The sequence below is a fragment of the Streptomyces sp. NPDC088817 genome (assembly GCF_044750345.1).
Classification (GTDB): Bacteria; Actinomycetota; Actinomycetes; order Streptomycetales; family Streptomycetaceae; genus Streptomyces.
Window position 1 is genome coordinate 225106 of record NZ_JBIVJN010000009.1, and the last position, 57671, is coordinate 282776.

Genomic DNA, 57671 nt, shown 5'->3' on the forward strand with positions numbered 1-57671 from the left:
CGGACTCAGCCGCATCCTGCAGGGGATGGGCGGCAACGTCGACTACCCGTACTACCTGATCAACGGCTGTGTCCCGCACGACCCCTCGGTCTTCCGGGCCCGTCCCGGCGAGCGCATCCGGGTGCGGTTCATCAACGCGAGCGCCGACACCGCCTACCGGGTCGCACTGGGCGACCACGAGATGACGGTGACGCACACGGACGGCTACCCGGTCGATCACATCACGACGGACTCGCTGCTCATCGGCATGGCGGAGCGGTACGACGTCGTCATCACCGCCGAGGACGGGGTGTTCCCGCTGGTCGCGCTGGCCGAGGGCAAGGACGCGCGCGCCCTCGCCGTGCTGAACACCGGAAGGTCGAGGGACCTGCCCCCGCCCTCCGTCCACATCGACGAGCTGGACGGGCGCCTCCTGCTGGCCCACCAGCTGACCGCGGACGACTCGGTGACGTTCCCCGACGAGGAGCCGGACCGCGAGATCCAGATCAAGCTGACCGGCAACATGAAGTGGTACGACTGGAGCTTCGACCGCCGGCCGTACTCGGTGGAGCAGCGGCATCCGGTCCGTCAGGGCGAGCGGGTCCGGATCACGTTCCACAACCGCACCGGCATGTGGCACCCGCTGCACCTGCACGGCCACACCTTCGCCCTCGTCGGCCCGGACGGCAACGGCCCCCGCAAGGACACCGCGATCGTGCTGCCGCAGGACAAGCTGGTGGTGGACTTCTACGCCGACAACCCGGGGCTGTGGATGCTCCACTGCCACAACCAGTACCACTCCGAGTCGGGAATGATGACCATCCTCGGCTACCTCAAGTGACCGACGGGCCCGCCCGGCCGCCGCGGACACCGCGCGCGGCCGGGCGGGCCCGCTTCCTGGGCCGGGCACGGCGGACCGTCACTCATTCGCGACTGGAACCCGCCGCTCCTCCGCCCCGCGCCCGGTGTCACCCCATCGGCGGGTCCTGGCGCGCGGGGAGGGCGCCGGGGCTTCGATCCTGACGTGGGATGACCGCCGTCCGAGGGTGTCCGCCGCGCGGGTGGCTCCCGAGGACCTGGCCGCCGGAAGGGCGGGTCGCCAATGAGGCTTGTCGTCGATCTCAACAAGTGCCAGGGATACGCGCAGTGCGCGTTTCTCGCACCGGGCGTGTTCACCATGCACGGCGAGGAGTCGCTGGTCTACAACCCGCGGCCCGGCACGGAGCAGCGGGAGAAGGTCGCCCGCGCCGTCGCGGCGTGCCCGGTGCAGGCGATCACGGCCGAGGGACTGCCCGAGACGGGCGGGGAGCCCGTCGGCGCCGGGCGGGGAGCCTCCGATGCCCGCTGAGGCGTTCCACGAGTGGCTCAGACGCGAGGGCCGGATCGTGATCGTGGGTGCCTCGCTGGCGGGCCTGCGGGCCGCCGAGACGCTGCGCGCCGAGGGGTTCGCCGGATCGCTCACCCTGATCGGTGACGAGCCCTACGAGCCGTACGACCGTCCCCCGCTGTCCAAGGCGGTACTGCTCGGCAAGGCGTCCCCGGACCACACCGAGCTGCCCCGGCGCCGGGACGTCGACGCGACCTGGCGGCTCGGGGTCGCGGCGACCGGTCTGGACATGGCGGCCAGGCGGGTGCGGCTGGCCGACGGCGACGAGGTGCCCTACGACCGGCTGCTGATCGCGACCGGCGTGCACGCCCGGCCCTGGCCGAAGGAGGAAGAGGCCCAGCTGGACGGGGTGTTCGTGCTGCGCACCCGGGACGACGCGGCCCGTCTGCACCGGCGGATGAAGGCGCCGCCGCGCCGGGTGCTGGTCATCGGCGCCGGCTTCACCGGTTCGGAGATCGCCTCCGCGTGCCGGGACCAGGGCATCACGGTGACGGTCGCGGAGCGGGCCGGCGCTCCCCTGGTGGGCGCGCTCGGCGGGGTGATCGGCGCGGTGGCCGCGGAGCTGCACCGGGAGAACGGGGTGGACCTGCGCACCGGGATCATGGTGACCGGTCTGGAGGGGGACGCGACGGGCCGGGTGCGGGTCGCTCACCTGTCCGACGGCAGTTCCGTCGAGGCGGACGTGGTGGTGGTCTCGCTGGGCGCGACCCGCAACACCGGCTGGCTGGCCGGCTCGGGGCTGGGTGCGGGTCCGCGCGGCATCGCCTGCGACGCGGGCTGCCGGGCCTTCGACTTCCGGGGCATCGTCACCGACGACGTCTTCGTCGCGGGCGACGTCGCCCGCTCCCCGCATCCGCTGTTCGGCTACCAGTTCCTGTCCCTGGAGCACTGGGGCAACGCCGTCGCCCAGGCCGAGGTGGCCGCGCACAACATGATCAGCGACGCCGCCGACCGGCGCCCGCACATGTGGGTGCCCGCGTTCTGGTCCTCGCAGTTCGGCGTGAACATCAAGTCGGTCGGCGTACCGTCCCTGGGCGAGGAGGTCATGATCACCCAGGGGTCGCTGACCGAGCGGCGGTTCGTCGGCGTGTACGGGTACCAGGGCCGCGTGATCGCCGCCGTGAGCTTCGACAACACGCGGTGGCTGGAGTTCTACCAGCGGCTGATCGAGACGGGCGCGCCGTTCCCGGTGGAGTTCCCGACGGTGGACCGCCGCCCCGAGGGCCGCAAGCCGGTGCCGGCCGACTTCCCCGACCCGTCGCTGCCGACGCACGGCCCGACCGTGACCCTCAGCGGTTACTCCCCGGCCGACCGGCAACTGGTCTTCACGCCGTCCCGCCACTGAGCCGGCCCGGCTCCCCTCCCGGATCCGGGATCCCCGGACCTCCACGCCCCAAGGACCCGACATGACGCACGGCCCGCTCCTGCACCGGATCACCGACTACGCCAACCGCGCCGACCCGTATCCGCTCTACGAGGAGCTGCGCAGGACGCCGGTGCTGCACGAGGAGGAGGACGGCCCTTACGCCGTCAGCTCGTACTACGACATCCTCGGGCTGCTCCACGACCCCAGGGTCAGCTCGGACGCCACCAACCTCACCGCCGCCGGCGTGGACGAGCTGTCGGGACCGGAGGCCACCGGGCTGCCGCCAAGCTTCATCAGGCTCGACCCGCCCGAGCACGACCGGCTGAGGCGGATCGCCAACAGCTCCTTCGGCCCACCGCACCGGCCCGACCGTATCGACTCCATGAGCGGAGAACTCGGCGGGATCATCACCGAGCTCATCGACGGGTTCGGCGACGCGCGGGAGATCGACCTCGTCGACCAGTTCGCCTACCCGTTCCCGGTGACGGTGATCTGCCGGCTGCTCGGAGTGCCGCGCGAGGACGAGCCGCGTTTTCGCGCCTGGGTGGACCCGATCGTCGCCGCCCTGGACCCGGAGACCCGGCAGCGCACCGACGACGACGTGCAGCACGCCGCGCAGGAGGCCCGGATGCAGCTCGGCATGTACCTGGCGGGTCTGGTCGAGCAGCGCACCAAGGAGCCCCGCGACGACCTGCTGTCCGATCTCGCGGCCAGTCACGGCGCGGACGGGACCATGGCGATGATGGAGGTGCTTAGCACGGCGGTGCTGCTGCTGATCGCGGGCCACGAGACGACGGTCAACCTCATCACCAACGGGATGCTCACCCTGCTGCGCCACCCGGAGTATCTACAACGGCTGCGTGAGGATCCGGGACTGTCCGTCAGGATCGTGGAGGAACTTCTGCGTTACGAGCCTCCGGTGCAGCTGGTGCCGCAGCGCACCTGTATCACCGACATCGAGCTGCGCGGGGTCACGATTCCCAAGGGGGCGCGGATCTGGCTGATGCTCGCCGCGGGCAACCGGGACCCGGAGCGGTTCACGGATCCCGACCGGTTCGACCCCGACCGCGAGGACATCGAGCACCTCGGCTTCGGCAGCGGCATCCACATCTGCTTCGGCGCACCGCTGGCCCGGCGGGAGGCGCAGCTCGCGCTGGCCGAACTGGCCCGCCGCCTGGACAACCCCCGCCTGGTGGAGGATCCGCCGCCCTACCGGCGGAACGCGGTGCTGCGCGGCCCGCGCCATCTGAACGTCGCCGTCGACTCGGTGCGTTCGTAATGCGCCAAGAACCGGGAAAGTGTCTGGACAGATCTCAAAAACAGGACAAAATGGTATGCATCCCCCCACTGCCGCTTCAAGGAGCCGCCACGGTATGGCGTACGGAGCCGACCACAACGCGACCCCGCCTCCCCACCCCGATCTGGGTCCTGCCCGCGGCTGCGAGGCCTGCCTGGGCTGGGGGACCGTCGTCACCGATGACGGTCACCACGAACTGTGCGTCTCCTGCCAGCAGGACGCGGACGACGGCCCGCTCGACACGCGTACGCCCCCGCCCCGCACAAGTGGTACGTCGACCGACTCGGCCGTAGCGTCTTTTAGAAGTCAGGACGTCGTCGGCCGGGAGCGGACATGGGCAGACACACAGTGAGGACAGCGGTCGCGCTCTGCGCGGCGGGGCTGCTCGCGGCGAGCACGGGTACGGCCTCCGCCGCGCCGGCCGCCCCGCACGGGAACACGGACTCGCCGCACGCGGAGAAACGGACGGACGGGCAGCCGGTGCTGGTCGACTGCCTGTGGAAGCCGCGACAGCGGCCCGGCGCGTTCATCCTCGCCTGCGGTGACGGCAACAGCGTCCTGTCCGCCCTGCACTGGTCGCAGTGGAACGAACAGTCCGCGACGGCCAGGGGTTTCAACCTCGTCAACGACTGCAAGCCCTACTGCGCGGCCGGACGGTTCCACGACTACCCGGTGATCGTGCGGCTGGACAGCCCGGCCCCCTGGAAGAAGCGCCCGGAACTGCGGCACTTCACCCGGCTGAGCCTCGAGTTCCCGGCGGCCCGCCCGGAAGGCGCCGCACGCGTGGAGACGTATCCCCTCTGGGACTGATGCCCGTCACGGATTCTCGTCCGTGGTCGTCGGGACGCTTGCGAAGGTCCCGGTCTGGGCACTCGGGGGTCCCGGAGCCGCGGGTCCCCAGGAGGGACCGGACGCGACGGCCGGGTGATCACCCAGGCAAGGGGAGAACGTGACGTGACGCTGCGCATCGGGGCAGAGGAAGAGTTCCACGTGCTCGACGTGGAGAGCGGCCGGCTGGTGCCACGGGCCCACGCCGTACTGGACCGGCTGCGCGGGCCCGGTTTCACCGCCGAGCTCCAGCAGTCCGTCGTGGAGGCCAACAGCTCGGTCCACGACACACTCGACGACCTCCTCGCGGACCTGGCCCGGTCGCGGCGGCTGCTGGACACGGCGGCCTCCTCGCTCGGCCTGGCCACAGTGGCCGCCGGCACGGTGCCGCTGGCACGGGTCGGTTCCGGCAACATCACCGCCGGGGGCCGCTACCGGCACATGGCCGACGACTACCGCAGGGTCGCCGACGAACAGCTCATCTGCAGCGCGCAGGTGCACGTCGACATACCGGACCGGGACACCGCCGTACGCGCCATGTGCCTGGTCGGGCCGTGGCTGCCGCCGCTGCTCGCGCTGTCGGCCAGCTCGCCGTTCTGGCTCGGCGCGGACACCGGTTACGCGAGCTGGCGGACGATGCTGTGGCAGCGCTGGCCGACCGCCGGGCCGCCCGGCTGCTATGCCGACGCCGCCGCCTACGACGCCGCCCTGGAGGAGCTGATCCGCTCGGGCGTCATCGCCGACGCCGGCATGATCTACCACGACGTACGGCCCTCCGCGCACCAGTCCACGCTGGAGCTGCGGATCTGCGACGCCTGTCCGCGCGTGGAGACGGTCGTGCTGGTCGCGGGTCTCTTCCGGGCACTGGTCCTGGACGCCTGCGAGCGGCTGGCCCGCGGGGACGGCGGCCGGTGCGACGGCCACCACGAGTGGCTGCGGGCCGCCGCCTGGCGAGCCGCCCGCTCGGGCCTGGAGGGGCCGCTGGTCGACCCGGTCACCCGGCGCCCGGCCCCCGCGCCCGAGGTGCTGCGCGCCATGGCGACACGGCTCCGCCCCGCGCTGGAGGCGTCCGGCGACCGGGAGGCCGTGCACGAACTCCTCACCCGGGCCCTGGCCTGCGGCAGCGCCGCGCACCGGCTGCGGCGCGCGGCCGAGGAGGAGGACCTCCTCGCCAGCATCGACCTCATGGTCGCCGAGACCCGCGGCGCCACCGGTCCGCGCGCGGTCGCACCGGCCCGCCCTGTCCGCGCTCCCCGTCCCAGCCCGATCGCAGGCGCCGGAACCTGACGGGCCCTTCTCGTCCCGGCCCGACCCGCGTGCCGCCCCTACCGGCGGTGCCCGAGACCGTCCCAGGAGAGTGGTCAGCGCCATGTCACCCGTTCCCGCCACCGCAGCCACCGCCGACTGCCCGGCCGTCCCGGCCTCCCTCGGGGCGCCCCGCGCCTCCGGCACGGACGGCAGACCTCCCGCGGCGGCCGTCGAGGCCGTCGCGGAAGGGAGGTCCCTCTGATGTGCGGGCTCAGCGGCGAGGTCCGGTTCGACGGCCGGCAGCCGGGCCTGGCCGCGGTCGAGCGGATGACCGACCGGCTCGCGCCCCGCGGGCCGGACGGCCGCGGGGTGTGGTCGCAGGGGCCCGTCGCCCTCGGCCACCGACGGCTGAAGATCATCGACCTGACGGACAGCGGCGCGCAGCCGATGGCCGACCCCCGGGCACGCGTCGTGGGCGTGTTCAACGGGTGCGTCTACAACTACCGCGAGCTGCGCCGCGAACTGGCCTCGCGGGGCCATCAGTTCTTCTCGGAGTCCGACACCGAGGTGATCCTGAAGGCGTACGTGGAGTGGGGCACCTCCTGCGTCGAGCACTTCGTCGGCATGTTCGCCTTCGTGATCGTCGAGCAGGACAGCGGGCGGGTGGTCCTGGCCCGCGACCGGCTCGGCATCAAGCCGCTGTACCTCGCGGAGTCGCCGGGACGGCTCCGGTTCGCCTCCTCGCTGCCCGCGCTGCTGGCGGCCGGCGGGGTGGACACGTCCATCGACCCGTTCGCACTGCACCAGTACCTGAGCTGGCACGCGACCGTGCCCGCGCCCCGCACCATTCTCAACGGCGTGCGCAAGCTGCCGCCGGCCACCGTCCGGGTCGTCGAACCGGACGGCACGTACCGCGACCACCGCTACTGGCAGCCGGAGTACACGCGCCGCCCCGAGTACGCCTCTCTGAGCGACGAGGACTGGACGGAAGCGGTCCTCAAGGCGCTGCGCACGGCCGTACGGCGCCGGATGGTCGCCGACGTACCGGTGGGCGTACTGCTGTCGGGCGGCCTGGACTCCAGCCTCATCGTGGCGCTGCTGGCCGACGAGGGGCAGTGCGACCTGGCCACGTTCAGCGTCGGCTTCGAGTCCGAGGGAGGCGAGGAGGGCGACGAGTTCCACTACTCCGACCTGGTGGCTCGGCACTTCGGCACCGCCCACCACCAGCTGATGGTCCCCTCCGACCGGGTCTCGCAGGACCTCGAGGGTGCCGTCCTGGCCATGAGCGAGCCCATGACCAGCCACGACGTGGTCGCCTTCCACCTGCTGTCCGAGCAGGTGGCCAAGGAGGTCAAGGTCGTGCAGAGCGGCCAGGGCGCCGACGAGGTCTTCGCCGGCTACCACTGGTACCCGGCGATGGCCGGCGTGCCCCGGCACCGTGCGGCCGACGCGTACGCCGAGACGTACTTCGACCGGCCACACGCCGACCTCGCGCGCATCCTGGACCCCTCGGTGCTGTCCGGCCACGACGTCTGCGGCGACTTCGTGCGGGCGCACATGGCCGAGCCGGGCGCCGAGACCGCGCTGGACGCGGATCTGCGGCTCGACACCCACGTGATGATGGTCGACGACCCGGTCAAGCGGGTCGACAACATGACCATGGACTGGGGTCTGGAGGCCCGCGTGCCGTTCCTCGACCAGGAACTGGTCGAACTGGCCGCCGCCTGCCCGCCCGGGCTCAAGCTCGCGGACGGCGGCAAGGGCGTCCTGAAGGCGGCGGGCCGCAGGGTCCTGCCGCAGGAGGTCGTCGACCGGCCCAAGGGCTACTTCCCCGTCCCGGCGATCAAGCACATGGCCGCGCCGGTGCTGCTCCGCGTCCGCGAGGCCCTCTCCGCCCCCGAGGCGCGGGCCCGCGGGCTGTTCCGCCAGAGTTACGTCGACGAGCTGCTCGCCGCGCCGGACGCCCACCGCACCAAGCGCGGGGCGAACGCGCTGTGGCAGGTTGCTTTGCTGGAGATATGGCTGCAGACCCACGGAATCCGCTGACCGGCGAGCTCCCCGGGGCGCCCCCGCCCGGGGACGCGGGCGACACACGAGTGGACCGGCCCCGCACCGCTGACGCCGAGTACGGGGCGGATCCCGTGCGCGCCCCGTCGCCGGGGTGGGCGCCACGCGCGCGCGAGGGCCTCGCCGGCCACTCGTCGTCGGCGCCGGCCGTCCCCGGACAGGTCGGGCGCGGTGGGGCGCAGGCCGCGCCCGAGGTCGTGCTGGTGCCGGACACGGCGGTGCCGCTCGACGCGGTGCCGCGGGTCCTCGTCTCGCACGGATGCTGGTACCCCTCCGTCGACCCCGACGGCCGGAACGTCGCGTTCATCTGCGACCGGGGCGGGGTGCCCCAGTTGTGGGCGGGCCCGGTCGACGGCGACGACGTGCACCTGCTGGACACCGAGCCGGATCCGGTGACCGAGGTCTCCTGGTCGCCCGACGGCCGGTGGATCGCGTACACCACCGCGCCGGGCGGCAGCGAGCATACGCGCGTGCTGTGCGTACGCCCCGACGGCACCGGGCGGCGGGTCCTGGCGGGCGGCGAGCCGGGGAGTTCGGCGTACCTCGGCTGCTGGACGCACGACGGTTCGGCGCTCGCCGTGACGGTCGCCGAGGCCCCCGCGTACCTTCCTCCCCCGGTCGGGGCGGAGGCCGGCGCGGGTGCCGCCCCCTCCGGCTCGCTCGTGCCCGGCGCCGCCACGACGGTCCACCCGGAGGGCTGGACCGCGCGCGACGGCCGCGCCACCCTCCTGGGCACCCCGTCCCGGCCCAGGCCGCCGACGACCCGTGTCACCGGAGTCGACGCGGTCTCCGCCGCCGACAGCAGCACGGCCCCGGCCGAACCCACGCCACGGACCCTGTCCGCGTACCTCGTCGACCCCGACGGCTCGGCCGCCCCCGCACTGGTCGCGAGCGAACGGGACGCCGCCACCCTGCGCGTGTGCGACATCAGCCGGGACGGGCGGCTGGCACTGGTGCGCCGGGGACCGCGGGCCCGGCGGGAGGCCCTGGTGGTGCGCACCCGGGATCTGCGGGTGACCTGCGCGCTGCCCGTGGCCGACGGCGACCCGTGGATCGGCGCGTTCGCGCCCGACGGCCGTACGGTGTGGCTGCGCAGCGACCACGACCGCGAGCACGCCGCCCTGCACGCGGTCGCCCTCGACCGGCGTGGACGGCGCCTCGGCCTGACGGTGACCGCCCAACGCGACGGCAGCGGGCTTGAGTTGCTGGCCGTGGACCGCGACGGCCGCGGCGCCGTGCTGTCCTGGAACGTGCGCGGGGTCAGCGAGCTTGAGGTCGTCCCGCTGATCCCGGTGCCCGGAACGGCCCTCGGCCCGTCCCGTGCCGTGCCGCTGCCGCACGAGGTCGTCACCCGCGTCGCCGTCACCGCGGACCCGGACGCGCCCGTCGTCGCGCTGTCGGGATCGCTGCGCCGGCCGGGGGTCTGGTGGCTGCCGCAGGGCGCCGCGCTGCGCACCCCGTGGTCCTCGCGCGACGAGGACGTCGTCGCCCCCGGCGTCCACCGTCCCGTACGGCCGGTGCAGATGCGCCCCGTCGCCCGGGACGGACTGGGCCTCGGCGGCTGGTACTACCGTGCGCCGGGCCGCTCGCCGCGGGAGCCCGCCCCCTGTGTCCTGCATCTGCACGGCGGCCCGGAGGAGCAGGAGCGCCCGGTGTTCGACCCGCTCTACCACGAGCTGCTGGGCCGGGGACTGGACGTCTTCGCCCCCGATGTGCGCGGCTCGTCCGGTTACGGCCGTTCCTTCGTGGACGCCGATCTGGGCAGGGGCAGGTTCGCGGCGATCGACGACGTCGCCGACTGCGCGGCGCACGTTCTCCTGGAGGGCCTGGCCGACCCGCTCCGGCTGGCCGTGATGGGCCACTCCTACGGCGGCTATCTGACGATGGCGTCCCTGGTGTGGCATCCGGAGCTGTTCCGCACCGGTGTCCCGGTGTGCGGGATGTCGGACTTCGCGACGTTCTTCGCGGGCACCGAGCCGTGGCTGGCCCAGTCGGCCGCGCACAAGTACGGGCATCCCGAACGCGACCGTGAGCTGCTGCGCGCGCTGTCCCCGATGAGCCGTGTCGACGCGCTGCGGGTGCCGGTGCTGGCCGTGCACGGTGAACACGACACCAACGTGCCGCCGGGCGAGTCCGAGCAGTTCGTGCGGGCGGCCCGGGAGCGCGGGGTGGGGGCGGAGCTGCTCGTCCTGCGCGAGGAGGGTCACGACTTCCGGCGCGCGGACAACCGCCGTGCGTTCCGCAGGACCGCCGCCGACTGGATCCAGCGTCACCTGACCGGCTGACACGCGGGCGGCCCGCTTACGTCGGCCCCGTGTGTCCCGTGCCCGCGACCGCGCGGTTTCGGGCGCGCGCCCTCCGGGCACCCGTGCCAGGCTTGAAACGGGCGTGGGCGGCGGGCGGCAGGCGGAACACGGCGGAAGGGCGATCGAGGAGGTCCGGGACATGACCGAAGCCGGTACGTCGGCGACCGGTACGGGCGGAACCGCCCGCTGGGAGAACCAGTGGTACGGGCCGCTGCCGAACGTGGCGCAGGCGGCCGGATACGCCGACGCCCCGCCCCGGATGGGCTTCTTCACCGACACCTCCGTGTGCATCGGCTGCAAGGCCTGCGAGGTGGCCTGCAAGGAGTGGAACGCGGTGCCGGAGGACGGTCTCGAACTGACCGGCATGTCCTACGACAACACCCAGGGGCTCGGCGCCGACACCTGGCGGCACGTGGCCTTCATCGAGCAGCGCAGGCCGCTGGGCGGCGGTCGGGAGCCGGGGGCGGACGGCGCCGGTTTCGACGCGTTCGAGGCGGCCCGGCAGCTCGGTTCCACGCCCCCCACCGCGCCGGACCCGGCCCCGGCGGGCGCGCCGGCCGACGTGATCTCCCCGGTGTCGCCCGACGGGCGGACCGAGCTGCGCTGGCTGATGTCGTCGGACGTGTGCAAGCACTGCACCCACGCGGCCTGCCTCGACGTGTGTCCCACCGGGGCGCTGTTCCGCACCGAGTTCGGCACCGTCGTGGTCCAGCAGGACGTGTGCAACGGCTGCGGCTACTGCGTGCCCGCCTGCCCGTACGGGGTCATCGACCAGCGCAAGGAGGACGGCCGGGTCTGGAAGTGCACCCTGTGCTACGACCGGCTCGGCGTCGGCATGGAACCGGCCTGCGCGAAGTCGTGCCCCACCGACTCCATCCAGTTCGGCCCGCTGGACGAGCTGCGTGAACGGGCGGCGACGCGGGTGGCGCAGCTCCACGCGTCCGGCGTCACCGACGCCCGGCTGTACGGGGAGAGCCCGGACGACGGGGTCGGCGGCGACGGCGCGTTCTTCCTGCTGCTCGACGAGCCCGAGGTGTACGGCCTGCCGCCCGACCCGGTGGTCACCACCCGGGATCTGCCCTCCATGTGGAAGCACGCGGCGACCGCGGCCGTGTCGCTCGCGGCACTGGGCGTCGCCTCGTTCGTCAGGAGGCCACGGTGAGCGAATCCGACGTCACCCGTGAGGGCGTGACGGGGGCGCGGCCCGGCCGGGACGCCCCGGCCGGCGGCGGCAACGGGCACGGACGGCACCGGCGCCGCCGCGGGCGCGGCGAGCAGTCGATGGTCCCCGAGGCCCGGTTCTCCTCCTACTACGGCAAGCCGGTCCTGAAGAAGCCGACCTGGAAGTCCGTCGACATCGCCGGCTACCTCTACCTCGGCGGCCTCGCCGGGGGATCGTCGCTGCTGGCGGCCGGGGCGCAGGCCACGGGGCGGCACGCCCTCGCCCGGACGGCGAAGCTGGGCGCGGCGGGCGCGATCTCCGCCTCGCTGGTCGCGCTCGTGCACGACCTCGGCCGGCCCGCCCGTTTCGTGAACATGCTGCGCGTCTTCAAGCCCACCTCGCCGATGAGTGTGGGCTCGTGGCTGCTCGCCGGGTACGCGCCGCTGACGATGGCCGCCGCGGCCACCGACGTCGCCGGCCGCTACCGCGTGCTGGGCGCCGCCGCCACCGCGGGCGCGGCCGTGCTGGGGCCGGCGGTGGCCACCTACACCGCCGTGCTGATCTCCGACACGGCGGTGCCCTCGTGGCACGAGGGCTACCGGGAGATGCCCTTCGTGTTCGCCGGTTCCGGCGCCGGCGCGGCCGCCGGGCTGGCGCTGGCCTTCGTGCCGGCGGAGCAGGCGGGGCCCGCGCGCCGTATGGCGGTGCTCGCGGCCGGGCTGGAGACGGGCGCCTTCCGGCTGATGAAGCGCCGGATGGGCCTGGCCGCCGAGCCGTTCGAGCAGGGCGGGGCCGGGCGTCTGCTGCGGGCGGCGGAGCTGCTCACGGCGGGCGGCACCGTGCTGGCGGCGGTCGCGGGGCGGCTCCATCGCGGGCGCGCGGCGGCCGTGGCGGGCGGCCTGGCCCTGCTGTCCGGCTCCGCCGCGCTCAGGTTCGGCGTGTTCCACGCGGGCGTGGCCTCGGCGGAGGACCCCAAATACACGGTCGTACCCCAACGGGAGCGCCTCCGCACCGCCGGCGCGGACTGACGGCCCGGGAGAGGGAGAGGCAGGCGGTTTCACGCAGTACGGCCCGGGTACCTCGGGGTGGGCCACGGACCGACGGCACCGAGCAGCAGTACCGAAAGGGATCCCTGTCATGGGTGTACGCACATGGATCGACTCCTGGCCGGTCTACCGCCAGCTCAAGGGCACCGACCCGCTGGGCCGCGGGGCGGCCGCCAAGAGCGGGCCCAGCGCACGGCTCACTCCCCGGGTCGCCTCCGCCGACCGGGTGGTGAAGTCCATCTGTCCGTACTGCGCCGTCGGCTGCGGCCAGAACGTCTACGTCGAGGACGAGCGGGTCACCCAGATCGAGGGCGACCCGGACTCCCCCATCTCCCGCGGCAGGCTGTGCCCCAAGGGCGCGGCCAGCCTTCAGCTCACCACGGGCGGTGCCCGTGAGCACTACGTCCTCCACCGGCGCCCGCACAGCACCCGGTGGGAGCGCCTCGACCTGGACACGGCGATGGACATGATCGCCGACCGGGTGATCGAGGCCCGTCGCGCCGGCTGGCAGTGGGAGGTCGACGACACCCGCACCCGGCGCACGATGGGCTTCGCCAGCCTCGGCGGGGCGACGCTGGACAACGAGGAGAACTACCTGATCAAGAAGCTCTTCACGGCGCTGGGCGCGATCCAGATCGAGAACCAGGCCCGTGTTTGACACTCCTCCACCGTTCCCAGTCTGGGAACCTCGTTCGGCCGCGGCGGCGCGACCAACTTCCAGCAGGACCTGCAGAACTCGGACTGCATCGTCATCCAGGGCTCGAACATGGCCGAGTGCCATCCGGTCGGGTTCCAGTGGGTGATGGAGGCCAAGGCCCGAGGCGCGAAGCTGGTCCACGTCGACCCGCGGTTCACACGCACCAGCGCGCTGGCCGACGTGCACGTGCCGCTGCGCGCCGGCTCGGACATCGCCTTCCTCGGCGGGATCATCAACTACGTCCTGCGCGACGACAAGTACTTCCGTGACTACGTCGTGGCCTACACCAACGGGCCCGTGCTGCTGAACGAGGACTTCCGGGACACCGAGGACCTCGACGGCGTGTTCTCCGGCTTCGACCCCGACACCGGCACGTACGACAGCGCGAGCTGGCAGTACGAGGGCATGGAGACGCAGGCGGCCTCCGGCAGGCGCGACCTGGAGTACGAGAAGCGCACCGGCCGCCGCAGCCTGGTGAGCGAGTCGGCGCGCGGCGAGGCCCATGGGGCGGGCGGGGCGGACATCGGCGAGGGCCGGCCCGAGCGCGACGAGACGATGACCCACCCGCGGTGCGTGTTCCAGGTGCTCAAACGGCACTACGCCCGCTACACCCCGGAGATGGTGGAGCAGATCTGCGGGGTGCCGCAGGACCTGTTCCGGCAGGTGTGCGAGCTGGTGACGGAGAACTCCGGCCGGGACCGGACCACGGCGTTCGCCTACGCGGTGGGCTGGACCCAGCACACCGTGGGGGTGCAGTACATCCGCGCCGCCGCCGTGCTGCAGACCCTGCTCGGCAACATCGGCCGGCCGGGCGGCGGCATCATGGCCCTGCGCGGGCACGCCTCCATCCAGGGGTCGACAGACATCCCCACCCTGTTCGACCTGCTGCCCGGCTATATCCCGATGCCGCACGCCCACCTGAACGACGACCTGGACTCCTTCGTCCAGGGCGAGGCGGCGCGCAACGGCTACTGGGGCAACATGCGTTCCTACCTGGTGAGCCTGCTCAAGGCGTACTGGGGTGAGGCGGCGACGCCCGACAACGACTTCTGCTTCGACTACCTGCCGCGGCTCACGGGCTCCCATTCCACCTACGAGACGGTGACGGCCCAGATGGAAGGCGTCTGCAAGGGCTACTTCCTGCTGGGAGAGAACCCCGCGGTGGGCTCCGCCAACGCCAAGTCGCAGCGGCTGGGCATGGCCAACCTGGACTGGCTGGTGGTACGCGACTTCTCCCTCATCGAGTCGGCCACCTGGTGGAAGGACGGCCCGGAGATCGAGACCGGCGAGATGCGCACGGAGGACATCCGCACCGAGGTGTTCTTCCTGCCGGCCGCCGCCCACACCGAGAAGGACGGCAGTTTCACCAACACGCAGCGGCTGCTGCAGTGGCACCACCAGGCCGTCGAACCGCCCGGCGAGGCACGCAGCGACCTGTGGTTCACCTTCCACCTCGGCCGGATCATCCGGCGCAAGCTCGCCGGGTCGGCCGACCCGATGGACCGGCCGGTGCTCGACCTGACGTGGGACTACCCCACGAAGGGCGAGACCGCCGAGCCCGAGGCGGAGGCGGTGCTCGCCGAGATCAACGGGTCCGACGCCGAGGGCCGCCCGCTGGCGTCCTACGAGCAGCTGAACCCGGACGGTTCCACCGCGTGCGGCTGCTGGATCTACTGCGGTGTGTACGCCGACGGCGTCAACCAGGCCGCGCGCCGCAAGCCGGGCAGGGAACAGAGCTGGGTCGCGGACCAGTGGGGCTGGGCGTGGCCCGCCAACCGCCGGATCCTGTACAACCGGGCCTCGGCCGACCCCGACGGCAAACCGTGGAGCGAGCGCAAGGCGCTGGTGTGGTGGAACGAGGAAGAGGCGCGGTGGACCGGCCACGACGTCGCCGACTTCGCCAGGGATAAGTCGCCGCACCACCGGCCGCCGCCGGACGCGACCGGCCCCCAGGCCCTGTCGGGCGTCGACCCCTTCGTGATGCAGGCCGACGGCAAGGCCTGGCTGTACGCGCCGTCCGGGCTCACGGACGGGCCGCTGCCCACGCACTACGAGCCGCAGGAGTCGCCGTTCCCGAACCTCCTCTACGGGCAGCAGCGCAATCCGGCGCGGTACGTGACGCGGTCGCGCCCGGACAACCGCTACGGGCCCAGCGCCGGCGAGCCGGGGTCGGAGGTGTTCCCGTTCGTGGCCACCACCTACCGGCTCACCGAGCACCACACGGCGGGCGGCATGTCGCGCTGGCTGCCGTATCTGGCCGAGCTGCAACCGGAGTTCTTCTGCGAGGTGTCGCCGGAGCTGGCCACCGAGCGCGGTCTTGAGCACACCGGCTGGGCGACGATCGTCAGTGCCCGCGCCGTCATCGAGGCACGGGTGCTCGTCACCGACCGGGTGCCGCCGCTGACCGTGCACGGCCGCACCCTGCACCAGGTGGGCCTGCCCTACCACTGGGGCCCGAACGGCTACAGCACCGGCGACGCCGCCAACGAACTGCTGCACCTCTCCCTCGACTCCAACGTCCACATCCAGGAGGCCAAGGCGTTCGGCGTCGACATCCGCCCGGGCCGCCGCCCGAGGGGACCGGCCGCGGTGGAACTGGTCCGCTCCTACCAGGCGCGGGCGGGCATCGACGAGCACACCGGAACCCAGCCCTGACCGGCGGCCGACGCGGGGCTCACCTGAGCACGACGGAGTGGGCTCCGCGCGGGACGAGTTCGCCGATCACCGGATGGCCGGGGATCTCCCCGGCGATCAGGAGGCCGCCGGAGGTCTGCGCGTCGGCGAGCAGGAGGCGGGTGTCGGCGTCGGTGTCGCCGAAGTCGGTGAACGGCTCCACCCAGGCCAGGTTGCGCCGGGTACCGCCGCTGACGTAGCCGTCGCGTACTGCCTCACGGGCGCCGTCCAGGTAGGGCACGGCGGCCGTGTCGACCACCGCCGTCACGCCCGAGGCGCGGGCGAGTTTGTGCAGATGGCCCAGGAGGCCGAAACCCGTCACATCGGTGGCGCAGGTGGCACCGGCGGCCAGGGCGGCGGCGCAGGCCTCCCGGTTGAGGGCCACCATGGTGGCCACGGCCTGCTCGAACCGCTCACCGGTGGCCTTGTGACGGTTGTTCAGCACTCCCAGGCCGAGCGGTTTGGTCAGGGTCAGGGGCAGCCCGGCCCGGCCGGCGTCGTTGCGCAGCAGCCGGGCGGGGTCGGCCAGTCCGGTGACGGCCATGCCGTACTTGGGTTCGGGGTCGTCGACGCTGTGCCCGCCGCCCACGTGGCAGCCGGCCTCGGCGGCGACCTCGAGACCGCCGCGCAGCACCTCGCGGGCCAGCTCGAAGGGCAGCACGTCACGCGGCCAGGCCAGCAGGTTGACCGCGAGGACGGGGCGGCCGCCCATCGCGTACACGTCCGAGAGGGCGTTGGCCGCGGCGATGCGGCCCCAGTCGTAGGGGTCGTCGACGACTGGAGTGAAGAAGTCGGCGGTGGACACCACCGCCTGCGCGGCGCCGTCCCGCGCCGGCAGCTCCACGACGGCCGCGTCGTCACCGGTGGCCAGTCCGACCAGCAGCGGGGTGTCCCCCGCGTCCGGCAGCACCGCCGGCAGCCCGCCGAGCACGTCCTCCAGCTCACCCGGCGGAATCTTGCAGGCACAGCCGCCGCCGTGGGCGAACTGGGTGAGCCGTACGGGGGTTTCATGGGTGGCGGTCACGCTGGGCTCCTGTCTCCTGTCTCGGTGATCCGGCGATCTCCCGGTCCCACTGGACCGGTCGGTGCGCCCACGCCGTCCCGGCCGCCCTTCCGGTAGCCTGGCGGCCGGTGGAGGCGTGTGGGTGCCTGGTGGCCCTCCCGGTCTTCAAAACCGAGGTGTCCGAGGATCTCGGGCAGGCGGGTTCGATTCCCGTCCGCCTCCGTTCTTCTCCGTGTCCGGCCGGCAGCGTCTGTGCTGGTCGTCCACTCGTTCCGTACCGCCGTGGGCGTCGAGGTACTCCAGGAGCGGCACGGCGACCCTGCGGGTGGTGTCGAGGGCCTTGCGGGCCTCGCTGAGGGTGAAGGGCTGGGGCAGGCGGCGGAGTGCCGCGGTGGCCTCGGCGTCCGCTCCGGGGAGCAGGACGATTCCCTCGCCGACCCGCAGCAGGGCGCCGGCGGAGACCGCCGCGGCCAGGGCCTTCCGGTCGAGGCCCAGCGCGGTGAGGCGGTCGGCCTCGGGGGCGCGGAACGGCGCCTTCTCCAGTTCGCGCCGTACCGCGTCGACGGCGGCGCGCACCGGCGGCGGCAGGGTGGGTCCGGTGCTGTCGGGCCGGTACAGGCGTCCGTCGCGGCGCAGCAGACGCGGCTCGCCCGGCGCCGCGGCGAGGGCGTCCACCAGCGCCCGGTCGGGCAGACCCAGCAGATGCCGGGCCGCCTCGGCCGGCAGCCCCGGTTCCATGGGACGCGCGCGCGCGTGCTCCTCGACCGCTTCGGCCAGACGCTCGCGCAGCCGGGCCCAGTGGGCCTCGTCGGCCAGCCAGTCCCCGGTGACCGGTTCGGCGGGCGGGGGGACGCCCATGGCCAGCAGGTGGGAGCGGCGGACGAGTCCGCGGCGCCGCAGCTCCTCCGCTCCGTCGGGGCGGCCCGTCATGGTGCCCAGTACGGCGGCCCTGGCCCGTCCGGCGCCCCGCCGCGTCAGGTCCGGCGGGCACACGTCGAGCACGGTCACCCCGCAGGGGCTGTGCCCGCCACCGGGTTCGCGCAGGACAGCCCGGTCCCCGACGCGCAGGGGCAGTGGAGGGCGCAGGGTCAGCCGGGCGGTGTCCTCGCCGAGGGGGCGGACGTTCACGGCGACGGCCGCGGTGCCGATGTGCAGGGTGACGTTCCGGGGCAGGTCGCCGACGGGCTCGCCGGTGACGCGGACGTCGATCCGGTCGGTGAACAGCCAGCGGTCCGGTGCCAACAGCACCTTTCCGCGACGCAGTTGTCCGGCGAGGGGGCCGTGCACGTTGACGGCGACCCGCGCCACCCCGCTGACGGCGCTCCGCTCCTCCTGCAGGCACTGGAGTCCGCGCACCCTCAGCGTGTGCGTGCCGGGCCCGCTCACCAGCCGGTCGCCGATGCGCAGGGTGCCCGCGCCGAGCGTGCCGGTCACGACGGTGCCGTGGCCGCGCACGGTGAAGGCGCGGTCCAGCCACAGCCGTACGTCCGCGTCGGCGGGCGGCACGGGCAGGGCGTGGGCCATTCGGGCCAGTTCGGTGCGCAGTTCGTCCAGTCCGGCGCCGGTCACCGCGCTCACCGCGACCGAGGGCACGGTCCCGAGCGAGGTCCGGGCCAGCCGCTTGACGGCCTCGGCGCGCACCGGCTCGGGGTCGGCCAGGTCGCTGCGGGTCACGGCGAGCACCGCGTGCCGTACACCGAGCGCGTCGAGGATGGCGAGGTGCTCCTCGGACTGCGGCTGCCAGCCCTGGTCGGCGGCGACCACGAACAGCACGGCGGGCACCGGTCCGACTCCGGCCAGCATGGTGGCCACGAACCGCTCGTGGCCCGGTACGTCCACGAAGGCGAGGCGTTCGCCCCCGGCGTCCGGCGGCGTCCACACGAAGCCGAGGTCGAGGGTGAGTCCCCGGCGCCGCTCCTCCTCGTAGCGGTCGGGTTCCATTCCGGTGAGGGCTCGTACCAGGGCGGACTTGCCGTGGTCGACGTGCCCGGCGGTGGCCAGCACTCGCATGGCGTGGTACCTACCTTTCCGCCGCCGACCGCACGGCCCCGGCGAGGCGTTCGTCGTCCGCGGGCGGCACCGCGCGCAGGTCCAGCAGGCACCGTCCGGCCTCCAGGCGCCCCACCACGGGCACCTCCCCGGTGCGCAGGGCGGCGGCGTACGACTCGGGCAGGGACAGCGCGGCGCTGGGCAGCGTCACGCCCGGCGCGCCGCCGCCGCCGACGGTGGCGGTCCCGGCGACGGCCCGGACGTCCTCGACCCCGGCGGCACCCAGCTCGGCGGCGAGGCGTTCGGCCCGCCGCATGAGCGCGGCGGCGTCGGCGGTCAGGAACTCCGCAGTCGGGGTCCGCGGGCCCGTCAGAGTCGCCTCCAGCGCGGCCAGGGTGAGCTTGTCCACCCGCAGGGCGCGGGCCAGGGGGTGCCGGGTGAGGACGCGCAGGAGTTCCGCGTCGCCGAGGAGCAGCCCGCACTGGGGGCCGCCGAGCAGTTTGTCGCCGCTCGCCGTCACCAGGGCCGCGCCGGACCTCAACTGGCCCTCGGCGTCGGGCTCGTCGGGGAGCAGCGGATGCGGGGCGAGCAGTCCTGAGCCGATGTCGGCCACCACCGGCACGCCCAGCGCCGACAGATCACGTACCTCGGCGGTCCGGGTGAAGCCCGTGATGCGGAAGTTGGAGGGGTGGATCTTCAGGACGAACGCGGTGTCGGGGCCGATCGCGTCGGCGTAGTCCCGGACGGTCGTACGGTTCGTGGTGCCGACCTCGCGGAGCCGGGCCCCGGTGGAGACCAGCAGGTCCGGCAGCCGGAAGCCGTCCCCGATCTCCACCATCTCGCCGCGGCTGATGACGATCTCGCGGCCCGCGGCGAGCGCGGTGGCGGCGAGGACGAGCGCGGCGGCGCCGTTGTTGACGACGTGGGCCGCGGCGGCGGACGGCACCCGGCCGCGCAGCGCGTCCAGGGCGGTACGGCCCCGACGGGCCCGGACGCCGGTGCGAAGGTCGAGTTCGACGTCCGTGGGTCCCGCGGCGTCCTGGACGGCCTGCCGGGCCGCCGCGGACAGCGACGCACGGCCGAGGTTGGTGTGCAGCAGCACCCCGGTCGCGTTGATCACCGGACGGAGCCCGCCGGCCGACCGCGGCAGCAGCGCCACGGCGGTGTCCGCCACCTGTTCGGGGTCGACGGCGCCCTGACGCGCCTGCTCCTGTGCCTGCCGGACGGCGGCCTTCACCGGGCCCGGTCCGAGCCGCGCCGCCGCGTCCGCCAGGCGCGCGTCCCGCAGGACGGCGTCCGTACGGGGGATCCGCCGCCGGGCATCGCCCACGGCCCGGTCGTGACCGGTCGGGTCGCGACCGGTCGCGACCCGACCGGTCGCCTCGGCGCCGGGGGCGTCCGTACCGGTCTCCTGGCCCGCTCGCCGCCCCGTGACCTGCTGCTCCACCTGGCCTCTCCGTCCGCAGACCGACCTCGCGGGTGTCAACGCCCGCCCATGGTCCCCCAGTGCCCGCGGCCGTCCGCTCGACACGCCGTACGGCAGGTCGGGCTTCCGCGCATCCGCCGCCCGGCCGCGCCCTTCGGGCGGCCGTTCGGGTACCCGGCCGCGACCGGGCGACGCGTCCGCCTCGCCCCCGTCCGCCGCGCAAGCTGATTCGGCCCGGTGACGGCACGGTGTGCGGTCCCGTCATGGGATCGCACACCGCGGCGTGTTGAGGGTTGGTCCGGAGCGTGGCGGTCAGCCGCCCGTGCGGTCGGTGCGCAGCCGTACCTGCTCCTCCAGGCGGCGCAGGCTGCTGTCGAGGGCGTCGCGGGCGGCGCGCTCGCCCGGATCGTGGCGGTCGTCGAAGAACGACAGGTGGACGGTCACCTCACTGGCCCCGCTGCCGAGGCCCGCGACCTGGAGCCAGCCCGCGTAGCCGCCCTGCTCGCGGGTGCCCCACTCGATGCGCATCTGGTCGCGTTCGGCACGCAGCTGGGCGGCGGTGTCCCGGTCCGTCTGGTCCTCGTGCACCGTGACGGCAGGGGGCTGCTCCACGTGCACGTGCAGTTCGCCGGGCAGCCAGGCGTCGAACCGGCCGACGTCGGCGGCCTGCTCGAAGACCTGCTCGGGCAGAGCGGGCATCGTGCGTGAACGTTCGTACTCGGCCATGACGGCACCGTTCCTCCGCTCGGGGGTCGTACCACGGACGCGTGCCCCTCCTGCCAGGGCCGAAAAGCCCCCGTGGCGGAAACGGGGGCGGGACGTCAGGGCGGGGCGGGCCACAGTGCGCGCAGCACCGCCCAGGTGACGGAGACGAACGGTACGGCCACCACGGCGCCGACCACGCCCGCGACGATGCCGCCCGCGATGACGGAGACGCCGACGACGAGCGGGTGCAGGCGCACCGCCCAGCTCATGACCACAGGGTGCAGGACGTGTCCTTCGAGCTGGCCGATGACGACGATGAGGGCGAGCACGGCCAGCGCGGTGAGCGGGCCACGCGCCGCGAGGGCGACCACCGTGGCCACGGCCAGCGCGACCGGTGAGCCCACGAGCGGCACGAACGTCGCGAAGAACACCAGCAGCGTCAGCGGCAGCGCGAGCGGTACGCGCAGCACCGACAGGACGATTCCGACGAGGGCGGCGTTGGTGGCCGCCACGATGATGATGCCGCGCGTGTATCCGGCGAACGTCCGCCAGGCGGCGTACCCGGCCCGGTCCCACACCGGCCGGGCCCGGCCGGGCAGGAGCTGGTCGCGCGCCCACCGCCAGAGCTTCTCGCCGGAGTGGATGAAGAAGACGGAGGAGAAGACCGCGAGGGCACCGCCGGTGACCAGTTCGACGAGCCTGCCGAAGCCGCTGAGCGCGCTGCTGAGGAGCCCGGCGCGGTGGGCGGACAGGTAGGCCAGGATCTGCTTCTGCAGGTCGGCCAGTTTGCCCCGGCTGAGCCGGAACGGCGGGCGCTGGAGCCACTCCTCGATCCTGTGGATGCCGCCGCCGAACTCGCCCGCGAGCTTCGCCGACTCCCCCGCCACCGTGTTGCCGACGAAAGCCAGCAGGGCGGACAGGAACAGGATGCTGCCCACCAGGGCGACGGCGACGCACAGCGCCCTGGGCAGGAAGCGGTTCAGCAGGTCGGTGAGGGGCCGCAGGATCGTGGTGATGACCAGGCCGAGGAACAGGGCCACGGCGATGAGCTGGAAGCGGCCGAGGACGGTGAAGACGCCGTAGACGACGATGCCGACGAGGATGAGGCGCCAGGCGTAGGCGGCGGCGACCCGCAGCCAGGGGACGGTGCTCTCGGCCCTCTGGGCCACCGGAACGGTCCGGGCGTGCGGCGGGAGGCGTACGGAGCCCGCCGGGCGGCTGCCGGACACGCGGCGGACCGGCCGGGGCCCGCGGCCCGGCCCGCCCGCCGGAGCACCCGCAGCAGCCACCGCGTCTCCCCTTCGTCCTGGGCTCCTCTCGAACCTCCTGAGCCCTCTTGAGCACCGTAAGGTCAGGGCGGGCGGGGGCCGGGGTGCAGTTCGGCCGGGTGGGCGGTCATCGGGGGCATCGGGGGGAACGGGTGCCCGTACGGCGCGCGGTGCCGCGCGGGTGGACCGGGGTGGTCCGGCCCGTCACGGCGTCGTCTCCTCCAGCAGTTCGGGGCCGTTGTTGCGCACGTTGTTGACGGCCGGGGAGACGGGCCGGGCGCCGAGCCTGCCGCCCGCCGGGGGACTCAGCAGCGCCCGCAGTTCGCCGGGGTCCTGATGGCGGGGGTCGAGCCAGGCGTCGTAGTGGTCCGGGGTGAGGGCCAGCGGCATCCGGGGGTGGACGCGGCCGGCCTCGTCGGTGGCCTCGGTGGTGATGACGGTGCACGTGGTCAGCCAGGCGGCGGGGTCGTCGTCCCGTGCCACGTGCGGGTCGCGCCAGTACGCGTACAGGCCGGCGAGCGCCATCAGCTCACCGTTCTCGGGGCTGATGTAGTAGGGCTGCTTGCGGGTCCTGCCGGTGTCGGGGGACTTGATCTGCTGCCATTCGTAGAAGCCGTCGGCGGGCAGCAGGCAGCGGTGCCTGACGAAGGCGCGGCGGAAGGCCGGCTTCTCGTGCACGGTCTCCACTCGGGCGTTGATCATCCGGGCGCCCGCCTTCACGTCCTTCGCCCAGGACGGGACCAGCCCCCACCGCAGCGGCCGCAGCTCCCTGCGGACGGCGGCCGGGGTGCGGTCCTCGCGCGGGGCCCGTTCGAGGACGGCCCACACCTCGTCGGTCGGGGCGACGTTCCAGTTCGGCGCGAGCGCCTCCTCGGGGCGCCACTCGGTGACCCGGAAGTGCCGGACCAGGTCCTGCGGACCTCGGGTGGAGACGTAGCGACCGCACATGGGGCCAGGGTGCCACGGTGGCACGGCGGGGAGCGGGAGCGCCTCACGCCCGCCGGTGGGGTCAGCGCTCGGGGGCCGGCAGGGTCATCTCGAAGCGGCAGCCGCCCGGGATGTTGCGTACGGCGGCCCGGCCCTGGTGCGCCTCGACGATGCCGCGGACGATGGCCAGGCCCAGGCCGGCTCCCGCGGGCGGTGTGCGGGAGTGGGTGCCGCGCCAGCCGGTGTCGAAGACGCGCGCGAGGTCCGCCTCGGGGATGCCGCCGCAGCCGTCCGTGACGGACAGGACGACACCGCCGGGGGCGCGTGCGGCGGCGACCGCGACCGTGCCGTCGGCGGGGGTGCGGCGGATCGCGTTGACCAGCAGGTTGCCCAGTACGCGGTTCATCTCCTCGGCGTCCACCTCGACCGGCACCGGCTCGACGTGGCCGGCCACGAGACGGACGCCGAGTTCCTTCGCCAGCGGATCCGCCCCGGCGAGCGCGTCGCCGACCAGGTCGTACACGGAGATCCGGGAGCGGGTGAGGGCGAGGGAGCCGGCGTGGATGCGGGACAGCTCGAACAGGTCGCCCACCATGGCGTCGAGGTGCTCCACCTCGGTGCGGATCTGCCGCAGGTAGCGGTCCGGGTCGGCGGCCACCCCGTCCTCCAGCGCCTCGGACATGGCCCGCAGTCCGGCGAGCGGGGTGCGCAGGTCGTGGGAGATCCAGGCGACGAGTTCCCGGCGGGAGGACTCCAGGGCGCGCTCCCGCTCCCTGGACTCGGCGAGCCGGGCGCTGGTGGCCGCCAACTCGCGGCTCAGATACTCCAATTCGGCGGTCGCCGGGCCGTGGGGCGCGGCGAAGTCGCCGCCGTCGCCGAGCGCGCGGGCCGCGCGGGCGAGCTCGCGGCTGCGGGCCACGACCCAGCGGCCCAGGAGCAGCGCGGTGGCCAGGGACACCACCGCCGCCATCGCCACCACGGTGGTGACGACGGACAGGTCGTGCGGGGACAGGAACATCGCCTGGGCCACGGCCAGGGTGCCGGCCAGCATCGCGCCCACCGCCACGGCGGCGACCACGGCGAGCGAGGCCGTCAGCGAGCGCCGCCGGATCAGCCGCAGCGCGCCCGCCCCGGCCAGTCCGGCCACGGCGGCGCCGAGGAAGGCGTACAGGGCGATGAACAGGGGCTCGCGCACCGTCAACTCCCCTCGTGTCCGGTGGGGTCGAAGCGGTAGCCGACACCCCACACGGTCTGGATGAGGCGGGGCCGGGCCGGGTCGTCCTCGACCTTGCCGCGCAGCCGCCGGACGTGGACGGTGACCGTGGACAGGTCGCCGAAGTCCCAGCCCCACACCTCCCGCATCAGGTCCTCGCGGCCGAACACCCTGCCGGGGTGGCGCAGGAAGAAGGCAAGCAGGTCGAACTCGCGGAGGGTGAGCGCGAGTTCGGTACCGTTCCTGGTGGCGCGGCGGCCTGCCGGGTCCAGGGCGAGTCCGGCGGCTGCGAGCGGTGGCGGCGCGGTCGCGGGGCGGGTGCGCCGCAGCACCGACTCCACCCGCAGGACGAGTTCGCGGGAGCTGAACGGCTTGGTGACGTAGTCGTCGGCGCCGACCTCCAGACCCAGGATGCGGTCCTCCTCGTCGCCGCGGGCCGTGAGCATGATGACCGGCACCGGGCCCCGCCCGCGTATCCGGCGGCACACCTCCAGGCCGTCCATGCCGGGCAGCATCAGGTCGAGCACGACCAGGTCCGGCCAGTGGGCGGCGGCCCGGGCGAGCGCGGCCGGACCGTCCGCGGCGCGGTCGACGACGTGGCCCGCGCGGTCCAGGTAGCCGGAGACGATCTCGGCGACCGTGGTGTCGTCCTCGACGACCAGCACCCGCGCCGCCTCCGGCCGCCGCCCGCCGGACCCGGCGTCCCTGGATTCGTACGACTCCTGCATGCCTCCAGCCTGACACCGCGCCTGCGTGCGCGCCGCCCTCCAGGGGGCACTCCCCGGCCTTCGGCGTCCGGACGTGAGGCAGCTCACGGGAAGGTCACGAATACGTATCGGACATTCCGCACTTCAATCTTCACACCGGGTACACATGTTCGCTAAGTTGACGATCAGGCCGCACGATTGCCTCCGGCGAGTCGCGTCGGATCGTGCGACCTCCGCCGAGTCCGGTACGCACCCGCAGCGGCCGGAGCCGGGGAACCGACCAACCTCGGGGTGAAGCGGCCCAACTGTCCCTCGGGACAAGGGCCGCGGGGCACGCCTTCCACAGAACGTCCGCCCGATGCCGAGAGCTGAACCGGTAGGCGGCCCATGGGAGGGGTGCGTCCTTCTTGACGCCGGAACGACCGAGCGAGGACAGGCCGAGCCGCGCCGAGGTCCAGCAGCGGATCAGCAGCCTCTACGACCGGGCGGAGAACGCCACGGGGAACTTCAACGCCACGCGGGCGATGAACAACATCGCTCGTACGCGACGGGGTTCGGCCGACTGGGGCCGTTCCGGGGGCTCCGATCCGGCGGTGGACCGGGTGACCCGGAAGTGGTTCGACGCGGGGCGCGCCCAGTTGGGGCCGATCGCACCGGCGGTTCTGCCGCCGGACCGTATGCCGAAACCGGCCGACTCCCCCGCCGCGGCGCGGGGCGGGCGTCCGGCGGATGCCCGCGAGGGGCTCGCCCTCGAAGCGGGCCGGGCACCTCGGCCGGAGCTGCCCGCCGGCCCGGCGGCCCCGGCCCCCGAACTGCCGGCCGCGGCCCGGACCACCCCGGAGCTGCCCGCCGCCGCCTCACCCGTACCGGAACTGACCGCCCGCCCCATGCAACCACCCACCGGCACCATGGGCGCGGCCGTACAGCCGGCCACCGGCACCATGGGGGCACTCTCCAACCGCTCCATGCAGCCGCCCCCCACAGGCACCATGAACGCGCTCCCGAACACAACCACCGGCACCATGGAGGCCCCGACCACCGGCACCGTGGGAGTGCTCCCCCACCGCACCATGCAGCCGCCGTCGACCGGCAGCCTGGGCACGCTCCCGAACGCAACCGGCGGCGCGCCCGCCACCGGCACCATGGGGGTGCTGCCCAATGCCCTCATGCAGCCGCCCACCGGCGCCATGGGCGCGCTTCCCGACGGCGTCATGCAGCCGGCGACCGGCACCATGGGGGTGCTCCCCAACCCCACCATGCAGGCACCCCCCACCGGCAGCCTGAGCGCGCTCCCGAACATGACCACCGGCGCGCCCGCCACCGGCGTCGTGGAAGCCGCGACGACCGGCGCCATGGCCGTACTCCCCCACCGCACCATGCAGCCACCGCCCACCGGGACCATGGGGGTGCTTCAGGACGGAACCACGGGGGTGCTCCCGCCAACAGCCATGGAAGCGCCGTCGACCGGCACCATGGGGGTGCTGCCGAACCGCTCCATGCAGGCACCGCCCACCGGCGGCGCGCCCGCCACCGGCACCATGGGGGTGCTCCCCAACCCCACCATGCAGCCGCCCCCCACCGGGGGCCTGGGCGCGCCCCCCACAGGGGCCATGGAAGCCCCGACCACCGGTGCCATGACCGTGCTCCCCGACCGCGCCATGCAGCCGCCACCGGGCGGAGCCATGCAGGCCCCTCTCGCCGGCGCCCTGCAGGCGGCGCCCTCCGTCGGCAGCCTGGGCGCGTTCTCCGGTGGGGCCGTGGAGGCTGGGAGCCAGGATGTGGGGGCGCCGCCCGCCGGGCCCGTCGCGCCGTTCGCGAACGAGGGCGGGGCAGGGCGGCGTCGGCAGGCCGTCGGGGTGCGGCGGGCCCCCAAGGAGCGGATGCGGAACAAGCTCGCCCAGGCCGGCGAGATGCTGGCCCGGCACGCCGCGCGGCAGAGCACGCCGCCGCCCGCCGCGCCCGCGCCTCAGCCGGAGGCGGCGCAGTGGCAGCAGCACGCCACCGGACTCTTCGACACGACCCCGCCGCTGGACGGCAACTCGCTCTTCGACGCCAGCCAGGCGGGGGTCCCTGGCTCCGCGGGCGTTCCTGGAGCGGCGGGCGGGGCGGGAGCCGCCCCCGGCCCCGCCGTAGCCGAGAGCCCGGCCTCCGCCTATGAGCGGAAGGCCGCCAAGGCACTGGCCTTCGCCCGCGCGCAGATCGGCAAGCCCTGCGTGTGGGGAGCCACCGGTCCGGGCTCCTACGACTGCTCGAGCCTGACCCAGGCCGCCTGGCGGGCCTCGGACGTGGCCCTGCCCCGTACCACCCATGAACAGGCCGGCTCCGGCGCGGCGATCGAGCTCGCCGCACTGCAGCCGGGGGATCTGATCTTCTTCTACGGCGAGGTCAGCCACGTGGGCCTGTACACGGGCAACGGCACCATGATCCACGCCCCGAGTCCGGGTGCATCGATACAGGAGGAGTCGATCTTCTTCGCGGGCCCGCAGGCCATCCACAGCGCGATACGGCCGGCCTGAGCCGTCACGGGCGGGGAGGTCCGGGTGACCGCCACGGCCTCACCCGGACCTCCCCGCCCGGCGTTCACACGTCCTTGCGGCCCACCCCGGCGTACACCCAGAACTGGGACGGGTCCTCCGGGACCTCCTCCTCCCGGTCCGGGCGCCACAGCGGGACGTAGACCAGCCCCGGCTGCGCCAGGTCGAAGCCGTGGAAGAGGGACTCGATCTCGTCGTGGGAGCGTGCCGTGACCGGCGAGGTCGCCCGGTCCCGGTACAGCTGCCCGACCGCCGCCGCCGTGTCCGGGCGGTCCTCGTCCGTGGCGTGGGTCAGGGCCAGCCAGCTGCCCGCGGGCAGCGCGTCCCGGAAGGCGGCCACGATCCCGCCGGGGTCCTCCTGCGGGGTGACGAAGTGCAGGATCGTGATCATCAGGACGGCGACGGGCTCGTCGAAGTCGATGAGCTTGCGCACCTGCGGCGCGGAGAGTATCCCCGCGGGATCACGGATGTCGGCGGCCACGATCGCCGCATCCGGGTTGTCGGCGAGCAGGGCCTCGCTGTGCGCGACCGCGACCGGGTCGTTGTCGACGTACACCACCTTGGCGCCGGGACTGGCGGCCTGGGCGACCTCGTGCACATTGCCCTGGGTGGGGATCCCGGAGCCGAGGTCGATGAACTGGCGCACCCCGGCGTCCACCAGGAACCGCACGGCACGGCCGAGGAAGGCACGGTTGGCGCGGGCCAGGGTGCGCACCTGGGGATCGATCGCCGTGAAGGCGGCCACCGCCTCCCGGTCTATGGCGAAGTTGTGCTCGCCGCCCAGCATGGCGTCGTACATCCGGGCCACGCTGGCCTTGCCCGGATCGACGCCCCGGGGCAGCCCGTCTCCGTCCCGCATTCGCCAACTCCCCTACTCTTAAATGACCTTGACTGTGCATCATATAGTTGCCAGCGGCATACCACGCCGTACCGCCCGACCGGTCCGACCGGCCCGTCCGTCCCCGCCCCCACCGGACCTCCGGCCCACCGGCCCCACCCGGAAGGCACACGATCCTGCGGAACACAGAACGCGGCCACCCCGATGACCCACCCCCCACAGCGCCGCTCCGCCGCCGTTCGCACTTCTCCCCCGCGGCCGACGCCATCGGCTCGGAGCTGGACCTGCACCTGACCGGCCGTCATGTCGTGCACGGGCTCGCGCCGAGTTTCTGCGACGCGGCCTCGGTGTACCTGCTCCAGCGCTGGCTGCTGGAGGAGAACTCGCGCACGGCGGCCGACCCGCCACAGATCGAGGCGCGCCGGCTCGCCCTGCGCATAGGGTCGGACAGCTCGGAGGACTGGGAGCATCTGCTGCCGGTCGGGGAGGTGCTGGTCTTCCCCCGCCACACGCCGTACGCGCGTGCCGTGGCGACCGGGCAGACCCAGTTGCTCGACGGCGTCGACCGGCACACCTTCGAGCGGCTGCGCGGCACCGACCCGGACGACGCGGGCGTGGACGCCCTGCTGCACAGCGCAGGGTTCCTCATCGTCCCGCTGCGGCTGCGCGGCGCCGCGGTCGGTTTCATCGCCTGCACGCGCGGTCCTGGCAAGGAGCCGTTCACGCGCGGCGAGGCGGTGGCGGTGGAGTCGCTCGGCGCCCGGGCCTGTGTCGCCCTCGACAACGCGCGCCGCTACGAACGCGAGCGCCGCACGGCGCTGGCCATCCGCCACAGTCTGCTCCCGGAGACCGGACAGGCCTTCGAGAGCTGCCGGGTCGCGCACGGCTACCGGCCGGCCGGGCAGGACAACGTCATCGGCGGCGACTGGTACGACGTGCTGCCCCGAGGGGACGGGCGGCTGGCCATGATCGTGGGCGACGCCATGGGGCACGGACCGGAGTCCGCCGTGGCCATGATCCAGCTGCGGACCGCCGTCCGCGCCCTCGCGGCGCTCGACATCCCGCCGGCCGAGCTGATGGACCGGCTGGACGCCGTCGCCGGCACCACGCCCGGCGCCTCCTTCGCCACCTGCATCTACGCGGAGTGGGACGCGGAACTGCACACCTGCACGTTCGTCGGCGCCGGCCATCCGCCGCCCCTGATCCGCGGTCCCGGCCGCCCGGCGGCGCCGGTGACCCTCGCCTCCGCCGGACTCCCCCTGGGACTGGCCACGGGCCCCTACGAGCCGACCGTGCTGCACCTGTCCGAACCGACCCTGCTGCTGCTCTACAGCGACGGTCTGGTGGAGTCCCGTACCCATGACATCGACCAGGGCATCGCCCGCCTCGCCCGCGCCCTGGACGCCGGGGCCGACGACATACCGGACGCCGGCCACCCGGACGCGCTGCCGTCGCTGTGCCGGCGGCTGCTGGCCGGCTCCGGTCACGACGGCGCCGACGACGTGACGGACGACCGGACGCTGCTGCTCGCCGAGCTGACCCCCGGGAAGAACTGACGGGGGCCGGAGGGTGCACTGGGCTGCTTGTCGCATGAGCGGAGGCGGCCGTTCGAGCGATGTCCTCACCTGATGTGGTGAGGGAGTGCGGCATGAGGCGTACGCGGGCCGTGTGAGCGCCGTTTGCTCCGGCATGGAGAGCACTTCTGGGGCCGTGCCGCGCTCGCTCGGCCACCTCACCGCGGAACGGCCCTACGCGGAACTGACCAGCGGACTTTCGGATCCGTCACCGGTCCACTCACCGCCCCGCGCCTCGGACCCGGCGCCACCGCGCGTCGGCGAGCTGCGCGCGCCCGAACCGCCGCCGGTCCAGTGGGCGTCCTTCGCGGACGCCGGCCCGCCGGCCCCGGCCGTGGCGTCCGCCGGGCGGGAAACCGGTACGCCGTTGCTCCGGCCCTGGGGCGTCGGCTCCGGGGAGAGGCCGCCGGAAGCGGCGGCGCGAGTGGTTCCCGCGGTTCCGGCGGTGCCCGTGCCACGTGGGCTGCCGGGTCTGTGAGTCCGGGCGGAGAGGGGGCCGGGCCGTTCCCCGGGGCCCGGCCCGGACCGCGGGGGGCACCGCTTGCTCACGGCTCGGTGACGGCGGGATCACGATGGTGGGCGTGGGCGTTGCCCGGCCCCGGGGGTGTCGTTGAGCGCGGCATGGAAGCGTGGGAGGACGCCGAATGCCCCTGGTGCCGCTCGCTGCTCGGCTCCGGCCGGGCCCTGACCGTTCCGGACGCGGGGCTCCGCGTCGGCCGCCTCTGGCACTGGACCGACGACTGGCCCGCCTGGTGGGAACGGGCACGCCCGATCATGCTGCCGCTGGCGGCCCTCACCGTGGCTGCCGCCCTCATGATGGCCCTGACCTGACCCCCGCCCGTGGAGCCGGGCGGGGTGCTGGTTGACCGGCCCGGCTCAGGTCTTGCTCAGAAAAGACGCGGAAGGCTGGTGGATCACCTCGACGCGCTGACATGATCTCGACAGCTGCCGGCCGGACAGCACACGCGAGGTCATCATCCACACGCCGCATCACGTCGGCCGGGCCGTCTCGGAGAACTGATATGTCTTGCCGAAACCTTACGGCGCTGGGCGTCGCCTGTGCCGCGGTACTTCTGTCCGTCTCCGCGTGCACGACGGACCGTGCGGACGCGGCGTCGCCCGAGCGGCCCCAGGACTCGACCACGCCCGCCCCGGTAGCGGACGGCATCGTGCCCAGCACCACGCGGCCCTCCCCGCTGAAGCCGCCGGAGCCGGACCCTGGCGCGTCACTCGCGGGCCGCCGGAAGGTGACCGCCGGGAACGCCGTCGTGCCCTACAGCAAGGGGAGAAAAGGTGACGCCCTCACCGTTTCGGTGAGCTGCCAGGGCCAGGGGAAGATCACAGTGGCGGTACGACCCGTGCTCGTCTCGTTCCCCCTGGAGTGCGATACCGGCCAGGTCAGCACCATCTCCAACCAGCTGGCCCTGTCCGGGGTGGAGCGCGGTGGAGTCGTGGCCGTCGAGGCGCCCCAGGACGTGCGGTGGTCGCTGACCGTCGGCCGCGGCGCACCGGCGAAGACGGATTCGTCGGGTGACGACTGAACTTCCGCCGGCCGGCCGGGGCTTCCTCAGGTACGGAAGCCGATGTGGACGTGGTCATGGTGAGTGGCGTCGCTGAAGAACTGGTTCGGGGTGCGGCCGCCGGAGAGCAGGACGGGGCCGCCGACGTTGTAGGAGCCGGCGGCCGCCGCGTCGCGCATGAAGCGTTCGACGAGGGAGCGCGGGGTGGCCGGGTCGACGACCGCGTGGCCGTCGATCTGCCAGACGTCGAAGGCGCGCCCGCGCGGATGGTCACTGGGCCGGCTGGTGCCGAAGACGTGCAGCGGGTGCCCCGAGCGGACCACACTCACGTACATCCGGTACGTCCCCGCCAGACGCAGCATCGCGGTGGGCACGCTGTCGTGGACCCGGCCGCTCCTCAGGTCGGCCTCCGCCGCGGGCGGCAGCGCGATCCGGGAGTCCGACAGCGTTCGCCGCACCACCGTCGGCGGCGAGGCCTCCGGCGGGCCCGGCCGGGCCGGGTGCAGCGCGGTGACCGTCCATCCGGTCCGGGACCGGACGAGCCGTACGTCGACCGTCGTGCCGCCCGGACGGACTGCGCCGCCGTGCCGCGTCCACTGCCGGCACACGACCAGCACGCTCGCCGAGTCGGTGAGGATCCCGCCGTACTGGGCCTCCACCACCTGCAACACGGCCTCGTCGGCGGACGGCAGCAACGGCCCCGCCTGCGCCACGAGACCCGTCGGCAGGCCCTGGGCGGCCACTCTGGCACGGGCCGCGGACGCGCCGCCCCTGCCGCCGGGCCAGGCGCCGATCGCCGCGACCAGATTCACGGCCCGCCGCTTCACCTCCGGGTGGATCTCGGCGGGACCGGGGCGCCAGAGGGTGGTGTGCGGGAGGACCGCCCCGGTGTTCGTGGGGGACGGATACGTGGCGGAGGAGGCCCGCTCCGTGGTGGCGCCCGCGCAGCCCGCCGCCCCGAGCAGCGCGCCCGCCATGCCCAGCAGTACGGTTCTGCGCCCCGCGGGGCGCGCCGCGCGTTCCCGCCCATCGGTCATGCCCTCCAGTGTCCGCCCGCACCGCGCGACGGCCCAAGCGAAGGCGACCGACGGCGTGCAGGTCGGGGCGGGGCACGGGCACGCCCCGCCGCACCCGCGCCAGGCGCCGGCTCAGTGAACGCCCACGCGGCGTACAGCTCAGGGGCCGCGCACCGTAACCCTGCCCCGCCCCCCGCCGAGTGGCGGCTCAGCGGACGCCCATGAGGCGCGGCGCACGCCGGCCCTCTCCCGTCCGTGCCGGGCGACGGGCCGGTGAAGGCGGCCCCCAGCGGGCTTCTCAGAGGCCCGGGCGCAGGCGGGCCGCGAGTACGGTGATGTCGTCGTCCGTCCCGGCAACCTCCGGGGCCGGGGCGCACAGGAATTCGCCGAGGATGCCGTCCAGGAGTTTGCCGACTCCCGCACCCGGCCCCGTGCGCGGGCCGGAGAGCCGGGCGAGCGAGGTGTCGATGTCCTCGCCGCGCCGCCCGATCAGTCCGTAGGTGAACAGGACCAGCGTGTCGTCCGGGGCGAGGGGCAGCCTCGTCGCCTCGTGGGCGGCGAGCCCGGTGCCGGGGCCGGTGCCGATCGGGGGGCCCACCCGCAGCGGGACCGGCCCGGCCGTGCCGTCGGCGTGGAAGACGACCGGCGGCAGGTGCCCCGCGCTCGCGATCTGGGCCGTGCCGTCCGCCGGGTCCAGCAGGGCCAGCAGGCAGGTCGCCGGGCGGCGGCCGCTCTCCGCGGACATCATGGCGTCCAGCCGGCGCAGGATGCCGTGCGGCGCCAGGTCGGTGGAGGCGACGTACCTCAGCGTGGAGCGGTAGGCGTTCATGTCGACCGCCGCGTCCAGGCCGTGGCCCATGACCTCGCCGACGACCAGCAGGACGCGGCCGGAGTGCAGACGCAGCGTCTCGCACCAGTCGCCGCCCACGCGCCCGTCCGTGCCGCAGGGCGCGTAACGCGCCGCCAGATCCACGTCCGGGTGCGTGCGTTCCGGGTCGGGCGGCAGCACCTTCCGCAGGTCCCACACCCGCGGGCCGGCCTGACGCTGCTCCTCCGAGTGCCGCATGTGCGCGGCGGCCAGCCGTGCCGCGTGGTGGACGGCCGCGGTCTCGTCGTCGCGGAAGGGCCGGTCGGCACGCAGGGCGAGGGCGACGCCGTAGACCCGGTCCCAGGCGAGCAGCGGCACCGAGAGGGTCACCAGGGCCGCGCCGCCGTGGCTGGACGAGGCCGTGATCGGATGGCCCGCGTCCAGGGCACGGACGGAGACCCGGTCCCGCGGGGCCTTCTCCAGGCTGTCGAGGAGGTCGCGCCGCCCGGCCACGGCGGCGGAGTGCAGGGACTCACCCGCCTCACGGTGGCCCTCCAGCGGGCCGTAGAGATCGACGGTCGCCGAGTCGCACAGCTCGTCGACCAGGAACGCGGCGAGTTCGGCCGCCGTCCTGCGGTCGTCGAGGGTCGTACCGATCGCGGCGACCGCTCGCCGGGCCAGTGCGAAGCGGTCCGTCGCGGCGCTCCCGGGGCCCGACACCAACTCGCCTTCCACCACGACCCCTTTCTGCCGTTCTGCCGGATTCATCCCAGCACTGCGGACGGGCCTCGGGAGGTAGCGACCCGCGGGCCGGGTCCGCCGGAGCGGATTCTTCACCGGGGTGAGCACCGGTGCGCGCGGCAGGGGCGGGACGAGAGCGGGGCGGGCTTCTCGGACACCCCCTCACCTCCGGCTTCACGAAGCCCTAACATCATGGCCAACAACACCCTGACCAGGGCCAAATGTTCACGAGAAGTGAGGGCAGTGTGGCAGAGACCGAGGGACCGGCGGTGCCCGAGCGCCTGCTGATCACCCGTACCACGGCCGACGACGGCAGCTGTGTCGTGGCCCTCGCCGGAGAGGTCGACCTCGACGGCAGCGCACAACTGCGCGACGCGCTGCTGTCCTGCCCCGGGACCGCGCCCGGCACCGTGGTCGACCTCGGCGACGTGACCTTCATGGACTCCAGCGGGATCAACGCCCTCATCACCGCCCACCAGGCCGCACAGGCGGGCGGCACCCGGCTGCGGCTGGCCGCACCGCAGGAGCCGGTGCTGCGGGTGCTCCAACTCGTCGGCGTGGACACGCTCATACCCTGCTACCCCACCCTGGAGGCGGCCCTGGCCTCCCGCTGACCCGGGGGACCCGGTCACTCCGGTGTGCCGTACACCTGCCGGATGTTCGGGCGGGGGGCCGGCCGGTGGCGGGCCGCCGGGCCCTCGGCGAAGGCGCGCAGCAGGTTCTCCGTGGTGCGGGTGACGAAGGCCCGGGTGCGGGCGTCCATGCCGTGGTCGCGGCCGCCCTCGGGGGTGCCGGCCATCAGCGCCTCCACCCAGCGCATGGTGCCGGTGGCGAAGACGCCCGCCCCGCTCGGCACCGTGCAGTACGCCGAGTCGCTGTGGCTGCGATTGCCCGCGCACACCAGCGGTGAGTGCGCGGTGATCTCCAGCGGTGCCGGGACGGGCGAACCGGGGGTGACCCGGTCGTACTCCACTCCGACGAGGTGGTCGAAGCTCTCGCCGGGGCGCGCTCCCGTTCCCTCGTACAGCCAGTGGTCCGCCGCGTGCACGATGTACGGGGCGTCCACCGGATAGCCCTCGTAGAGGACCCCGGTGAGGGACGACTCCGGGTCGGCGCCCGGTGCCTGCCGGAAGTCGGTGGTGACCAGGGCGGGACGGGACGGGTAGCAGGGGTCGTCCCGGTAGGAGGACTTGTAGCAGACGACGGTGCGCCCGGCCCCCGCACCGTCCCCTTCCAGGCGGACCCGGCGGAAGCAGGTGTTGGCGCCGAGGAAGGCCACGTTGGTGCCCGCGTCGCGGGCCTCGGCCACGTGCCGGCGCTGCTCGGGCGTCCAGTATTCGTCGTGGCCCAGGCAGACGAGCGCGGTGGCGCCGCGCAGCACGCCGGGGTCGTGGTGCAGGTCGGTGCCGGTGGTGTACGCCAGGGGTATGCCGAGGCGTTCGGCGAGGACCACGGCCGCCCACTCGTACACGAGGAACTTCTCGGCGCCGTCGGCGTCGTAGGGCCGGTCGAAGCTGACGGCGAGAGAGCGGGTCGCGTACGTGCCGGAGGCCCCGTTGTACAGGCTGGAGCCGCCCCATCTGTTGTACGCCTGCCAGGTCGCCGGGGCGTGCAGGAGTACGGTGCGGTCGGCGCCGTGCGTGGAGCGCACGATCAGCGGGACGTACCGCTGATGGCCGTTGTCGGTGTCGAGGCGCAGCAGGTAGGCGCCTTCGGGCCAGCCCTCGGTGCCGAAGGCGAGGGTGCGGGGCCAGTCGGCGCGTACGGTGCGGGTCGCCGACAGTGTCCGGGCGGCGGGCCGCGCCCGTCCACGTACGGGCCGGGAGCGCCAGACGAGGCGGGCGTGGCTGCCGCCGTACCAGCCGACGCGGAAGGCCGAGACGCGGAACGAGGACGCCGTGGTCGACACGTGCAGGCCGCACTCCTGGCCCGGGGTGACGCTGATGCGGTCGGTGAAGCCGGCCACCGCGTCGGGCGGCCCCGTGGAGCTGATCCGCCAGTCCCGGGTGCCCGGGCGGTCCCGCTCGGCCTCCGGGCGGCGGCCGTCCGTGGCGGGGGACGGCCGGTTCGCGGAGGTGTGGTCGCAGGCGACGGCCGCCGCGCCCAGTCCGGCCCCGGCGCACAGACAGAGGAAGCGTCTGCGGGCGGGACCGTGCGCGGAGCCGTCCTCCGGGTCTCCCGTGTGCCCCGTGTCCCCCGTGCGCTCCTGTGCGTGGTGCGGGCTCACATCGCCTCCCTGGGGGTGAACGGGCCCTCCCCGGCGGATTCGGCGTGCCTCCGACGAAGGTAGCGGCCGCGGCGGGGGTCCGCACGGGCGCGACAGCTGCGGGGCGGACCACTGGGTGCGTCTTCGGCACAGGCGTACGAGCCGGCATACGGGCAGGCGTACGGGCACGGCTGCGGGGCCGTCGGGCGGTGATGGCCTCGACGGCCCCGTGAGCGGTGGTCTGCGCGCCGCCGGTGCGGCGGCGGACCTCAGCCGGTCCTGCCGCGTCCGGTGACGGCGTCCCGGATCCGGTCGACCAGTCCGGCGCCGGGCGCGAGGAGCTTGTTCGCGGGCGGCCTGTCCGGGGCGGCGGGGTGCGGCCGGGTCGGTGCGGTCTTCTTCGCCGAGCGCACCTTCTCGCCGAGCTCTTCCAGTTCCTCGGGCTTGGTGGCCTCCCGCAGCAGCGGGAAGAGGTTCTGTTCCTCGTCGGTGACGTGCTCGCGGATCTCCCGCATCAGACGGCCGACGAGCTCGTCGAACCGCGGGTCGTCCACGCCGAGGCCCTCCAGGTCCTTCATGGTCTGCTCGGCCTCGGCGTGGTCCTCGACCTCGCGGTCGGCGATCGTGTTGCCGTCCCGGACGAAGCGACGCACCGCCGGGTACAGGTGCATCTCCTCGGCCACGGAGTGGCGGACCAGTTCGATGGTGGCCTGGTCGGCCAGGTCCTTGCGCCGCGCGTTCCCCATGGGGAGGGCCTCCATCTGCGCGAAGATCTCCTCCACTTCGCGGTGGTCGGTGGTCAGTTCCTGAATGACGTCTCCGCCGTGTCCCATGGCCGGGCTCCTTGCTGCTGGACCTGGGGTCTTACCGCTGGACCGCCGCCGGGTTCCCACCCCGCGCGACGGCACACCACCGGGTGCCTCCGTACCGTGTGGGCCGATTGCCCCGGCGTGCGCAGGGAACCCGGGGGAATGCCGCATACGAACCGCTCACCCCCTGGAGAGGACCATGAGTCTGCTGCGCGTGGCCGGTCGGCCCCTGCTCGCCTCCATGTTCGTCGTCGGAGGCATGAGTTCCTTCCGCAGTCCCGAGGAGCTGGCGCCGATCGCCGAACCCGTCGTACGGCCGATCACCGAGCGGGTGGCGGCGCTGCCGGACCGTACCGAGCAGGTCGTACGGCTCAGCGGCGGCGTCCAGGTCGTGGCGGGCGTGCTCCTCGGTCTGGGGTGGTTCCCGCGGCTGTCGGCCGCGGCCCTGGCCGGAACCCTCGTACCCACCACCATCGCCGGGCACCGCTTCTGGGAGGCGGAGGACGACACGAGCCGCGCCCAGCAGCGCATCCACTTCCTGAAGAACCTGTCCATGCTGGGCGGCCTGCTGATCGCGGCCGACGACACCGGCAGCGGGCCGTCCCTGCTGTGGCGCGGCCGTCACACGGCCCACGAGCTGCAGCGCGAGGCGCGGCTGGTGCGCCGGTCGGTACGGGCGACGGCGCGCCCGGCCGCCGCGCTCGGCGGCCTGCGCGCCAAGCTGCCCGCCCGCGACGGCGGATGAGCGACGGGGAGGACACCATGAGCGAGCACGCCCGCGCCGGTAGCCGCCTCCCGGTGTTCACCGGGCAGTCCGGTCACGAACTGCTCGGGATCTACCTCAACGACCATCTGGCGGGCGCCACCGCGGGCACGGAACGCTCCCGCCACCTGGCCATGGCGACCCGGGGCTCGGAGATCGGCGACGCGATGGCCCCGATCGCGGCCGAGATCGCCGAGGACCGCAGGAGCCTGCTGGAGATCATGCGCGGCCTCCAGATCCCCGTACGCCGCTACAAGGTGTACGCCGGCCGCCTCGGCGAACGGGCCGCGCGGCTGAAGAGCAACGGCGGACTGGTGCGGCGCTCTCCGCTGAGCACCCTGCTGGAGCTGGAGCTGCTGCAGTTGGGCATCCGGGGAAAGGCCTGCGCGTGGGAGGTGCTGCGCGGGCTCGCCGACCGGGACACGCGCCTGGATCCGCAGCGCCTGGACGACCTCTTCGAGCGGGCCGGGCGGCAGTACCGCGTCGTCGAGGACCTGCGCAGGCTCCAGGCCGCGGAGGTCTTCCGGGACCGCTGAACGGCCGCCGCGATCCATGTGCGTGCATGGGCCAACGATGACCGACGCTTGGTTCAACAGTCCAGACTGATAAACCTATTGTTACTACGTGGACGTCGAACAGGTCGGTACGGGCACCACCACAGACTCCCCGGAGAGCACGGCACGCGAGGACGGCACGGCTTCCCTCGCCTCCGATCTGCGGGTGACCGTCGCGCGGATCACCCGGCGGCTGCGGCAGGCGCACGCCGTGGGTGACGTGTCGCTGTCCGGCATGTCCGTGCTGGCGCGGCTCGCCGCCGACGGCCCGGACTCGCCCGGCGCGCTGGCCGAACTGGAACGCGTCAGGCCGCAGGCGATGGCGGCGACCCTCGCCGCGCTCGAACAGCGCGGCCTGGTCCTGCGCTCCGCGCACCCCGTCGACCGGCGCCGCTGCGTGGTGGCCGTCACCGACGCCGGGCGCGACATGCTGGCCGCGCGGCGCACCGAGTCCGTCGGCCGGCTCGCCGACGCCATCGAGGAACTCACCCCGCGGGAACAGCGCACGCTCGCCGCCGCGCTGCCCCTGCTCGACCGGCTGGCGGAACGGCTGTGACCCCCCGTACCCCCGCCGTCGTGGGCCCCCACTACAAGTGGGTCGCCCTGTCGAACACCACGCTGGGCGTGCTGATCGCCACGATGGACGCCTCCATCGTGATCATCTCGCTGCCGGCGATCTTCCGCGGCATCGGGCTCGACCCGCTCGCGCCCGGCAACATCGGCTATCTGCTGTGGATGATCCTGGGCTATCTGCTGGTCTCGGCGGTGCTCGTGGTCGTACTCGGCCGGCTCGGCGACATGTTCGGCCGGGTACGCATCTACAACCTCGGGTTCCTGGTCTTCGCCTTCGCCTCCGTGGCGCTGTCCCTCGATCCGTTCAGGGCCGGGGCGGGTGCGCTGTGGCTGATCCTGTGGCGGGTGGTGCAGGCCTTCGGCGGGTCCATGCTCACCGCCAACTCGGCCGCCATCCTCACCGACGCCTTCCCCGCCGGGCAGCGCGGGACGGCCCTGGGCATCAACCAGATCACCGCGCTGGCCGGCCAGTTCCTGGGCCTGCTCGCGGGCGGGCTGCTCGCCACCGTCGACTGGCGTGCCGTGTTCTGGGTGAGCGTGCCGATCAGCGTGGGCGGCACCATCTGGTCGTACCTGAGCCTGCGGGAGACGGCGCCGGGGCGGCGCGGCCGTATGGACTGGCCGGGCAACCTCACCTTCGCCGCGGGCGCCGGAATCCTGCTCGCCGCGATCACCTACGGCATCCAGCCCTACGGCGGGGACGCCACCGGCTGGGGCAACCCCCCGGTGCTCGCCGGGCTGGTGGGCGGCTGCCTCCTGCTGCTCCTGTTCTGCTTCGTCGAGACACGCGTCGCCGAGCCCATGTTCCACCTCGCGCTGTTCCGGGTGCGGGCGTTCGCCGCGGGCAACGTGGCCGCCCTGCTGACCGCGATCGCGCGCGGCGGGCTCCAGTTCATGCTCATCATCTGGCTCCAGGGCATCTGGCTGCCCCTGCACGGCTACGACTTCGAGGACACCCCGCTGTGGGCGGGCCTCTTCATGCTGCCGCTGACGCTCGGGTTCCTGCTCGCCGGTCCCGTCTCCGGCCATCTCTCCGACCGGTTCGGCGCCCGGCTGTTCTCCACGACGGGCCTGCTGCTGGTGACGGCGTCCTTCATCGGCCTGCTGGCCCTGCCGGTGGACTTCGCCTACGGGCCGTTCGCGGCGCTGCTGCTGATCAGCGGGTTCGGACAGGGCATGTTCTCGGCGCCCAACACCTCGTCGATCATGGGGAGCGTGCCTCCGGAGTACCGCGGTGTGGCCTCGGGCATGCGCTCCACCTTCCAGAACTCGGGCACCGCCCTGTCCATCGGCGTGTTCTTCTCGCTGATGATCTCGGGGCTCGCGTCCTCGCTGCCGTCTGCGCTGGGCGACGGGCTGCGGGCGCACGGCGTACCGGCGGCCGCGGCCCAGCACGCCGCCTCGCTGCCGCCGGTGAGCACGCTGTTCGCCACGTTCCTCGGCGACAACCCCGTACAGCACCTGCTGGGACCGAGCGGAACGCTCGACCGGCTCCCCGCGGCGCAGCAGCAGGCCCTGACCGGGCACACGTTCTTCCCCGAGTTGGTCTCCGGGCCGTTCCACCACGGTCTGACCATCGTGTTCGGCGTGGCCGCGGCGATGGCCCTGGTCTCCGCGGTCGCCTCGGCGCTGCGCGGCCGGCACCGGCTGCCCGAGGAAGGGGCCCGGCGGCCGGCTCCGCTGCCCGGACAGACGCCGGCGGGACCCTCGCTCGACGAGCAGGGGTCCCGCTGAGGGCGTTCGTGCCGGTCCGGTGGCGCTCCCGGACTCGTCCGGGAAGGGTTCGTCCGAGGGGCGCTCGGGCCGCCGTCCTCGCCAAATCGGCGTCAGCCCTTGAAGATGTCCTTCGTCTTCTCCTTGGCCTGGCGGGCGTCGCCCTTGGCCTTCTCGGCCTGTCCCTCGGCGGTCATCCTCTCGTTGCCCACCGTGCGGCCGACCGTCTCCTTGGCCTTCCCCTTCATCTGTTCCTTCTTGGCCTTGCCCTTCTGGTCACCAGCCACAGTCGCTCACTCCCAGCGGAATCGGTGTCGGTGTCACCATGCGGGTGCTCGGCGAAGCGGTGGCCAAACCTCCGGATCTCGCTGCCGATCACGACGAGTGACCGGCGGCGTCAGCCGTGGCCCGCTCCGGTGTGCTCGGCGCTGACCTCGCGCGGACCGCGCCGGCCACGGGGGTGCCGGTAGCGGCGGAAGTCGAGGACTGCGAGCGCGAGGGCCCCCAGCAGAGCCACCAGGGCGCAGCCGACGGCGTAGGTCACGGCCTCGCGGTAGTCCCTCCCGTTCTCCGCGAGCACCATGTAGAACAGGCCGGGCAGGGCCGCCGTGCCCACCGCGCCGCCGAGCCGCTGTCCGGTCTGCAGGGCACCGCCGGCGGCCCCGGCCATCCGCACCGGTACGTCACTCAGTGTCATCGTCACGTTCGGGGAGATGACGCAGCCGCTGCCGACGCCGCCCACGAACAGGGCGGGCGCGGCCCACCACGCCATGGCGTCCGGCGGAGCCGACCGCAGGATCAGCGCGGTGGCCGCCAGCCCGAGGACGACCGTGACCAGCCCCCAGACGGTCAGCAGCCGTCCGAACCGCTCCACCAGCCTCCCCGCGACCACCGCCGCGGCCGCCGAGCCGATCGCGAACGGGGTCACGGCGAGACCCGAGTCCAGTGGCGTGTAGCCGAGGCCGTCCTGGAAGAACAGGGCGAACACCAGCCACACCCCGCTGAAGCCCACGAAGTACAGCGTGCCCAGCGCGGTGCCGGCCGCGTAGCCGCGGGTGCAGGTCAGGAGCCGTGGATCCAGCAGCGGCCCGCCGTCGCGTGCCGCCACCCGCCGCTCCCAGCGGGCGAAGGCCACCAGGAGCACCAGACCCACCACGAACAGCCACCACAACCTGCGCACTCCCCCGCTGTCGGCGAACACCAGGGGCAGCATCAGGCCCAGCACCCCGGCGCCCAGCAGGAGCACGCCCGGCAGGTCGAGGTGTTCCCGGCGGCCGGGCGCCACGCGGGGCAGCAGCCGGAGGCCGAGCAGCAGCGCGAGCGCCCCGATCGGCACGTTGACGTAGAAGATCCAGCGCCATCCCTGGGTGCCGTGCGCCAGCGCCAGGATCAGTCCTCCGGTGACGGGGCCCACCGCGCTGGAGATGCCCACCGTGGCGCCGAAGAGCCCGAAGGCACGGCCACGTTCGGCACCGCGGAACATCTGCTGGATCAGCGCCGAGTTCTGCGGGGCGAGGCAGCCCGCGCAGGCGCCCTGCGCGATCCGGGCGACGACGAGCCAGGTGATCGTGGGTGCGGCGCCCGCTCCGGCGCTGCAGATCACGAAGCCGGCCAGGGACCACAGGAAGATCTTGCGCCGTCCCACCGCGTCGCCCAGCCGGCCCGCCGGAACCAGGACGAGGGCGAACGACAGGGCGTAGCCGGAGACGACCCACTGCACGGAGGCCGGCGAGGCCGTCAGGTCCCGCTGCATCGACGGCAGCGCCACGGCCACGATCGTCACGTCGAGCAGGCTCATGAACCCGGTGGCGAGCGTGACCCACAGGGCCTTCCACCGCCTCGGATCACGCCCCGCCGCATCGACGGCACGCGCACCCCTGTTCACGAAGGCTCCTCGTTCACGAAGGCTCCTTCCGATCAGCACCGAAGCCCGCGCCGGGCCCCGGGCGGTCGCCTTCAGCACGCGCCCCGGCCAGGCGGGCCATCCACAAGCACCTGAGACCGACGGTCGACATGCACACGCGCACCCGCCTGGCGGGCCACAGCCGCGCCTGCCCACGACGGAGGGCGGTACCCACACGCGTACCCTCCCAGCGGGCGACAACCGCCCGCACCCCCGACCGACCGTCGATATCCGCACGCGCACCATCCCGGCGAGCCACATCCGCGCCCGCCCTCGACCGGCGAACGTTCCACGCACGCATCCGACGCGCGCCTCGTGCTCCACGGCTGCCCTCCCAGCGTCGGCTGATCCCCGCGCGGAGCCGGCTCGGCTCGGCGCCCTTCGCCGCGGTCCCTCACACCCGGCTCGACAGGCGCGTCGGCGCGAGAAGGGGAAATATATGGGTGTGAGGTTTGCGCACCGGGGTAGACGCTGCGGGGTCCGCCTTGATCAACAAACTTGATCAGGAAGGTGGACGCGTTACGAAGGTGTTCCGGATGAGAGGGAGGGCCGCACGATGGCGGTGACCACAGCGGCGAAGGCGACTCGGGCTCGTACGGAGCTGCCGGAGGTGGCCGACCCCTCAAAGGTCGCGCCCACCGACGCGCGGGCCCTGTCACGGCTGTTCTTCGAACGGCTGACGACGCTGGAGGAGGGCACGCCCGAGCACCAGTACGCGCGCAACACGCTGATCGAGATGAACATGTCCCTGGTCCGCTACGCGGCCGGCCGCTTCCGCAGCCGGGGTCCGCAGGAGATGGAGGACATCGTCCAGGTCGGCATGATCGGCCTGATCAAGGCGATCGACCGGTTCGAGCTGGCCCGCGAGGTGGAGTTCACGTCCTTCGCCGTGCCGTACATCGTCGGTGAGATCAAGCGCTTCTTCCGCGACACCTCCTGGGCCGTGCACGTACCGCGCCGGTTGCAGGAGGCCCGCGTCGAGCTGGCCAAGGCCACCGAGGAGCTCGGCAGCCGGCTGGGCCGCAAGCCCACGACCGCGGAGCTCGCGGAGCTGATGAACCTGCCCGAGCCGGAGGTCGTCGACGCGATGGTGGCGTCCAACGGCTACACCTCCGCCTCCCTGGACGCCGCCGTCAGCGGCAGCGAGGAGGGCGAGAACGTCCTCGCCGACTTCATCGGCGCCGAGGACACCGGCATGGAGCTCGTGGAGGACCTCCACAGCCTGGCTCCGCTGCTGGCCGAACTCGACGAGCGGGACCGGGTGATCATCCACATGCGGTTCGTCGAGGAACTCACCCAGGCGCAGATCGGGGAGCGGCTGGGCATCTCGCAGATGCATGTCTCCCGCCTGCTCAACCGGCTGCTGGGGCGGCTGCGGCAGGGGCTGCTGAGCACCCGCTGAGCAACGTCCTCCCGTCCGGGGGCTTTTACGCCTTGTGCGCCAGGCGGGCGAGCCCGCGCAACACACGGCTGCGCCCCTGGTCCGGGACCGTCCACAGGGTCTGGCCGCGCACCCCCCAGCGCTCCAGCAGGGCGTTGGCGGCCAGGAATCCGCTGGTGGCCGCACGTTCCATGAGCGCCACCGGCAGATCCGTACGGACCGTGTCGCCGGCGAGCACCAGGTACGGGTCGGCCGTGCGCACGGTGGGCCGGTCACGGTAGCCGCCCACCGGGAACAGCGGGCAGTCCGCCCGCCACTCGTGCCGTTCGTCCATGACGCGCGCGGCCCGCGTCTCGGGGTACACCCGGTGCAACTGCCCTACGAGCCGATCCCGTTGGACGTCCGGGTCCGCTTCCTCGGGCAGGGCGTAGGCGTGCAGCTCGACCACGGACCCACCGGTGCGCGCGGCCCAGCGGGCGGCCTCGCCCTCCCAGCGCTCCAGCACGCTGACGTTGTCGAGCGTGCCGTATCCGCTCGTGCCCAGGAAGCCCGGACGGTCGCGGGCCACCGGGCGGTCCAGCCAGAGGCGGGAGACCAGGAAGGGCGGCGCGGTGCGCAGGCGGCCGATTCCCGCGCGCCACGCGGGGTCGCCGAGCCGCGCGGAGTCCGCGACGAGCCGCCGCAGCCCCGCGACGTCGAGGGCCAGCACCACGGCGTCGTGGTGGCGCGGTCCGTCCGGCAGGGTCACGGTGAATCCGCCGTGCGGAGCCGGTACGACGCTGTGCACGGGTGCCGACGTGCGCAGTTCGGCGCCGTGCCGCCGCAGGTAGCGGGCCAGGGGGTCCCACAGGGCGGCCGGGAACGGCTCGGCCGGGACGTCGAAGAGGAGCCCCTCCGCGGAACCCAGGAAGTAGATGTGGAACATGAGGACCATCTCGGCGGCCGACAGCTCCCGCGGGTCGGCGAAGAAGCTCCTGGAGAAGACCTCGAAGGCGAGGTGACGCGCGGCCTCGGGGAAGCGGATCGACTCCAGGAAGTCGTGGGCGCTGACGTGGTCGAGGCGGTCGTAGACGTCGGGCACGCGCACGTCGAGCAGCGGCAGCGCGGCGACCGGGCGCATCCGGGTCAGGTCGCGCGGTGGGAAGGACGGGCTCAGGGCCGCGAAGCCGAGGGCGCTCCAGGGCGGGGTCCGGGGCACGTGCCGGAAGCCGTCACGCATCCCGGAGCGGTGCCACAGCGGGTAGTCCGGCAGACCGTTCAGCCGTTCCAGGCCCGGATCGGTCCGGCGCAGCAGCCCGCGCAGGTTGTAGTACTGGCGGAAGAAGGCGTGGAATCCCCGGCCCATCGTCACGGTCGTGCCGTCCCGCAGTGTGGTGGGCCACCCCGCGAGGCGTCCGCCGAGGACCGGTTCACGCTCGTACAGGGTGACCCGCACACCGCGTTCCGCCAGCGCGGTCGCCGCGGCCAGCCCGGCGACACCGCCCCCGACGACGGCCGCCGCGGGGGCCGGCCCGCTGATCCGCGGCGCGCCCGGGACCGGCAACAGCACCCCGGCACGCCGGTCCCGGCCACGACGGACACGACCCGTCGGCCTCGAACGCGAGGCCGCCTCGCGGCCGGCGGGCACGCCTGCCGCGACGCGCGGACCGTCACCACCGGGGCCATCGCTCACGGGGGCCGCTTCGCAGTCGCCGGAACCATCGCTCGCGGGGGCCGGCTCGTAACCGCAGGGGCCATCGGCCTCGGCGGCCGGGACGCGACCGCGCCTGAGGGGACCGGTCGCGGTGGTCGGATCGTCGGCGACCGGACCGCAGCCACATGCAGCGGGACCAGCCGCGGTGGTCGGCTCGCAATCGCCAGAGGCAGCGCTCGCGACGACCGGACCGCAGTCGTGTGCCGCGCGACCGGTCGCAGTGGTCGGGGTGTCGTCGTGCGGTGTGGGCATGCGGGCTCCGTGGGTCGTGGGGTATCGCGCGGGGAGGTGTCGCGCACGGCGGGGGGCGGTCAGGGGTCGGGGAAGGGGCGGCGGGGCAGGCGGGGCAGTTCGAGTGCGGAGCGCAGCATGGGTCGGACGGGGGTGCGCAGGCCGATCGCCAGGTCCTCGTGGAGCCCGGTCCAGCCGTCGAGGAAGCGCAGCAGCCGCCGTGCCGGAACCCGCCGGAACAGCTCGGCGAAGAAGGCCGCCCCGTCGACGCGGCCGCTGTCGAGGGCGTGCAGCAGGACGGCGTCCATGACCCGTGCGCGGGTCCGGTGCGCGGGCGGCGGCAGGGGACGGCGGCCCGCGTGGAGCGCGGCGGCCACGGCGCGCGTCTGGCGCTGCACGGCGGCGAACGTGAACCCGGTCGACGGGCGGGTCGCCCCGGAGGCCGCGCCGATGAGGAAGACCGACGGCCCGCTCTGCCGGGCGAACACGGCGTCCGTCATCGGGATCACCCCTGACTCGGTGCCGGTGACCTCGAAGCGGCCGAGCCGCAGCACGCTGCCCGTGTAGTGCCGCAGGGCGGCCTCGTACGCCTCGCGCGGCAGGACCCGCGCGGAGAACTCGGTGTACTCGACGAGCGCGTGCCGCCGCCCGGTGGGCAGGACGTACCCGAATGACAGCCCGTGCGCCGGCTGCGGTGTGCGGAAGTCCATGAACTCCACGGTGTGCGGGTCGAAGACGGGTCGGTCGTGGCGCACGAACCAGCCGTGGAAGTGCTGGAGCAGCGTGGTCCTGGCCGCCGGGAGGCTGCCCGGCGGACGCGAGTCGAACACCCAGCGCGCCCGCACGGCCACCGGTCGCCCGTCGGCGGTACGGGCGCGCACCTCGGCGCCGCCGTGAACCGGCTCGACGGTCTCGACCGCGGCCGTCAGCCGCCGCGTGTCCGGGCTGCCGGCCGTCCAGTGGGCGACGAACGTCTCGAAGTCGTCCGACCGGAGCATCTTGTAGCGCAGCGGGGCGATGTCCCGTTCGGTGGCGTGCCCGTCGGCTCCGTGGACGCGCAGCCGCCGCCAGGACGTGGTGAGGGCCGCGTCGTAGGGGCCGTTCTCCGTCTCCCAGTAGCACCAGGTGCGGTGGGGCGGGCGCAGCGGGCCCGGCGGCGCATCCAGGAGGACGACGGTCACGGGGCGTGCCCCGGCGGGGCGCCGGGCCAGCCAGTGGGCCAGGGACAGGCCCGCGGCTCCCGCTCCGACGATGGCGACGTCCGCCTCCAGCACGGTTCAGGGCTCCTTCCCGCCGCGCCCGTACGGACTCGGGCGTCACGCGAAGCATTCCGGCTGTTCCGGGCGTCCGGATGCAGCGCGCGCGGCGTGTCGGCGGGGGCGGCGGGCCCGGTGGGGCGGTTTCCCCGCAACGTGCCCCCGTTCGGCGCATCCGGCGAGGCCGTCGCCGAGGAATGACTCAGACGAACCGTGCTTCGCCGAACCGTGCTTCGGCCATGCGAGAGGAATGGGTGATGACCAGGACCCTCACCGGGCGCACCGATCACGTGGTGGTCGTCGGTGCCGGTCTGTCCGGGCTGTCGGCCGCCCTGCATCTGCTGGGCGCGGGCCGCCGGGTCACCGTCGTCGAACGGGACCCGCTGCCGGGCGGGCGGGCCGGGCGGCTGGTGCGGGGCGGCTACCTCATCGACACCGGTCCGACCGTGCTGACCATGCCCGACATCGCCGAGGAGGCGTTCGCCGCGGTCGGCGAGCGGCTCGGCGACCGGGTGGAACTGGTCCCGCTGCGTCCGGCGTACCGGGCGGGGTTCGCCGACGGCGCCGTGCTCGACGTGCACACCGACGCGGCCGCGATGGAGGCCGAGGTGGAGCGCTTCGCGGGCGGCGCGGAGGCGGCGGGGTACCGGCGGCTGCGCCGCTGGCTCGAACAGCTCCACCGGGTGCAGCGGCGCCGGTTCATCGACGCCAACTTCGACTCGCCGCTGCAACTGGTCAACGCCGATCTGGCCCGGCTGGCCGCCCTGGGCGGCTTCGGGCGGCTCGACGCGCGCATCGGCCGTTACCTGCGGGACGAACGGCTGCGGCGGGTCTTCTCCTTCCAGTCCCTGTACGCGGGGGTGGCACCGCACCGGGCGCTCGCCGCGTACGCGGTGATCGCCTACATGGACACCGTCGCCGGGGTGTACTTCCCGCGCGGCGGCATGCACGCGCTGCCCCGGGCCATGGCGGATGCCGCCGCCCACGTGGGCGCCGACCTGCGGTTCGGCCGGGACGTGATCCGGCTGGAACGGTCAGGCGACCGGATCACCGCGGTCGTGACGGCCGACGAGCGCATCCCGTGCGACGCCGTCGTCCTCACGCCGGACCTCCCCGTGGCCTACCGCCTGCTCGGGCGCACGCCGCGCCGCCCGGTGCCTGTGACCCATGCGCCGTCCGCCGTGGTCCTGCACGCCGGATGCGATCGCACCTGGCCCCAACTGGCGCACCACACCCTGTCGTTCGGGCGGGCGTGGCGGCGCACCTTCCACGAACTCACCCGGACCGGAGAGCTCATGAGCGACCCCTCCCTGCTGATCACCCGCCCCACGGCCACCGATCCGGGGCTGGCCCCGCCGGGCCGACATCTCCACTACGTCCTGGCGCCCTGCCCGAACACGACTCTGGGGCCCTCCGCCGCGCAGTGGGGCGACCTCGCGCCGCGCTACCGCGACGCGCTGCTCACCGAGCTGGAACGCAGGGGCCTCGCGGGCATCGGGTCGGCGATCGAGACGCAGTGCCTGGTCACTCCGGCCGACTGGCAGGCTCTGGGCCATGCGGCGGGCACGCCGTTCTCCGCCGCCCACACCTTCGCGCAGACCGGTCCCTTCCGGCCCCGCAACCTGGTGCGCGGCACCGAGAACGCGGTGCTGGCCGGGTGCGGCACCACGCCCGGCGTCGGCGTGCCGACCGTCCTGCTGTCCGGCAAACTGGCGGCGGCCCGCATCACCGGAGGGGCGGCGGCCGGGCCGGGGACGCGCAGACCGGCGCGCACGGCGGCCCAAGGGGCGCGCTCATGACCGGCCACGAGCTGGACGCGGCGGGCATCACCGATCCGGCGCTGCGTCAGGCGTACACGCGGTGCCGGCGGCTGAACGCCCGTCACGGCAGGACGTACTTCCTCGCCACCCGGCTGCTGACCGCCGAGCGGCGGCCGGCGGTGCACGCCCTGTACGGGTTCGCACGCTGGGCGGACGACATCGTCGACTCGCTCGACCCGGCGGTGAGCGCGAGTTCGCGGTCCGCGGCACTCGCCCGGCTCCAGGAGGAACTGGAGTCCGCTCTGCGCGAGGGCCGCAGCGACGAGCCGACGGTGCGGGCCGTGGCCGACACCGCGCGCCGGTACGGGATCGACCACCGCCACTTCACCGACTTCATGGCCTCGATGCGCAGCGATCTGGAGGTCACGGACTACGCGACCTACGCCGACCTGCGCGCCTACATGCACGGCTCGGCGGCGGTGATCGGGCTGCAGATGCTCCCCGTGCTCGGGACGGTGGTGCCGCGCGAGGAGGCGGCCCCGCACGCCGCCGCGCTCGGCGTCGCCTTCCAGCTCACCAACTTCCTGCGGGACGTGGGCGAGGACCTGGACCGCGACCGGGTCTACCTGCCCGCCGACCTGCTGGCAGCGCACGGGGTGGACCGGGAGCTGCTGCGCTGGAGCCGGGACCGGGACCGCCCCGACCGGCGCATCGTGGCGGCGCTGCGCGCTTTCGAGGACCTCACCCGGCGGGTGTACCGCCGGGCCGCGCCCGGCATCGCCATGCTCGACCCGGTGTCCCGGCCGTGCATCCGGACCGCGTGCGTGCTGTACGCGGGCATTCTCGACGCTGTCGCCGACGCCGGGTACAGCACGGTGCGGCAACGGGCCGTGGTGGCGCGCAGGCGCCGTGCGGTGGTCGCCGCGGACGGTCTCGTCCGGGTGGCCGCGGCCCGCCTGACCGAGCGCCGCCGTGGCCCCGTTCGTACGGAACGGCCCCTTTCCACGCCCCTCATCACGCCCTCCGCGCCTTCCGCCCCGGCACGCCAGGAGGTCGTGTGAGCTCCCGGCAGTCCCCCGGCCGCCCGCGGCGCCGGCTCCTGCGGGTGCGGCCGCGTCCCGTTCCCTGGCAGGACCAGCGCCCGACCTGGGTGGACGCCCGCCCGGCCGTCATCGCGCAGGCGCTGAAGCGGGCGCAGGCCCGCCCGTCGGGCAACTGGTACGTCGTCGGGCCCACCCGTGACGTGGGCGGCGGGCGCCCCATGGCCGGGACCGTCGGCGGCCGGGAGGTCGTCGTCTGGCGCGGCGCGGGGGGCCGGCTGGTGGCCGGTCCCGGAATCTGCCCGCACCTGGGGGCACCGCTGGCGGACGGCGCGGTCCGGTGCGGCACGCTGATCTGCCACTGGCACGGACTCGCCCTGGACGGGGCCCCGTTCGCCGACTGGGAGCCGCTGCCGGTGCACGACGACGGGGTGCTGGTCTGGGTGCGCCTGGACGACGTCGGCGGTGAACCGGCCACCGCCGCGCCGTTCGTTCCCCGGCGGCCCGCCGGTTCCTCCTCGCTGCCGGCCGTCTACGTGGGCGTCGGCGTCTGCGAGCCCGAGGACGTGGTCGCCAACCGGCTGGACCCCTGGCACGGCGCCTGGTTCCACCCGTACTCGTTCGTGGACCTCAGGGTGGTCGCCCCGCCGGAGGGGGGCGCGCGCCGCGGCGGGACGGAGGGCGACGACGGTTTCACCGTGGACGTGTCCTTCAAGGTGGCGGGGCGGCTTGTCGTGCCCGTGCGGGCGGAGTTCACCGCCTCCGAGCCGCGCACGGTGGTCATGCGCATCACCGAGGGCGAGGGGCGGGGCTCGGTGGTGGAGACACACGCCACGCCGCTCGGCCCGGACTCGTCGGGCCGGCCGCGTACCGCCGTCGTGGAGGCGGTGATCGCCACCTCCGACCGTCCGGGCTTCGCCGCGGTCCGCCGCGCGGCGCCGCTGCTGCGACCGCTGATGCGGGCGGCGGCGGGACGCCTGTGGCGCGACGACCTCGCCTACGCGGAACGCCGCTGGACCCTGCGCTCCATGAACCGCTTCCCGGGCTGACGGTCACGCTCCCTAGGATCCGGCCGCGCGTTCGGGTGGGGCCGGCCGGCCGGTGGCCGGGGCGGCCCTGCGGCCGTCGCCGAGGAGGGTCTGCTGGGCGTGGGGGACCACGTGGATGAGGCGCAGGACACCCCAGAGGATCAGTCCGGCGCCGATCAGCTCCGGGAGCAGCCACCAGCCCGTGCGGATCTGTTCGCCGAAGAGCGTGACGCCCAGCAGGAGGCTCACCGTGGCGTCGCCGAGCGTCAGCGCCGGCTGGGAGGCGGCCAGCGAGCCGGCCTGGAGGGCGTTCTCCAGCAGCAACAGGGCGCCGATCCCGGTGAGCGCGAACCCGTACGTCTGCCAGGTGGTGAGGAAGACCGGGAGGCCGGAGGCGTCAAGGGTGCCGGCCGCCGACTTCAGCAGGGCGGCGGTCAGGGCGTTGCCGATGGCGGCGGCCGCGGCCAGCACGGCGGCGCGGAACAGGGCGGGGCGTCCCGGCCGGGCGAGGACCACCGCCGCGGCCATCGCCCCGAGGCAGACCGCCAGGGCCGGGATCCACCGCATCATGGACGCCTGGTCCCGGGCCCCGGAGGGGGCGGCCGAGACCAGGACCAGTGTGAGCCCGCCGACCATGCCCGCCACGCCCCACCAGCCCGCCCGTGGCAGCCCCCGGTGCATCAGGGGGGCGGCGATGAGCAGGGCGAACGGCAGTTCCAGGATGAACAGGGGCTGCACCAGTGCCATCGGCCCGTTCACCAGGGCGAGAGCCTGGAACAGGGCGGCCCCCATGACCCCGCCGATACCCGCCAGCCAGGCGGGGCGGCGTGCCAGGGCGAGCAGCAGACGCAGGCCGCCGCCGCGCGCGACCGTGGAGGCCGCCTTGCGCTGGAAGGCCGTGCCCATGGCGTTGCTGGCGGCCCCCATCACGGCGAAGCACGCGGCCAACCCGATCACACGTCCACCATGCCCGACCGGCGCCGTGCCGTCCTGCGGTCGGAGAGGCCATACATCGGCCTTATGAGTCCATAGACGGGACCCGCGTACCAACTTAGGTTTGCCTTAGTTTAGGGTTGCCGACGAGTCGAACGTCCTCGCTCGAAGGGAACCTGATCATGCCCCGCCCCCTGCGGGTAGCCATCGTCGGAGCCGGCCCCGCCGGGATCTACGCCGCCGATGCCCTCCTCAAGTCCGACGTGGCCACCGAGCCGGGCGTGTCCATCGACCTCTTCGAGCGCATGCCGGCCCCGTTCGGCCTGATCCGCTACGGGGTCGCGCCCGACCACCCCCGGATCAAGGGCATCGTCACGGCCCTCCACCAAGTGCTCGACAAGCCGCAGATCCGGCTCTTCGGCAACGTGGACTACCCGGGCGACATCAGCCTGGACGACCTGCGCGCGTTCTACGACGCCGTGATCTTCTCCACCGGTGCGACGGCCGACCGGGCGCTGCCCATACCCGGCATCGAGCTGGACGGCTCGTACGGCGCCGCCGACTTCGTCTCCTGGTACGACGGGCACCCGGACGTGCCGCGTACCTGGCCGCTGACGGCGCGGAAGGTCGCCGTGCTCGGGGTCGGCAACGTCGCCCTGGACGTGGCCCGCATCCTGGCCAAGACGGCCGACGAGCTGCTGCCGACCGAGATCCCGCCGAACGTGCACGAGGGCCTGAAGGCCAACGAGGCCGTGGAGGTCCACGTGTTCGGCCGCCGGGGCCCGGCACAGGCCAAGTTCAGCCCGATGGAGCTGCGGGAGCTGGACCACTCCCCCACGATCGAGGTCGTCGTCGACCCCGAGGACATCGACTACGACGAGGGGTCCATCGCGACCCGGCGCGGCAACAAGCAGGCCGACATGGTCGCCAAGACGCTGGAGAACTGGGCGATCCGCGACGTCGGCGACCGGCCGCACAAGCTGTTCCTGCACTTCTTCGAGTCCCCGTCCGAGATCCTCGGCGAGGACGGCCGGGTCACCGGCCTGCGCACCGAGCGCACGGAACTCGACGGCACCGGCAACGTCAAGGGCACCGGCACCTTCAAGGACTGGGACGTCACGGCCGTCTACCGCGCCGTGGGCTACCTCTCCGACAGGCTGCCCAAGCTGCCCTGGGACCTGGAGTCGGGCACGGTCCCGGACGAGGGCGGCCGGATCACCGCCGAGTCCGGTGAGCACGTGCGGTCCCTGTACGTCACCGGCTGGATCCGGCGCGGCCCCGTGGGCCTCATCGGCCACACCAAGGGCGACGCCAACGAGACGGTCGCCAACCTGCTGGACGACTTCGCGAACGGGCGCCTGCACACCCCCGCCTCGCCCGGCCCGGAGGCCGTCGACGCCTTCCTCGCCGAGCGGAACGTCCGCTTCACCACCTGGGAGGGCTGGTACCGCCTGGACGCCGCCGAGAAGGCCCTGGGCGAGCCGCAGGGCCGCGAGCGTGTGAAGATCGTCGAACGCGAGGACATGCTCCGGGCGAGCGGCGCGTAATCCCGCGCGCGCCCGCACGGATTCCGACGCGGGACGAGCCGGGCCCCGCGAGGGGCCCGGCTCGTCCCGCTGTACGGGAGACAGGTGCGCGCAGGCGCACGCACCGCCCCGCCCGGTCGCCTAGGTGTTCGCGCACACGTTCCCGGCGGCGGGGTTGAGCAGGCCGATCAGGTTGAGCGAGTTGCCGCACAGGTTGAGGCCGAGGTCGAGGGGGACCTGGATGACGTTGCCGGAGAGCACCCCGGGGCTGTTGCTCGCCGAACCGGTCGCGCCGGCGTCGGCCGCGGCGGTCCCCGCGCACGTCATCAGGGCCGCGCCGGCCAGTGCGGCCGCAGCCGTCATTCTGATCCTCATGGAGAACTCCTGTCGCTCGAAGAACACGGGCGTTCCCACGGTGAGGGTCCCGGGCCCCGCAGTACACCGTTCCACCGCCGAATGCAGTAGGACTGTCAGCCTCTCAGGGCGTGACCTGCTCCGAACGGGGAAGGCGGCCCCCGAGGCGTCGGTCCTGCCGGAGTTCCGGTGCTCCGGCGCCCCCGTCAACGCCGCGCCGTCGCCCGCCGGAAACTCGCGGTGGGCGTCCACGGGCCACCGCCCGGACGGGCTGACCACCGAGAACGCCCGGCCGGATCACGCGTATGGCCCTGGGCCGGCGGTGCCGCCGCCGCGGCGGTACGGGTGTCGACCCCGCCCGACCGGGCATGATCCGGCTTGGCGATACTGAACGCACATGCCGTCCCCGCTCTCAGATTGGCTCATGTCGAACTCTCCCTCCCCCCGTCCCGCGACACCTCCCACGGTGTGGCCGGCCCGCGGCCGCCACACCGGGCCCGCCGCGGAGGACGTCGTACGGCGGCACCTGAAGCAACTCAAGGCCGACGGCGTCGTCTTCGACCACCTCGAACCGGAGGACGCCGGCCCCGGCGGCGAGAAGGTCTTCGAGGCCCGCTGGCTGGTGCCCGGGGAGGTGACCGTACGGGCCCGGCTCATGCTGTCGCCCCTCACCGGCTCCGGATCCGGACAGTCCGCCCCGGAGCACGAGTGGGTGCTGATGGCGGAGGCGGAGCAGCCGTGGGATCCGCGGTGGCCCTCCCCCGCCACCATGTTCTGGCCGCAGGGGCCCGACGCCGGCTGGCAGTACGAGGCCGTCACCGGGCTGCGGCTCGGCGAGGTCACCCCCCTCCCGGAAGACGACAAGGACCTCCGGCGGATCCTGCGGCACGCGGCGCGGGACACCTGGACGCTGCACGTCGTCGTCCACGAGGCCATGACGCCCGACGAGCGCGGCCGGGCGGCTGTGGTGCGGGGACTGCCCGAGGGGCTGCGGCACCGGGTGGTGGAGCACCGGGCCGCGCCGCACCGGTTCCGGGCCGTGAACTGGGTGCTGGACGACTTCGGCGTCCGGCTGCCCCGCGGTGGCGCCGTGGTCCTGCCCGGCAGTCCCGCGCCGCCCGGCTACGACGTGGCCGACTTCTCGGTGCGCAGCGTCTTCCTCGACGGCACGGAACCGGCCGAACTCATCGACGCCCTCAACCGTTTCGCCGCGCTGCCCCGGCCCCTGCCGAACGGCGCCGACCGCGCCCTCACCGCACTGCGCGAGGACTGGCGGCTGCTGACCTTCGAGGAGGAACTCGCCCGGGCGCGCGAGCTCGTCACCATGTACTCGGAGGCCCTGGAGGCGATGACGAAGTCCCGGGACCTGTACAAGGAGGCCGCCGAGCGCGCCCACGAGGCCCTCGCCGTGTACCGGGAGGCGGAGGCCGGGGGCGTACTGCCCGCCGGGAAGCAGGCCCGTACGGCCACGGGCTCCGCCTTCCAGCAACTGGCGCGCGGACTCGGGCGTCTGAAGGGCACCGCCCTGTCGCTGCGCCCGGGCAGTGCCCCGGAGCGGCGGCCGAAGGCCGGTGCGGCTCCTTCCGACGACGATGGCGCGACTCCGGCCGGCGGGGACGCCGGCACGTCCCCACCGGCCGGAGGCTCGGATCCGCGGACCGGGGACTGAACCCGGTTCGCGGCGGTAAGGGTGCCCGGACCCGCCGGGCGACGCGGCCCGGACACGCGGTCCGCGCGGCGGCACGTCCGGGAGGCCGCCCGGACGCGCCGCGGCAGGGCGGCTCCCCCGAGGGCGGCACCGTCCGTCGGGCCCTGGGCGTTCACTTCCGCACGGGGCCTTTCCCGGCGCCGGGCAACCGGCCTACGGAGCAGGCGGATTGACAGCCCCGGAGCCCAGTCCGGCCGGCCGGGGCGGCGGATGCCGCTCGGCCGCCTGCACCATCAGCAGCAACGAGAGCGCGGCCAGACTGGCCAACGACGCGCACACCGCGGTCAGTCCGGCGCTGAGCGGTGGCGCCACCGTGATCGCCAGGGCGCGGGAGGCCTGCGCCGGGGCGAACCTGCCCTCGACGTAGCCGACCGCGGCCGGCACCGCCGGGACGACCGCGCCCGCCACCAGGGCCGCCACACCAGTGCGCAGGGCCAGCAACAGGGCCAGCAGCCCGCACAGCCCCGACACCGTGAGGGCAAGGAAGCAGACGAGCAGGGGCACGCCCTGCCAGCGCAGCGGGAAGTAGGCCGCGCCGCACACCACGAGGGCGGCCGCGGCGATCCAGCTGGGCCAGAACGTCGGCCGCCCGGCCCGCTCCCCCGGCTCCCGCGCAACCTCCGGCTCCTGCGGCGGGACCGCGCCCGGCTCGGTGACCGGCACATCGCGCGGTGCGTCGTGCCGCTCCCCGGCCAGCCGCCCGATCAGCTCGACGAGTTCCTCGACCGTGCGGCTCGCGGCGGCCGCGCGGGTCGCCGTCCGGCCGCAGTGCGGCAGGTGCGGCGGCCGGTGCAGCAGCGCCACCAGCCGGGTGACGTCCGCCACGCTGCGGCCGCCGACCGCGGCGCGGATCGTGTCGTCGGCGCTGTCGGCCGGCCGCGGCGGCCGGGTCAGCTCCGCGACCAGGCCGGCGACGTCCTCCACGGGCCGGTCGAGGGCGACCGCGCGCAGGGCGTGCCGGACGGCCTCGGCGTGCTCGGGCGATCCCTCCAGGAGGGTGACGAGCCGGAGGACCTCCTCCAGGGGGCGGTCGTCGACCGCGGCCCGGACGAGGCCGCCGACCGGATCACCGGCCGCGCCCTCGCCCTCGCCGCCTTCATCCATACCGCCGGGCGGCCCGGACCAGTGGATCTCGTCGGTGAAGTCGATGACGGCCTGGTTCGACTGGGATGGTGAAGAGCGGGTGGTCATGCTGGGCTCCATGGCAGGGGTGCGGCCGCCTCTGCGCCCCCGAAGCGCGACACGCCTTTACCCCGCCATTACAAGGTCGCCGCCGCCCGGCGCGCCACCGGGACGACGCAGCGGGGTGACGTCCGGTCATGGAAGTGCGGCAACCTGGGCATCCGACAAGGGAAGGCGCCGCGAGCGGCACGACGAGGAAGGGCCCGAAGCGTGGACTCCACCGGGAAGGTGCTGCTCATTGCCGTCGCACTGGCCCTGGCCGCCGTGCTGGCCGTCGCCGTCGTGCTGCTCGGGCGTCTGGTGCGCACCCGGCGGGAGCTGCGCCGCGCGGGCCTTCCCACGGGGCCGCGCTGGGTCTTCTGGGGCGCGGTCGTCTATCTGCTCCTGCCCACGGACCTGTTGCCCGACCCGGTGTACCTGGACGACATCGGCGTGCTGCTCCTGGCCCTGCGTTCGCTGCACGCCGCCGGCGGTGACCGGCTGCCCGTACCGGCTCAACGACCCGGACTTTTCGGGCGCCGCGGGCATCCGGCCGCCAAAGACTACTCTCCGTAAGGAAACCAATCACCCGTTCGATTCGTATAAGTCTCGGGAACCCGAAACGAAGTCAGCGGGCCAAGCGACGCCACAAGCAGCAACACGGCTTGGTCGCGGCTGCACCGACAGGGGAGAGACGATGCAACCGTTCGCGCTCAACTACGCTCGTCCGGCAGTGGAACTGGACGCCTCCACG

At 74.0% G+C, this 57671-nt stretch carries 48 protein-coding genes, 1 tRNA gene, 1 pseudogene and 1 riboswitch (2 of these 51 only partly in view); of the genes and pseudogenes, 30 read left to right on the plus strand and 20 right to left on the minus strand.

All coding sequences use genetic code 11. The features are described 5' to 3' along the window. The 12 genes from ACIP4X_RS19285 to fdh form a co-directional block, all read left to right on the plus strand. On the plus strand, window positions 1-820 hold the end of the coding sequence (locus ACIP4X_RS19285) for a multicopper oxidase domain-containing protein (protein ID WP_391455387.1). Its footprint begins 851 nt before the window's first position; the window shows 820 of its 1671 coding nt (coding positions 852-1671); the start codon falls outside the window, past its left edge; the stop codon is at window positions 818-820. Window positions 821-1081: 261 nt separating this feature from the next. Beyond that, on the plus strand, window positions 1082-1327 hold the full coding sequence (locus ACIP4X_RS19290) for a ferredoxin (RefSeq protein ID WP_358732382.1): 246 nt from the start codon (window positions 1082-1084) through the stop codon (window positions 1325-1327). Beyond that, a complete protein-coding gene (locus ACIP4X_RS19295) occupies window positions 1317-2711 on the plus strand; it encodes an FAD-dependent oxidoreductase (RefSeq protein WP_358732383.1) in 1395 nt (464 codons plus the stop codon). Before ACIP4X_RS19290 ends, ACIP4X_RS19295 begins: the two co-directional genes overlap by 11 nt. Before the next feature lie 61 nt (window positions 2712-2772). Beyond that, a complete protein-coding gene (locus tag ACIP4X_RS19300; RefSeq protein ID WP_358732385.1) occupies window positions 2773-4011 on the plus strand; it encodes a cytochrome P450 in 1239 nt (412 codons plus the stop codon). A gap of 351 nt (window positions 4012-4362) precedes the next feature. Beyond that, window positions 4363-4839: a hypothetical protein gene (locus ACIP4X_RS19305; RefSeq protein WP_358732387.1), complete on the plus strand. Its 477-nt coding sequence runs from the start codon at window positions 4363-4365 to the stop codon at window positions 4837-4839. Between the two features lie 144 nt (window positions 4840-4983). Continuing rightward, complete coding sequence (locus tag ACIP4X_RS19310) at window positions 4984-6144, plus strand: glutamate--cysteine ligase (protein WP_391455380.1); 1161 nt, start codon at window positions 4984-4986, stop codon at window positions 6142-6144. 82 nt (window positions 6145-6226) lie between these two features. Further along, window positions 6227-6367: a hypothetical protein gene (locus ACIP4X_RS19315; RefSeq protein WP_358732390.1), complete on the plus strand. Its 141-nt coding sequence runs from the start codon at window positions 6227-6229 to the stop codon at window positions 6365-6367. Next, on the plus strand, window positions 6367-8151 hold the full coding sequence (locus tag ACIP4X_RS19320; protein WP_358732392.1) for an N-acetylglutaminylglutamine amidotransferase: 1785 nt from the start codon (window positions 6367-6369) through the stop codon (window positions 8149-8151). The genes ACIP4X_RS19315 and ACIP4X_RS19320 overlap by 1 nt, the downstream gene beginning before the upstream one ends. Further along, the gene (locus tag ACIP4X_RS19325; protein ID WP_358732394.1) at window positions 8124-10457 is read left to right on the plus strand and encodes a prolyl oligopeptidase family serine peptidase; all 2334 of its coding nucleotides are present in this window, start codon (window positions 8124-8126) and stop codon (window positions 10455-10457) included. Before ACIP4X_RS19320 ends, ACIP4X_RS19325 begins: the two co-directional genes overlap by 28 nt. A 160-nt stretch (window positions 10458-10617) precedes the next feature. Beyond that, a complete protein-coding gene (locus ACIP4X_RS19330) occupies window positions 10618-11640 on the plus strand; it encodes a 4Fe-4S dicluster domain-containing protein (RefSeq protein ID WP_401349570.1) in 1023 nt (340 codons plus the stop codon). Next, window positions 11637-12668, plus strand: a complete 1032-nt coding sequence (gene nrfD, locus ACIP4X_RS19335) for an NrfD/PsrC family molybdoenzyme membrane anchor subunit (RefSeq protein ID WP_401349573.1) — start codon at window positions 11637-11639, stop codon at window positions 12666-12668. The genes ACIP4X_RS19330 and nrfD overlap by 4 nt, the downstream gene beginning before the upstream one ends. Before the next feature lie 109 nt (window positions 12669-12777). Further along, window positions 12778-16038 (plus strand): formate dehydrogenase, encoded by a 3261-nt coding sequence (fdh, locus tag ACIP4X_RS19340; RefSeq protein ID WP_391455375.1) that lies wholly within the window; start codon window positions 12778-12780, stop codon window positions 16036-16038. A 19-nt stretch (window positions 16039-16057) separates the two neighbouring features. Here fdh and selD read toward each other — a convergent pair whose 3' ends face one another. Next, on the minus strand, window positions 16058-17080 hold the full coding sequence (gene selD / locus ACIP4X_RS19345) for a selenide, water dikinase SelD (RefSeq protein WP_401349576.1): 1023 nt from the start codon (window positions 17078-17080) through the stop codon (window positions 16058-16060). 109 nt (window positions 17081-17189) lie between these two features. On the opposite strand from selD, the gene ACIP4X_RS19350 reads away from it, so the two are divergent. Further along, window positions 17190-17282 (plus strand) — tRNA-Sec (locus ACIP4X_RS19350). A 38-nt stretch (window positions 17283-17320) separates the two neighbouring features. On the opposite strand, the pseudogene ACIP4X_RS19355 reads toward ACIP4X_RS19350, so the two are convergent. From ACIP4X_RS19355 to ACIP4X_RS19385, 7 genes and pseudogenes are all read right to left on the minus strand, one after another. Next, a pseudogene (locus ACIP4X_RS19355) lies at window positions 17321-19069 on the minus strand (SelB C-terminal domain-containing protein); the annotation flags it as partial. Between the two features lie 10 nt (window positions 19070-19079). Then, window positions 19080-20495 carry an L-seryl-tRNA(Sec) selenium transferase gene (selA, locus tag ACIP4X_RS19360; protein ID WP_401349579.1) on the minus strand — a complete coding sequence of 472 codons (1416 nt, stop codon included), beginning with the start codon at window positions 20493-20495 and terminating at the stop codon, window positions 19080-19082. A gap of 291 nt (window positions 20496-20786) precedes the next feature. Then, complete coding sequence (locus tag ACIP4X_RS19365) at window positions 20787-21200, minus strand: SRPBCC family protein (protein WP_401349582.1); 414 nt, start codon at window positions 21198-21200, stop codon at window positions 20787-20789. Window positions 21201-21295: 95 nt separating this feature from the next. Beyond that, window positions 21296-22408, minus strand: coding sequence for an AI-2E family transporter (locus ACIP4X_RS19370; protein ID WP_401349585.1), 1113 nt, complete (start codon window positions 22406-22408; stop codon window positions 21296-21298). Window positions 22409-22651: 243 nt separating this feature from the next. Further along, window positions 22652-23395 (minus strand): SOS response-associated peptidase, encoded by a 744-nt coding sequence (locus ACIP4X_RS19375; RefSeq protein ID WP_401349588.1) that lies wholly within the window; start codon window positions 23393-23395, stop codon window positions 22652-22654. Window positions 23396-23456: 61 nt separating this feature from the next. After that, window positions 23457-24569, minus strand: coding sequence for a sensor histidine kinase (locus ACIP4X_RS19380; RefSeq protein WP_401349591.1), 1113 nt, complete (start codon window positions 24567-24569; stop codon window positions 23457-23459). A gap of 2 nt (window positions 24570-24571) precedes the next feature. Continuing rightward, a complete protein-coding gene (locus ACIP4X_RS19385; protein ID WP_358732409.1) occupies window positions 24572-25315 on the minus strand; it encodes a response regulator transcription factor in 744 nt (247 codons plus the stop codon). Between the two features lie 203 nt (window positions 25316-25518). Continuing rightward, window positions 25519-25693: riboswitch (cyclic di-AMP (ydaO/yuaA leader) on the plus strand. An 8-nt stretch (window positions 25694-25701) separates the two neighbouring features. On the opposite strand from ACIP4X_RS19385, the gene ACIP4X_RS19390 reads away from it, so the two are divergent. Beyond that, window positions 25702-27810 (plus strand): NlpC/P60 family protein, encoded by a 2109-nt coding sequence (locus ACIP4X_RS19390; protein WP_401349593.1) that lies wholly within the window; start codon window positions 25702-25704, stop codon window positions 27808-27810. A gap of 64 nt (window positions 27811-27874) precedes the next feature. Here the strand turns inward: ACIP4X_RS19390 and ACIP4X_RS19395 are convergent, their stop codons facing one another. Then, window positions 27875-28687, minus strand: coding sequence for an SAM-dependent methyltransferase (locus ACIP4X_RS19395; protein WP_358732412.1), 813 nt, complete (start codon window positions 28685-28687; stop codon window positions 27875-27877). Window positions 28688-28974: 287 nt separating this feature from the next. Between ACIP4X_RS19395 and ACIP4X_RS19400 the strand changes: the two genes are divergently transcribed. The 3 genes from ACIP4X_RS19400 to ACIP4X_RS19410 all read left to right on the plus strand — a co-directional run bounded on the left by ACIP4X_RS19400 (window position 28975) and on the right by ACIP4X_RS19410 (window position 31781). Further along, on the plus strand, window positions 28975-30222 hold the full coding sequence (locus tag ACIP4X_RS19400; protein ID WP_358732414.1) for a PP2C family protein-serine/threonine phosphatase: 1248 nt from the start codon (window positions 28975-28977) through the stop codon (window positions 30220-30222). Window positions 30223-30861: 639 nt separating this feature from the next. Next, a complete protein-coding gene (locus ACIP4X_RS19405) occupies window positions 30862-31071 on the plus strand; it encodes a hypothetical protein (protein WP_358732416.1) in 210 nt (69 codons plus the stop codon). A 338-nt stretch (window positions 31072-31409) separates the two neighbouring features. Then, a complete protein-coding gene (locus ACIP4X_RS19410) occupies window positions 31410-31781 on the plus strand; it encodes a hypothetical protein (protein ID WP_401349596.1) in 372 nt (123 codons plus the stop codon). 26 nt (window positions 31782-31807) lie between these two features. On the opposite strand, the gene ACIP4X_RS19415 is transcribed toward ACIP4X_RS19410, so the two are convergent. Together ACIP4X_RS19415 and ACIP4X_RS19420 are read right to left on the minus strand one after the other, a co-directional pair. Continuing rightward, the gene (locus tag ACIP4X_RS19415) at window positions 31808-32797 is read right to left on the minus strand and encodes a hypothetical protein (protein WP_358732420.1); all 990 of its coding nucleotides are present in this window, start codon (window positions 32795-32797) and stop codon (window positions 31808-31810) included. A gap of 277 nt (window positions 32798-33074) precedes the next feature. Next, complete coding sequence (locus ACIP4X_RS19420; RefSeq protein ID WP_401349598.1) at window positions 33075-34352, minus strand: PP2C family protein-serine/threonine phosphatase; 1278 nt, start codon at window positions 34350-34352, stop codon at window positions 33075-33077. Between the two features lie 218 nt (window positions 34353-34570). Between ACIP4X_RS19420 and ACIP4X_RS19425 the strand changes: the two genes are divergently transcribed. After that, on the plus strand, window positions 34571-34939 hold the full coding sequence (locus ACIP4X_RS19425) for an anti-sigma factor antagonist (protein ID WP_391455359.1): 369 nt from the start codon (window positions 34571-34573) through the stop codon (window positions 34937-34939). Between the two features lie 14 nt (window positions 34940-34953). Here ACIP4X_RS19425 and ACIP4X_RS19430 read toward each other — a convergent pair whose 3' ends face one another. Then, window positions 34954-36552: a N,N-dimethylformamidase beta subunit family domain-containing protein gene (locus tag ACIP4X_RS19430; protein WP_401349602.1), complete on the minus strand. Its 1599-nt coding sequence runs from the start codon at window positions 36550-36552 to the stop codon at window positions 34954-34956. Window positions 36553-36800: 248 nt separating this feature from the next. After that, window positions 36801-37364 carry a hemerythrin domain-containing protein gene (locus ACIP4X_RS19435; RefSeq protein ID WP_401349605.1) on the minus strand — a complete coding sequence of 188 codons (564 nt, stop codon included), beginning with the start codon at window positions 37362-37364 and terminating at the stop codon, window positions 36801-36803. Window positions 37365-37539: 175 nt separating this feature from the next. On the opposite strand from ACIP4X_RS19435, the gene ACIP4X_RS19440 reads away from it, so the two are divergent. The 4 genes from ACIP4X_RS19440 to ACIP4X_RS19455 all read left to right on the plus strand — a co-directional run bounded on the left by ACIP4X_RS19440 (window position 37540) and on the right by ACIP4X_RS19455 (window position 40964). Next, on the plus strand, window positions 37540-38085 hold the full coding sequence (locus ACIP4X_RS19440) for a DoxX family protein (protein ID WP_401349608.1): 546 nt from the start codon (window positions 37540-37542) through the stop codon (window positions 38083-38085). A 17-nt stretch (window positions 38086-38102) separates the two neighbouring features. Further along, entirely contained in the window at window positions 38103-38639 is a 537-nt protein-coding gene (locus tag ACIP4X_RS19445; protein WP_358732431.1) for a hypothetical protein, read from the plus strand. Between the two features lie 88 nt (window positions 38640-38727). Continuing rightward, window positions 38728-39213 (plus strand): MarR family transcriptional regulator, encoded by a 486-nt coding sequence (locus ACIP4X_RS19450; protein WP_391455354.1) that lies wholly within the window; start codon window positions 38728-38730, stop codon window positions 39211-39213. Then, complete coding sequence (locus ACIP4X_RS19455) at window positions 39210-40964, plus strand: MFS transporter (protein ID WP_401349612.1); 1755 nt, start codon at window positions 39210-39212, stop codon at window positions 40962-40964. The genes ACIP4X_RS19450 and ACIP4X_RS19455 overlap by 4 nt, the downstream gene beginning before the upstream one ends. 92 nt (window positions 40965-41056) lie before the next feature. On the opposite strand, the gene ACIP4X_RS19460 is transcribed toward ACIP4X_RS19455, so the two are convergent. Further along, window positions 41057-41230, minus strand: coding sequence for a CsbD family protein (locus ACIP4X_RS19460; RefSeq protein ID WP_358732434.1), 174 nt, complete (start codon window positions 41228-41230; stop codon window positions 41057-41059). 110 nt (window positions 41231-41340) lie between these two features. Next, window positions 41341-42828 carry an MFS transporter gene (locus tag ACIP4X_RS19465; RefSeq protein WP_401349616.1) on the minus strand — a complete coding sequence of 496 codons (1488 nt, stop codon included), beginning with the start codon at window positions 42826-42828 and terminating at the stop codon, window positions 41341-41343. Window positions 42829-43402: 574 nt separating this feature from the next. Here ACIP4X_RS19465 and ACIP4X_RS19470 point away from each other — a divergent pair. Continuing rightward, a complete protein-coding gene (locus ACIP4X_RS19470; protein WP_358732438.1) occupies window positions 43403-44248 on the plus strand; it encodes a SigB/SigF/SigG family RNA polymerase sigma factor in 846 nt (281 codons plus the stop codon). 25 nt (window positions 44249-44273) lie between these two features. Here ACIP4X_RS19470 and ACIP4X_RS19475 read toward each other — a convergent pair whose 3' ends face one another. After that, on the minus strand, window positions 44274-45776 hold the full coding sequence (locus ACIP4X_RS19475; protein ID WP_401349620.1) for an FAD-dependent oxidoreductase: 1503 nt from the start codon (window positions 45774-45776) through the stop codon (window positions 44274-44276). Between the two features lie 455 nt (window positions 45777-46231). After that, the gene (locus tag ACIP4X_RS19480; RefSeq protein WP_401349623.1) at window positions 46232-47425 is read right to left on the minus strand and encodes a lycopene cyclase family protein; all 1194 of its coding nucleotides are present in this window, start codon (window positions 47423-47425) and stop codon (window positions 46232-46234) included. A 239-nt stretch (window positions 47426-47664) separates the two neighbouring features. Here ACIP4X_RS19480 and ACIP4X_RS19485 point away from each other — a divergent pair, with 239 nt between their 5' ends. Genes ACIP4X_RS19485 through ACIP4X_RS19495 form a run of 3 tightly spaced genes read left to right on the plus strand, consistent with a single transcriptional unit; the run spans window position 47665 to window position 51256 of the window. Next, on the plus strand, window positions 47665-49206 hold the full coding sequence (locus ACIP4X_RS19485; protein ID WP_358732443.1) for a phytoene desaturase: 1542 nt from the start codon (window positions 47665-47667) through the stop codon (window positions 49204-49206). Further along, window positions 49203-50228, plus strand: coding sequence for a phytoene/squalene synthase family protein (locus tag ACIP4X_RS19490; RefSeq protein WP_358732445.1), 1026 nt, complete (start codon window positions 49203-49205; stop codon window positions 50226-50228). Before ACIP4X_RS19485 ends, ACIP4X_RS19490 begins: the two co-directional genes overlap by 4 nt. Then, entirely contained in the window at window positions 50225-51256 is a 1032-nt protein-coding gene (locus ACIP4X_RS19495) for a DUF5914 domain-containing protein (RefSeq protein WP_358732447.1), read from the plus strand. The genes ACIP4X_RS19490 and ACIP4X_RS19495 overlap by 4 nt, the downstream gene beginning before the upstream one ends. 12 nt (window positions 51257-51268) lie before the next feature. Here the strand turns inward: ACIP4X_RS19495 and ACIP4X_RS19500 are convergent, their stop codons facing one another. Next, window positions 51269-52192, minus strand: coding sequence for a DMT family transporter (locus ACIP4X_RS19500; RefSeq protein WP_358732449.1), 924 nt, complete (start codon window positions 52190-52192; stop codon window positions 51269-51271). Window positions 52193-52350: 158 nt separating this feature from the next. Between ACIP4X_RS19500 and ACIP4X_RS19505 the strand changes: the two genes are divergently transcribed. Continuing rightward, entirely contained in the window at window positions 52351-53715 is a 1365-nt protein-coding gene (locus ACIP4X_RS19505) for an FAD-dependent oxidoreductase (RefSeq protein ID WP_358732451.1), read from the plus strand. Between the two features lie 120 nt (window positions 53716-53835). Here the strand turns inward: ACIP4X_RS19505 and ACIP4X_RS19510 are convergent, their stop codons facing one another. Further along, a complete protein-coding gene (locus ACIP4X_RS19510; RefSeq protein ID WP_358732452.1) occupies window positions 53836-54069 on the minus strand; it encodes a chaplin in 234 nt (77 codons plus the stop codon). Window positions 54070-54472: 403 nt separating this feature from the next. Here ACIP4X_RS19510 and ACIP4X_RS19515 point away from each other — a divergent pair, with 403 nt between their 5' ends. Next, a complete protein-coding gene (locus tag ACIP4X_RS19515; RefSeq protein WP_358732453.1) occupies window positions 54473-55717 on the plus strand; it encodes a hypothetical protein in 1245 nt (414 codons plus the stop codon). Between the two features lie 192 nt (window positions 55718-55909). On the opposite strand, the gene ACIP4X_RS19520 is transcribed toward ACIP4X_RS19515, so the two are convergent. Continuing rightward, window positions 55910-56947: a hypothetical protein gene (locus ACIP4X_RS19520; RefSeq protein ID WP_358732455.1), complete on the minus strand. Its 1038-nt coding sequence runs from the start codon at window positions 56945-56947 to the stop codon at window positions 55910-55912. 201 nt (window positions 56948-57148) lie between these two features. Here ACIP4X_RS19520 and ACIP4X_RS19525 point away from each other — a divergent pair, with 201 nt between their 5' ends. Next, window positions 57149-57493 (plus strand): DUF1232 domain-containing protein, encoded by a 345-nt coding sequence (locus ACIP4X_RS19525; protein WP_358732457.1) that lies wholly within the window; start codon window positions 57149-57151, stop codon window positions 57491-57493. 121 nt (window positions 57494-57614) lie between these two features. Then, on the plus strand, window positions 57615-57671 hold the start of the coding sequence (tgmA, locus tag ACIP4X_RS19530; protein WP_358732459.1) for a putative ATP-grasp-modified RiPP. The gene runs 135 nt beyond the window's last position; the window shows 57 of its 192 coding nt (coding positions 1-57); the start codon lies at window positions 57615-57617; the stop codon falls past the right edge of the window.

What these genes read in the sequence shown, in the direction of transcription:
- ACIP4X_RS19290 (WP_358732382.1), top strand. Translation starts at nt 1,082, where the DNA reads ATGAGGCTTGTCGTCGATCTCAACAAGTGCCAGGGATACGCGCAGTGC.
- ACIP4X_RS19295 (WP_358732383.1), top strand. Translation starts at nt 1,317, where the DNA reads ATGCCCGCTGAGGCGTTCCACGAGTGGCTCAGACGCGAGGGCCGGATC.
- ACIP4X_RS19300 (WP_358732385.1), top strand. Translation starts at nt 2,773, where the DNA reads ATGACGCACGGCCCGCTCCTGCACCGGATCACCGACTACGCCAACCGC.
- ACIP4X_RS19305 (WP_358732387.1), top strand. Translation starts at nt 4,363, where the DNA reads ATGGGCAGACACACAGTGAGGACAGCGGTCGCGCTCTGCGCGGCGGGG.
- ACIP4X_RS19315 (WP_358732390.1), top strand. Translation starts at nt 6,227, where the DNA reads ATGTCACCCGTTCCCGCCACCGCAGCCACCGCCGACTGCCCGGCCGTC.
- ACIP4X_RS19320 (WP_358732392.1), top strand. Translation starts at nt 6,367, where the DNA reads ATGTGCGGGCTCAGCGGCGAGGTCCGGTTCGACGGCCGGCAGCCGGGC.
- ACIP4X_RS19325 (WP_358732394.1), top strand. Translation starts at nt 8,124, where the DNA reads ATGGCTGCAGACCCACGGAATCCGCTGACCGGCGAGCTCCCCGGGGCG.
- ACIP4X_RS19330 (WP_401349570.1), top strand. Translation starts at nt 10,618, where the DNA reads ATGACCGAAGCCGGTACGTCGGCGACCGGTACGGGCGGAACCGCCCGC.
- ACIP4X_RS19365 (WP_401349582.1), bottom strand. Translation starts at nt 21,200, where the DNA reads ATGGCCGAGTACGAACGTTCACGCACGATGCCCGCTCTGCCCGAGCAG.
- ACIP4X_RS19375 (WP_401349588.1), bottom strand. Translation starts at nt 23,395, where the DNA reads ATGTGCGGTCGCTACGTCTCCACCCGAGGTCCGCAGGACCTGGTCCGG.
- ACIP4X_RS19385 (WP_358732409.1), bottom strand. Translation starts at nt 25,315, where the DNA reads ATGCAGGAGTCGTACGAATCCAGGGACGCCGGGTCCGGCGGGCGGCGG.
- ACIP4X_RS19395 (WP_358732412.1), bottom strand. Translation starts at nt 28,687, where the DNA reads ATGCGGGACGGAGACGGGCTGCCCCGGGGCGTCGATCCGGGCAAGGCC.
- ACIP4X_RS19405 (WP_358732416.1), top strand. Translation starts at nt 30,862, where the DNA reads ATGGAAGCGTGGGAGGACGCCGAATGCCCCTGGTGCCGCTCGCTGCTC.
- ACIP4X_RS19415 (WP_358732420.1), bottom strand. Translation starts at nt 32,797, where the DNA reads ATGACCGATGGGCGGGAACGCGCGGCGCGCCCCGCGGGGCGCAGAACC.
- ACIP4X_RS19420 (WP_401349598.1), bottom strand. Translation starts at nt 34,352, where the DNA reads ATGAATCCGGCAGAACGGCAGAAAGGGGTCGTGGTGGAAGGCGAGTTG.
- ACIP4X_RS19435 (WP_401349605.1), bottom strand. Translation starts at nt 37,364, where the DNA reads ATGGGACACGGCGGAGACGTCATTCAGGAACTGACCACCGACCACCGC.
- ACIP4X_RS19440 (WP_401349608.1), top strand. Translation starts at nt 37,540, where the DNA reads ATGAGTCTGCTGCGCGTGGCCGGTCGGCCCCTGCTCGCCTCCATGTTC.
- ACIP4X_RS19445 (WP_358732431.1), top strand. Translation starts at nt 38,103, where the DNA reads ATGAGCGAGCACGCCCGCGCCGGTAGCCGCCTCCCGGTGTTCACCGGG.
- ACIP4X_RS19470 (WP_358732438.1), top strand. Translation starts at nt 43,403, where the DNA reads ATGGCGGTGACCACAGCGGCGAAGGCGACTCGGGCTCGTACGGAGCTG.
- ACIP4X_RS19485 (WP_358732443.1), top strand. Translation starts at nt 47,665, where the DNA reads ATGACCAGGACCCTCACCGGGCGCACCGATCACGTGGTGGTCGTCGGT.
- ACIP4X_RS19490 (WP_358732445.1), top strand. Translation starts at nt 49,203, where the DNA reads ATGACCGGCCACGAGCTGGACGCGGCGGGCATCACCGATCCGGCGCTG.
- ACIP4X_RS19505 (WP_358732451.1), top strand. Translation starts at nt 52,351, where the DNA reads ATGCCCCGCCCCCTGCGGGTAGCCATCGTCGGAGCCGGCCCCGCCGGG.
- ACIP4X_RS19510 (WP_358732452.1), bottom strand. Translation starts at nt 54,069, where the DNA reads ATGAGGATCAGAATGACGGCTGCGGCCGCACTGGCCGGCGCGGCCCTG.
- ACIP4X_RS19515 (WP_358732453.1), top strand. Translation starts at nt 54,473, where the DNA reads ATGTCGAACTCTCCCTCCCCCCGTCCCGCGACACCTCCCACGGTGTGG.
- ACIP4X_RS19520 (WP_358732455.1), bottom strand. Translation starts at nt 56,947, where the DNA reads ATGACCACCCGCTCTTCACCATCCCAGTCGAACCAGGCCGTCATCGAC.